This is a genomic window from Pleionea sediminis (assembly GCF_007570825.1).
Lineage (GTDB): Bacteria > Pseudomonadota > Gammaproteobacteria > Enterobacterales > Kangiellaceae > Pleionea > Pleionea sediminis.
Genome location: NZ_SUNB01000008.1, coordinates 57,672 through 115,342, shown reverse-complemented (window position 1 = coordinate 115,342; position 57,671 = coordinate 57,672). Strand labels below are relative to the sequence as shown.

The window sequence follows — 57,671 nt, the reverse complement described above, 5'->3', positions numbered from 1 at the left end:
AGACGACCGAAAACAGCTCCATTTTGGTAAATTACGGTGGATTTACTCTAAAAAAGGGAAAAAACAATCTCAGTTTGAAAATCTTGTCTGCGGATTAATAAAATCCTTTTATAAGGGAGTGGATGCAAACTATCTATGGCGCCGATATTGTGAAGAAGTTTCGCGAATTGACAGTTTATCAGGTGAAGTTATTACTGATCAAAAAAAAGTTGGTCGACAATTTGAGTTTTATAGTGGCTATATTAAACACCGATACAAAGAAAAGAATTATCCTTGGTTTAAGAAATTATTACTGCATAAAAAAGCCTTTATTGTCTCAAAGCTAGTGTTATCCGTTGTTGTACTCGCTTTTTTAAATAGAAATGAGTGGTTCTCACAAATTAAAGCCTTCATCGATAACTTATGACGATAGTCAGGCAAAAGTTATAAGAAGTAATATTCTCAATATCTAATTTCAAATAAAGTCATTCTCTAGTTTCTATTGCTTGAAATAGCGAGCATTAAATGGGCTAGTGTATTGATACTAGGAGGTTTCTAATATGAGCTTTTTGACGGATATATTTGGTTCGGGAACAGATTCTCTGATTACGAGTATTACCCGAGTCGCAGATCAATTCATTACTACGGACGAAGAGCGAGATGCTTTTAAACTTCGTATGGCGAGTTTGGTGCATAAACGTGAATCAGAGATCGAGCAAACACTTCGCTCCGAGCAACAGGCAAAGCAAGAGATACTCACTTCAGAGCTTAATCAAGATGACAAGTTTACCAAGCGAGCTCGCCCAATGTTGGTCTATTTTGGTTTATTAATGATCGCAATTAATTATATGATTTTTCCTATTTTGGCTCGAATTACATCTATGGATGCTACACCGTTACCAGATTTACCGTGGGAGTTTTGGGCTGGCTGGTCTGGAATTGTTGCGACCTGGAGTATTGGGCGTTCAGCAGAAAAAATTGGTGCATCTAATAAAATTACACGATTAATTACAGGTCAAAAAAATTCTGGAGTTGTTGGATGATAGCTTCTCACCGATTAAAAGACATTCCGTTTCACGAATCGATTAATGTCGGGGAGGTTATGGAATCATTACCCAGTGCAATTGTTATTCATTACTCTGGCAATGATTCACTCGCTGGTACCGTTAACTGGTTATGTGACAAACAAGCTCGAGCATCCGCTCATGTTGTTGTTGGTGAAGAAGGAGAAATGGCTCAATTAGTTCCTTTTAACCAAGTAGCTTGGCATGCGGGCAAAAGTAAATATAAAGGAAAAAGCAACTTTAATAATTTCTCCATTGGAATCGAGTTGGTTAATCCAGGAAAGTTGGTCAGAGTTGGTGATGAATATCAGGCGTGGTTCGGTAAAACTTATCCTGCAAGTCGTGTAGTTAAAGTCGAAACTAAGAATTCGCAAGAGTATTGGTGTTCCTATTCGATTCCGCAAATTCAAGCATTGAAAGAGCTCATCCTAGTTTTGAAACGTCATTATCCGATCAATATGTTGGTTGGTCATGAAGAAATTTCACCTGGACGAAAGGTTGATCCCGGTCCTGCGTTTCCGCTCGAAGACATGCGACGTCAGCTTATGGATATTGATCGAGATGGACTGCTTAATGAAACTGAAAAATCCGATATTCAATTGGGTGAAGTTATTGCACAACAGTTGAATATTCGTAGTTCGATTCGAGGAGTTCCGCGAAAGGGCCCACTTAAACGTGGTAAACGAGTCTGGATTCTCGAGGAGAGTAACGATTGGTATAAAGTTTTTGTCGAAGAGACCGGCTGGGTAAAGAAAGAGTTCGTAAAACTTTTGGATAAATAGTTTGCGAGTCTGGAAATAAAATGGTTGATGAGCAAGGTAATCCTATGACAAAGCAAACACAAGAGAGACTACTTGTTGGCGTTGAAGTAGGAGCTTCAAAAGTAGCCGTTGTCATTGGCAGTACTAGTGAAGACGGTCAATTGAAAATAATTGGCGCAAATGAGGTTCCATCGAAAGGAATTAAGCGAGGGCAAATTGTGGACGTTGAGTCTCTCGTTTATTCGTTGCAAAGAGCGATTGAAAACATCGAATTGATGACTCACTGTGAAGTCTTTTCAGTTTATATGGGTGTGGATAATCAACATGTCAGTTTGTTACATTCGGTGGGTGTTACTAGTATACCTTCGCAACAAGTTGAGCATTTGGATGTACTTAATGCTGCTGAAACCGCAATAAAAACCGTATTTTCTTATGACTACAGGACTTTGCATGCTTTGGCTGATTATTATTTTATTGATAGTCAGTTTTGCAAAAGCTCGCCGTTGGGCTTGCAAGGTGCACGCTTAACAACTTACATCGATATTATTAATTGTAGTGAACGAATATGTCGAGATCTTACCTATTGTATGAGTCGAAATGAACGTAGTATCGACCAATTTATTCATACTCAACTTGCCGTTGCTTACAGTATTTTAACTCAACAAGAAAGAGAGTTGGGCGTTTGTTTGATTGATATTGGCAGCGATACAACCAATATTGTGATGTTTTGTCATGGTCGAATGGAAAAGAAAATCACATTACCTATTGCGGGTCACTCGATTACTCGTGATATCGCTATGATATGTCAGGTACCCATTTCAGAGGCAGAAAATATTAAACAGTCATTTCAGTTTGATGTGGAAAAATTTATCAGTCATCTGAAAACTGACAAGGAAAGTAGCTCGCCCTTTAAAAAGGATGAACTGATTTTGCACATTATGGGATTTCGTTTACTCGAGCTGTTCGATTGGATCAGTGAAAGTATTGCTTTAAATCACATTGATAAATCATCTTTCTTTCAAGGGTTTGTGTTAACAGGAGGAAGCAGCGCGATAAATGACATTGATATTTTAGCTGAGCATCGATGGAAATATCCAGTAAGAATAGGAAGGCCCCTAGGAGTTTCTTCGATAGTAGAAATCAACAATCATTCCTTACTGAATGCGACGTCACTTATAAAGTACGCAAACGATCAATATACATCATTACATGATTTTACTTTTAAACCGCCCAGCTTCGAGAAAAAGAATCGCTGGGTTAGTCACCTATTAAAATTAATGGAGCGAACAAGAGAGCAACTGGTTAAACGGTAATATTTCTTGCTTTGAGGAGTTTGAATAATGTTTGAGTTAAATGAGCACTTAAATCAAAACGCAACGATTAAAGTTATCGGTATTGGCGGCGGCGGTGGTAATGCTGTTAATCATATGATTGATAATGACATTGAAGACGTAGATTTTATATGCGCGAATACTGATGCACAGGCGTTATCTTCGTTAAGTTGTAAAACTTTAATGCAGATAGGGCGACGGGTTGCCAATGGATTAGGCTCGGGCGCTAATCCTGAGAAAGGTCGTCAAGCGGCGATTGAAGATAGAGATCGAATTATTGAAGTACTAACAGGTGCTGATATGGTTTTTATAACGGCTGGAATGGGCGGCGGAACAGGAACCGGAGCATCACCCATTGTCGCAGAGGTTGCCAGGGAGTTAGGAATATTAACCGTGGCAGTTGTCACTAAACCATTTCCATTTGAAGGCCGAAAGCGTATGCAAATTGCAGAAGAGGGTATCCAGGCTCTCGAGCAACAAGTCGACGCATTAATTGTTATACCGAATGAAAAACTTTTATCAGTGTTGGGTAAAGATACCAGTTTGGTTAATGCTTTTCGAGCGGCTAACAGTGTTTTGTTAAGTGCGGTTCAAGGCATTGCTGAACTGATCACTTGCCCCGGCATGATTAATGTTGATTTTGCAGACGTTAAAACGGTTATGGCTGAAATGGGGTCCTCCGTTATTGGGATTGGACGAGCGAAAGGTGAAAACCGCGCAATGGAGGCAGCAGAAAAAGCGATTCGGAGCCCGTTATTGGAAGAAGTCGATCTTAAAGAAGCGCGCGGTATTCTAGTAAATATTACTGCGGGTTTAGATTTATCACTTGGAGAGTTTTCTGAAGTCGGCGATGCTATATCTGAGTTTGCCTCCGATTCTGCGACGATTGTTGTCGGGACGGTTATTAATTCGGAGCTGCATGAAGAAATACGAGTTACTTTAGTTGTTACGGGGTTAGGTGCTGCGCCGGAGTTATCAGAAACGTCGAGGGACAAATTGCATCATTCATCGAGAGAGAAGTCCGCCAGTCAAATAGATAGCCGAAATCAAGACGAATTGACTTCAGAGGTAGACTCTGGCGAAACTGCAAGTGATATGTCGAATGACGAATTTGAGGGTAGAAATTATGAAGTTCCTACGTTTTTAAGAAAATCGAAACTCAATACCTTTCTATAGTGAAGAGTCTCTTTGAATAAGACACCTTTAAATAAGGTAGTTTCGACTAGGACATTTTTGAATAAGAAGATATGGAAATTCATTAATTATGATTAAGCGTGTGAGTTTTAGTGGCATCGGATTTGGGTGACACACCAAATTTCTTTTTGTATTGACGTGAAAAATACGCTGCGGAACTGAATCCCGTTTTAAGTGCTACCTCTGTTACCTTCAGACCTTGAATTACCATCGGGCGTGCGATTGATAGGCGGTAATCGTTAATATAGTCACGTGGTGAGATTCCCAGTGTGTCTTGAAATTTTCTTAGTAATTGACGTTCACTCAGATAGATAGACGCAGCTAAATCTTTGATTGAAAAATCCGGATTGTGATAATTACTTTTAATGCATTCAATGCTGCGATCGATAGCCGACTGTGATTTTTTATCCAGCTGGGTCAGTTGCACCGAATCATTTTTCTCCAATTGCTCTAATGCATGTTTTTGGCTTTTCTGACGATTGAACAATAAGGTACTGAGTATTTCCAGTAATTCATCTTGGTCGTAGGGCTTACTGATATAGGCATCTGCTTTATAACGAAAGCCCAGAATGCGTGCAGAAGAGGAACTTTTGGCCGTGACTAAAACAACGGGAATGTGACTGGTCGCCGGATTGTTCTTAATTTTATCAAGCAGCGTATAGCCATCCATGCACGGCATGTTAATATCACTAACAACAATGTCGGGGAGCTCTCTTAATGTGTGTTGCAAAGCTTCACTTCCATCGCAAGCACTGCTAACGTTAAAGCGGTCTTTTAGCTGATCATTTAAAAGTTGTCTCATTGGTTTATTGTCTTCAACGATGAGAACACTCGGCTTATCGGAGTTCTTTACCACCTTATCGGATGTAATGGATGGTGCCTTTTCTAATTTGTCGTTGTTACTTTGGGGAACCGTATCGCTCATCATCATTGATAACTGTTCTGCATCAAAATCATGAATCTCAATGTTTTCTTGCCTGGTACCAGCAACTCGCGGCATGATGACTGAGAAAATTGAACCTTCTTCGAGTTTACTTTCCACCGAAATATTTCCATTGTAAAAGTTCACAACCTCATCGACGAAAGATAAGCCTATACCAGAACCTGACACAGAATGTGTCGCAAGGTTTTTACAGCGGTAAAACCGCCGGAATATATAAGGAATATTTTCTTCCGCAATACCAGGACCGTTATCTGACACGGTAACCTTATATCGCTTATCATCGTAACAACTTAAGTTAACCGTGATTTGACCGCCTTGCTGAGTGTACTTAATGGCGTTGGAGATAAGGTTTAACAACATCTTTTCAACTTGCTTGATATTGCATGTTTGAAAAATATCATCTGAAACCTTTGTAATTAAGCTTTGATTTTTTAGGTCGGCGTAAGCACTTAATTCAAAGCAAATGTCCTTAATTAGATTGGATATCGAGTAAGTATTAAATACATTCTCTGAAACAGCTGTGTTTATCCGGCCGATTTCTAAGAAGTCATCGAGAACGGTAGAAAGCCTTTTGGATACATGGTCAATGACTTCAAAGGTTGAGTTTATATCGTCTGAATTTTCTTTCGATAGATGAAGGTTTGCTCGACCTTTAATGATAGTTAATGGTGTTCTAAGTTCGTGCGAAATATTCTCTATTTCTTTTGATTTTGCAACCAGCAAATTGAGTATCTTTTCTTTATCCTCTAATAAGCGTGATGTTCGATCAATCACCGCCTCTTCTAACTCTTTCTCATATTGTTGTTTTAATTGTTTGGTATGCTTTTTAAGGAATATCTTTTTGTAGAGCAATAACAGACACAAAAGAGATGGTATTAATATTAAGATGACTGCCCAACTTAAAGTAATATGAATCTCATTTTCTTGAATTGCTCGTGAATTACTCGGGCGATCTAAACTCGTAGACATTGGCTTAACAATTGAATTATGACTTTGAAATAACAATTGATTGACCAGCGTGGCACGTAATTCAAAAGAATTCTTATTTAGCGAGTGAGTCGTTAAATCTTTCGCCTTTAATGCCGGTGCCGCAGTGGTGTCACTCACCAAACTAAGCAGTGCAATACCCAAAATTAGAATTATGGATTTTGAATAATATTTCATCAGGAAAAAATGATTTTAATGGTTAAAACAGGGAGCATTAAAGTGTTTCTCTTATTTTTCTTGTTATTCTTAAGGGGTAAAGCCAACTCTTTATGTCACAGCGGGAGAATCTCATAAACAAATAACTAAAGATGATGCCGATAATCTTTTATTTTATGAACAATCAATTTTACAGTCCTACCTTCGTTCATGAGACCACAGTTGCGATTTATCTCACAAGAGAAAAATTACCTTTAAACTTTGTCCGGTTAATGACTGTTTGCTAAATGTAACCTTTGTTTTAGACTCTTGCTGTTGACCTTCACCTTGTCTATTCAAGTTAGCCAAATTATTGATGTTAACGCGTATGAAAAACGTCCACTTTTGTGATCTAAATTATAACTCAACATTTTCAAAGCCTTTATATTGGGACTGATGGTAATTGGTTCAAGTTTTTCCGGTTTAAGTTTTTTTGGCGGGAGCGTTATCTTCGGAGCGAAGTGCACTTTTTTGCTAGGGGGAAGATATGAATTCATCAATTCAATCCGTCGTGTTAGTCACAGAAACCAGTGCGGGTATTGGTAAAGCGACAGCGGAAGCGTTTGCCAGACGGGTGATTGCGTTGTGCTGTCGGATATCGACAAAGCTCGGGGCGAACAAGTGGCTGAAACTCTTCGCGAAATGGATCAACAAGCTCATTTTATCGCCGCTAATGTTGCCGAGGAAGATTCCGTCAAATGGCTATTATCCGAAATTAAAGCTCGATTTGGTCGTTTGGACTATGCCTTTAACAATGCAGGCATTGAAGAACTTCAAGGAAAAACCGCAGAATGTATAGCCGAGAATTGGCACAAAACGATTGCGGTTAATTTAAGCGGTGTATTTCATTGCATGAAGTAGGAATTGCCATTAATGCTTCAGACAAACGGTGGTGCAATTGTGAATATGGCGTCAATTGCAGGCAAAGTTGGTTTTCCTTCGTTACCTGCCTATTTCCAAAGGAGGGGTTATCCAACTTACTCGTACTGCTGCGCTAGAATATGCTACTCGCGGGGTGCGAATTAACGCTGTTTGTCCGGCGGTGATTCATACTGAAATGGCAGAACGGATTACTCAACACGAAGAACAGACGTTAAAATAATTTGCAATGTTTCAACCGATGGAACGGGTCGGACAGCCTTCTAAAGTTGCCGACTGTGTCTTATGGTTATTTTCAGAATAATCCAGCTTCATTACGGGACAAGTCATCGATGTCGATGGCGGCTATTTAGCTCGCTAATCAGCATTTGCTTGTGTTTTAAATGAAAATTAAAAACGGCGCAAGGTGCAATTGCAGTGAGAGCAAAACTATAGCGCCCTTATAAAAAGCTAAAGACCCAACTGCTCCAGCATAAAATTAACGTTAGTACTGCCGCCACGGAGTTCTTGTAAAACATTTCCATCGGTATCGGTAACCGCAAAATAGGGTACAGCTTCAACTTCGGCTAAATTAAAGAATGTGCGTTCTGTATCTAGCAAAACAGTGAAAGGATGGTTTTTGGCGTAGCTCTTTAGTTTTGATTCTTCGTCATATCCAATGATCATATCAACCTCAATTCCTTTGGCTTCGGCAGCGGGGACTAATTGATTGATCATTGGTGCTGTTCGTTTACACACGGGACACCAGGGCGCGACATAAATGGTAAGGCATTTTTCTGCCTGGCATGGTCCACCGGCGAGTCGCTTACCTGAATCGGTTTGTGTTGTTGCTTCGTAAGTGGGGAGCGCCGTTGAAGGAATGTTTTTCGGCTGCATATATACCGCCATAACGATAATGGCAAACACCACAGCGAGTACTTTAATTTTTAAGTCCATCTGAATCCTCTAAATTTTATCCACTTTCTAAATATCTATATGAGATAAATAGGAGTCTCAGCCTTTAATAAAATATTACCCGAAAACCTAAAAGAACGAAGTGGCTCTTATACAATCCGCATTTGTTTTGCCTTAAACTGACGCGTTAGCTTACAGTTTAATCCAAGAAAAACAATAAGATATTTATATAACTTAAGACTCATTGTAGCTTTAAAATATGAGTGATGAACAGACATTCGATCGTGTGTTTTCGTCCAGTTCTATTCGTTAATTAACGCAGATTCTACCGTCGGCTGGCTTAGCTTTTCTTCAATAGCTCTCACTAAGTGCGCCGAATCGTTGGTACCTAAGCTCACGGTAGTACCATTTTCTAGTTCTAAAACAACCAACGAAGCACCGCTAACTCGGTACATCCATCCATTAAGCCGTAGACGAATACCAAATCCATGGTACCACTGAGCTTTTTCTACTGAAACTTGACGAATCTGAGTAAGAGGGAGCTTTTTCTTCCAAAATCCGGGGCCAAAGTACCATTGAATTTCTTGATCCTTGATGGTAATCGTCATAGTTGAAAAGAGCAACATAATAGAACTAAGGAGTGCCGTAACAAACCATATTTCGACGCCAATTTGTGGCAATGTCGCAATAATCGTTATAGCGATCGATAATGCCATGATGATAATTATTGGATAACCCACCTGACGATTTTTATACATGCTTATTTGACCTCTGCTACTCAATATAATGTGATTGCTCAATTTAGATTAAAAGAATACTACTGACCGTGTAAATAAAAATGTACTGTTGGAAGACAATATTTATCGATCGGAATGTTTCTTTGACAGCTTGTGTAATAAAGAGAGAATTTAAGGTACTAAACTATCTAATAGAATGAAGAAAATAAAATAGATTGATTAAAAAATAACAAGGGAGATATTGTGTCTTTTTTAAATAAAATGCTATCGAAGGTTGGCATCGGTGCGGCAAAAATTGATGCTGTACTTGATACGGATGTACTGATACCAGGACAAGAAGTAAGCGGGGTGCTTAATATCGAAGGCGGTAAAGTCGAACAGGAAATCAACAAGATTGATCTTGATATATACTCAAATTACTTTATCGAAGAAGAATATGAAGAAGACGAAGAAACCTATACGCGCTTTGTTGAACGTTCGTCAAAAATTAACTCTGTCATTATCGAAGAAAGCTTCGTGATTAAAGAAGGCGAAGCTAAACAGATTCCTTTCAGTTTTACTTTGTCACCGTTTGCGCCTTTAAGTTACGGCAAGTCTAACTCTTGGCTGAAAACCAATTTGGATATTGATAGTGCGCTTGATAAGTCCGATAAAGACTATGTAACAATCCAACCCACTAACATTCAACAGGCCTTGTTGGACGCTCTTAGTGAACTGGGTTTTCAACTTGTAGAAGCTGAATCAGAAGGATGTGATGGCAGACTGTCTCCGTTACCTTTTGTTCAGGAATTTGAATTTAAGCCAACATCCGGGAAGTTTTATGGAAAGCTTGATGAGTTAGAAATGATCATGATTCCAGACGATGATGCGTATAATGTCTATCTTGAGATTGATCGCAAAGCGCGTGGCGTAAGCGGCTTTTTCTCCGAAATGCTTGGTACAGATGAGTCGAATGTGTGTGTGGCCATCAATAGTGATGACCCACAGTACGTTGCGGAACAATTAAGTGCGATTATAAGAGAATTTAGTTGAGCGTTAAACGAGAACAGATTTTATTTTTAATTAACCATTATTCGAGAGTTAATGAGTTTAACATTAACTCTCGACAGCTAAGTTAACATTACTGAATCATATAGTTATTAACTCCTTTTTATTGAGTATAAATTCAGAGTATAACTAATCGCTGCAGCAAGCCCATTCATTCCTGTGGAGTTACCATCCATTAACCAAAGAGTGGGTTCTCCCACCATTGTTAAACCCGCCACATAGTTCAGATTGGAATCAAGAAATTCATAACCGGTTATGTCAGACGTCATCGATGTTTTAATAAGCACCTCGGATTCATTTTCAAGATGTTCTTTTATTTCATACCGAGGACGAACATTTATTAGCGCTTTACTGTCAGATGAAAACTTATCTGAAAAAACTTCAAACCGATTCGGAGCACGATAACGTAGCGAATAAGCACCATGTATTTCATGAGTGATTGAGCAATCCAGACCCGCCTTTCTCGAGTGATCTGTTGTAACAATTGTTACTCTAACGGCTTTGAAATAGTCGTAGTGTATGCAACGAACTCGCCAGCTATCTGTGGATGAATCCAAATCGTAGGCTAGATTAAATGAAAATTTTTGTGAGTACTCGGACTTTTCATATTGATACAGATCTCCCAGATCAACATGGTCATGATCTCGGTCTTTGCTTCGTACTTTCATGTTGGTGACGAAAAACGGACCAAACGCTTGTTCTTTGTATTTGCCAAAAAATGAGTATTTTGGCGTTTTAATTGGAATTGCTGTGGCATTATTTCTGATGGTAGATGAGATAACGGCTTCACTTTGAGTAATGGTGTAGCAGCCTGTTAATAAAACAATCATTAATGAAACAATGATAAAGCGCATAACGAAAGATCCTAAGCCTGAATGAAAGATGAAGGAAGAATAATGTGCGATAGCTGACTTTTAGCTGAACAGGTATTGAATCAAAGTCGTAGTGTTTGAATATCGGGTTCGGGTAGCTTCGACTTCCTGGATAAAGTCTTCGAGACAGCTCCTTAACGAAAAGGAAATCGTCGATGGTCTTGGTTGAATATTCGCAACGAATCGAATAAGTCGCCACTGATTTATAAGGAAGTTTCAATCGCTTTGACTAATCGCACATCACTAAAACCATTATTGGCTGCTGGTCTATAATAGAAAGTAACTTCAATTGGCACTAATTTATTAGAGCGGGAGGTGCTCATATGACTGATCCATTTAAAACTCCGGAATCCGATGTTACTCAACCGACAAATTCTCAGCTCAACTTGGCGAATCGTGGCCTGAGATTTCTTGGGGCATTGCTCGATACTATATTTTTGATGATTCCTGTTGCGATTATTTTCTTTTTACTTGGCTTTTATGCACTAATGGACTCTGATGGCCAGTTGCCGATATTCTATCAAATTATGTCATTTTTTATCGGTATCGGTGTGTATCTGATGATAAATGGTTATTTAATTTATAACCGAGGACAAACGTTGGGCAAGCTTATTTGTGGTACCAAAGTGGTTACACTCGAGGGTAAACAGGTTAGTGGCAATACCTATTTATTTTTACGACTATTGCCAATTTGGATTGTGTCACAAATTCCATTGATCGGAGGTATTATAACTATTGTTGATGCACTGTTAATTTTTCGTAAAGACCATAACTGTTTACACGATGATATCGCTAAAACTCGTGTGGTTGAAATTTAGTAAAGACAGCGTCGGCTAGACCTTCAGGCGATGAGGAACCGTCAATGACAAATAGAGTGCCGATTAATTGTCTTTCTTTAAAGTTATTTTGGTAGTAATTAGGGTTGGCTGAGTGAATAGGTAGTGGTACTATCGTTTATGTTAAAGGGCCTCAAATGTTAGTCGTCTTCTAAGAGTCTGACATACAATTGAATTTACTTTTCTTTATTGAAATTATTTGATGGTGTATACATTTTTAACGCAGGTATAACGATAATCTATTTTCCACAATGTTGCGTTAACAAAAAATAATTTTCATATCAAAAAAATACTATTTCAAGAATTTGAAAATATTGTCGATGAATCCTGTTTGGAATTAGGTTAATCGATTGGGATTTTTAGTTAACTGATATTTTTTGTTAAGTGGTATCAATTAGAGCTGATACTAGAATAACTCTCAATTCGCTTTGAAACCTTTCGTGGCAATGGATTGACTCTTTAATTTTCTTAATGAAATCATAAGGAATCGTTTCTCGAATTAAGTACGCTAAATAATAGGCATGTTATTTATGTCAAAACCCAGGTTTATACCATCGATTAGCGCTCTGTAGTAACGGTTGACGGAATTCCAGCGGTTGTATTAGCCTTTTTATCAGTTAAATTATGCATTAGCGTGCTTAAAGAGGGCGCTTTGTAAGCAAAGCTGAGAGGGACTGTTGTGAAAAATTTAAATTTAGATGATGCAGTTGCTGTAAAAGATAAAAATAAAGAGAGTTCTGGCTTCACTTCGATAGATACATTGGAGACTGTAAATCCATTGTATTCGGAGGAAAATGAGTATTGTTGCCGAAGTTACGTTAAGTTTTTTGGGATAGTTGCTTATCCCTTAAAGCTGATAAATAAGTTGCTTTATGTATTTGGAAAAAATTGATTTTTGTACAATGTAAAAGTAGGTTTTTCAAATTTTTTTCTGCCCTAGTAGATGTTTTTTTACACCTGTATTTGAGTTGCGAAGTTTACTCGAGCAAGGATGGTTGGAGTAATTAATGGTGATTTTAAATTCTTTTCGTCCAATTTTTTGAGGAAGGGTTATCTGAAAGCTTTGTTCGCTGATGAGTGGTATATCATAAAAATATAATTCTCTCGCTTTTAAATTAAGCTATGTTCTTATTTTTTAATTAAAGAAGTCGCCTCGTTATTTTATTTCTAATCTTAAAAAATATTTATATGATAATATATCTTAAAGCTTTACAACTAAAGAGCTTCTTACGTCACAGTTGGATTCTAATGATTTATAGAGTTCTTTTTCTGAGTATTGTATTTTTAAATAAGAGTTAGTGAAAATCGATAGCTATCCGTGGGCTTCATAAGATAATAGCTCGAATGAAAAGAACTACTAAAATATTTTCCCTTTGGGTTGAGTTTGTTATCTGTACTTTATTGTAAATGCTAGTGGTTTCTATTGTTGAACTTTGGTATCCGCTAATTGTGATTTAATTCCGATTGGATCTATTTTAGAGAGTTATAGTTTCGATATTTTAGAGCTCGAGCTTCGAGAGAGCGAGACGAATGGTATGTTTGATTTGGCTGAAAATAACAAACGAGACTTGATGTGTTGTATAGATGTTGTCGGATTATTTAACTGTGTATATTTTATGTGTCGCTATACTGCACTAGTAAAAAAAACGACTGTTCGCTGAAAAATACTGTTTTAAAAATTTGAAAAGCTTGTCGGTAAGTCGTAGTTTTTTTGATGGAATTATTTTGGGATTTTTGGGTAATGGAGATTTTTCGATAAATTCGATATTAGAGTCGACTGAAAACAAATGCCGTATAAAGTCAATAACGTCTTAATTCTTAAGGAATGATTGGTCAGTTTAGAGTTAATGTATTTTTGAAATTCGATGTTCTTTACAATAATCTAAATGATAATAATTATTCTTACGCAGTATATCCTGTCATTTGTGGTAAAACTTCGCTGTATTATTACTGTTGACTCAATTCGCAAAGTTGTATTAGCCTTCACGCCAATTTTGGGGCATATAAAAAACGCTTCAGGAAACATCGATTGGGACAAAAATGGGGCGATTTTGTGGAACTTTCCAATTCAGCAAATTCAGTTAGTTTAGATAATAGTAAGTTTGCCAAACTTTCATCCGTTGATTTAAGCGTACAGTCGTTAACTGAAAAGCAAGTCATTGAAATGTGGCTTTTATTTGAAAGTTATTATGATGATGTTACATACGATAAGTTCCTCAATGATCTATATGATAAAAGTCGGGTCATTCTTCTTCTGGATAGACAGAAAAGAATACAAGGCTTTTCGACGATTAAGAGCTTTTATATAGAGGTTGATGGTCAAAGGGCTCGGGTGATTTTCTCTGGAGATACCATTATAGCTCAGGCTTATTGGGGGCAAACAGCGTTACAAAAGCGCTTTTATTTGTACCTTTTTAAAGAGTTTATAAAACATCCTTTTATACCAGTGTATTGGTATTTAATTTCGAAAGGTTACAAAACCTATTTATTGCTTAGTCGTAATTTTAACGCGTATTGGCCATGCCACTTTCAAGACATGCCTTCAAATATTAAGAATATAATCGCCTATTTGTCTGAGAGAATGTTTGCCGATGCTTGGCGAGCGGAAACAGGAACATTAGAGTTTTCTGAGCAAGCAGGCAAGTTGAAGCAAGCTGTAGCTCCAGTAACGAGCGAGTTACGTCGTTTTCCGGATATCGATTTTTTTGTTAAAACTAATCCTAAGCATTCGGTTGGTAATGAATTATGTTGTTTGGGACTGGTTAACGCTTCATTAGTTTGGGGCTATCCTTTCAAACTGGTCAAAAAGTTAGTTCGTCGGCTAAGAAAGACATAGTATGAGCGTTTCACTGAAAGCACTGCATCGTGTTTATCAATTGAGTTTGAAAAGCAAAGGAAAGTGCTTTTCGAATTCACTTTTCCATCCTCAAGTAACACAAGAATGTCTTCTAAAATCAATAGTGAAAAAGAATGAGACGTCCATTTTCGGTCGAGAATACTCTTTTGATAGTATCAAAGATGTCAGTCAATACCGTTCTCGCGTACCACTCACAAAATATGAAGACTATGTTAATTATATAGATAGCATTCGGGTAGGTGAGAGCAATCAGTTAACAGCGGAATCCGTTCGTTTTTTTGAGCCCACTAGTGGTTCGAGTGGCCCGCAAAAACTGATTCCTTATACACAGTCTTTACTTGATGCGTTTAATTCAGCAACTAAACCTTGGTTGTGGAATTTAAGTCTCGCTTACCCAAAGGCATTCACTGGTCAACACTACTGGTCTGTTTCTCCAGCTCATGAACAAGAAGTTTATCAAAGCACAATTCCCGTCGGAATGAACGATGATAGCGAGTATTTCGATCCAGTAAGTCGTTGGTTTATAAACAAAATAATGGCCGTACCAAGCTCCGTTCGTTGTATTAAGAATGAGCATGAATGGCAGTTTGCAACAGCATTAAAATTGTTGCAAACACGCGATCTTTCCTTGATATCTGTATGGAGCCCTACGTTCTTAACGGTTCTTTTAGAATTTATTAATAATAATTTTAAAGAGCTCACTCATGCCTTAACTCCATCTCGTCGAGCAGAAATATTTCGAGTAACGGGTGTTGGAGAAGTAGATTTTGAGCATATATGGTCGAATTTGGGTTTGATTTCATGTTGGACAGATGGTATTTCTCAAAGATTTGCTAGCGTTCTTGGTAATTATTTTCCTAATACCCCGATTCAAGGAAAAGGATTATTAACAACGGAATGTGTGGTATCAATTCCGTGGCATGAAACTGATAGTTTTGATAAACATGAAATTAATAATACCGAACCAAATACTAGGAATCCTCTAGGTCATGTTTTAGCGATAGGCAGTCATTTTCTAGAGTTTTTACCTTTAGGTACAGATCGGCAAGAAACTTGTTTAAGTCATGAGTTGATTAAGGGGCAGCAATATATTCCAGTGGTGACGACACAAGGCGGACTGTATCGTTATCAATTACAAGATATTGTTGAGTGTATTGGATATGTCGGTACGACACCGAAAATTCAGTTTGTCGGTAAATTGGATCACATAAGTGATTTAGCTGGCGAAAAAATACATAGCGGCTTGGTCGAAAAAGCGATGGCATACGCCTCTAATGTCACAGGATTTAAACCCGATTTTGCCTTGCTCACTCCACCCAGAGATATTCCAGGTAAGTATTGTCTATACATTGAGAGTACTCAAAGTAATATGGTGATTGATACCTGGAGCGACTTGGTCGAGCGAAGTTTGTCTCAATCCCATCACTATCAATACGCTCAGCGTTTACAGCAGTTACAGCCTCTTATGTGGCGAAGAGTTTATCGAGGCTGGATGACTTATCAATCAACGCTACAAAGCCGCGGAATAAAACTGGGTGACATTAAACCAATCGCTCTAGAAACACGAGTTGATTGGCACTCTATTTTTGCTCATCACAACCCTCAGCTAGAACAAAGAAACATCGAAGTAGGAAGTTAGCATGCTCCAGTATCAAGAACCCTTACGTGAAACTTGCGGAAAATTATCCGAATATTGGTATGCCGCAATGCTTAGTAAAAAAGTGACACGTAAGAAACCGCAATCGGTGGTCATTATGGATACTCGAATCGTGTTATGGCGGAAGAAAGATGGTTCTGCTGTCGCCTTACGAGACCGGTGCTCTCATCGTAATGTGATGTTAAGTACGGGTGAAATAGGTGTTAAAGAAGATTGTATCAAATGTCCTTATCATGGTTGGGAATTTAACGAGCTGGGTGACTGCATTAATGTTCCATCAGAAAGTGAACATGGCAAAGCCTTTAACAATAGAAAAGTGGAGTTTTTTCCTGTTATTGAGCAGGAAGGTCTTATTTGGGTTTGGATGGGATTCGACAAAGAGCCTGATGCCAAAAAAAGGCCATTCAATATGCCTTTTTATAATACTAAAGATTGGGGCACCTATTATATGGTGACTGATTTCGATAATAACGTAACCAGCCTAGCAGAAAACTTTATGGATGTACCTCATACCGTTTTTGTCCATAAAGGGTGGTTTAGAAGTCGATCGCGTAAACAAGTCGACGCGACGGTAGAGCGCACGGAAAACAGTGTGCTGGTGACTTATTACCAGGAGCAAGATGAAATTGGCTTTACCGATCGGATACTCAATCCGAATAAGCGCCCGTTATTTCACACCGATAAGTTTTATATGCCGAATAATACGAGAGTCGATTATTTGTGGCGTAATCCAAAAAATAATGAACCGGAACGAGGATTCGTTATCACCAGCACCTGCACTCCGATATCTGCGTTAAAAACCCGTGTCTACACATGTATTAGTTATAAACTTGGATTGCTAAATTATTTCGCACCAGTATGGTTACCTTGGTATACAAAGCAAGTAATTAATCAAGACGTCGATATCATGGCCAATCAAGGACAGTCATTTCGCGAAGCTCCTCCCAAGTTTAAGAGTACTCAGGCAGACACACTTCACCTATATATTGAGTCTCTTCGCGATTATGAAGAATCCGATCAAACTCTAAAAAAGCCCAGTCCCAGAACCCGGGAGATAACCTTTTGGATATAATTAAAACCTTTCAAAATTATCAAGTGAGAATGGCAACAAATCACGATTCAAAACCGCTTGGTCAACTATTAGAGAGTATTCACTCTGAAGGTGCTATGCCACTCATCGAGGAACGAGGTGAAAATTTTTTCGACCTTCTTCGCATGCATTTGGGCGAGGTTATTACATTTATTATAGAGAAAGGTGAAGAGGTTGTTGGTTGTGTTAGTTTTGTCATTCGTAAAGGTTGGTTTGGTGGTCAACTAATGGATGTTGCTTATGCCTGTGATCTTAGAGTAAAAGCAGGCCACCGTAAGAAGATTAAGCTTACACCTATTTTTCATCATTTCATTAATGTCATCAAGCATTTATATCAGGTCGAAATATTTCATTGTGCTGTGATAAGTACCAATAAAAAAGGTATCAATGCTACTAAGTTTAATGGTTCAGAAGTGATGAGTCGTTACTCAATGATGTCAATACAGTTTGTTGGCAAGGTTAGGCCTTCTGCTCATCGCGTGGAACGGGCAACAGAAAATGACTTAGAGGAAATTTCAGAGTATTTACAGCGACATTCTAAGCAAAAAGTATTCGGTTTGCAGCAAGACGCGGATACTCTAAAAAAGCGAATTGACCTGTGGCCCGGGTTTTCTATTAATGATTTTTATATTATTCGAGACGATAATCAGAAAATAATAGCGACTGCCGCCCCATGGAATAATTGTGAGCTGAGAAAAACGCGCTTGCTAGCCTATCATGGACATATGCGAATACTTAAAGCAATTTATAACTTGGAGGCAAAGCTAAGGAATTTTGAGCCACTACCAAAGGCTGGAGAATGTTTTAATTATACAACGCTAACGCATGTTGAAGTTGAGAATGAAGATCCAAATTTACTCAGCTCACTATTGAAAGCAATCTACCATGACTTAAGACAAGATCGATTGCATATGATGTCTACGATGCTGGTTGAAGGCTCTCCATTAATTAAGGCTTTTCGCTCTTTCAGATATCGAAAAACTGATTTTGAATTACGAGTTTTTAAACACACAGACTCTTCATTTTCTAATAAAGATTTTATAACTGATCAGCCTGGCTTTGAAATGGCGTTGCATTAATAACCTCAAACCTTACGAGTCGCTATAGAACTATGGAAAAGCAACAATATGTGAAATTATTAGAGCAAGTGCAATTAGAAGATGGATTTGCTATTCATTCTTCACTTGCTTTAACAATCTCAATGCTTGAGCTAGCGATGATAGCTGGCTGCTTATTTTTGTTAACAATTGTTGAACCCTTTGGTTGGCAATTTTGGTTGATAGAAATCTTTCTCGGATTATCGATGTTTCGATGTTTTGTATTACTTCACGAATGTGGGCATGGGACGTTTTTTAAGTCGAACAACAGTAATGTGATAATGGGGAGTTTATTTGGTGCTATCGCACTGGTTCCTTTTGTCTCATGGCGTAATGTTCATCGAAAGCACCATAAGTGGGTGGGAGTTATTGATAAAGATCCAACGTCTGTTGCTGCACTTGACGCGCAAGAGTACAGTTCGGCAATGCGAATGATTGTTCGAGTGATGTGGGTATTAAGATTACCAGTCGCAGCTGCTATTGGGATTTTTTCTGCTTTCTGGATGTATCCAGGTCGCTTATTAAAAGAAACAAAGGTTGACCGACATAAACTATTATTATCAATACTGTCTGCAGTAATTACCTTGCTTCCATGGGGGGCATTAGCCGTTTTAATTGGCCTTGAAAACTTTCTAATTTATGCTCTCCCTGCATTATTTATATTCTATTTTTGGTTTGAAACGATTAATTTGTGTCACCACGCTGGTTTATATCCTTTTATTAGTCACAGTCATCCAAACTCTATAAAAACCTACGAGCAAGAAGCTTATTGCCGTAGCGCGATGTTACCGCGATGGTTATCCATTGTTTGTTGTTACAACTTTAATTTACATACAGAGCATCATATCTTTCCAACCGTTCCCTGGAGCTATTTAAACCGTTTGAGTGAGCTTATGGATGAGTGTGGTTTAGAAAATTACCATAAGCAATCGTTACCTTCTCTAGTGCGTGATATACGAAGGTTGGATCCTTTTGATGACATTATTGATAAAGCACCTTCGAGATTAAAGCAATCGATGACGGTTGATACATGATATTCACTTTTAGAATCTTCGAAAGTTTAAACTGAAAAACAATTTTAAAATTTAACATTAAGTCCATTAAAATAGCTGGGTATATTATGACCGAATTAGTAATAAAGAATCCTTTGGCAAGATTCTACTCAAATATGGATCGCTTTCCATCAAGAAAGGATCCTCGAATACCATTTTTCTTTATATTACTTACCTATGTATTGGTGGGCGTCACTTTTTTAGGATTTAATCGAAGTCCTGGACAAATTTTAATTATTGTCATGACAACGTGTATACTCGATATGGCGTTTTCAGCACTGTTTAGGAAAAAAATCGTATTTCCTTTAAGTGCGGCAATTACCGGAATGGGCCTAAGCATACTTGTAAATACCGCTCATGGTTTGTGGTTACCGGCTTTGCCGGCATTTTTTGCGATTGCTTCCAAATATCTCATCACTGTCAATGGCCGTCATTTGTATAATCCAAACTTATTTGGATTATTGGTTGCGGTTATTTTAGGGGAGGGAATGATCAGTCCATCTCCAGCTTATCAATGGGGTGGTTATACTGCAATAAGCTTTTTTGTTGTGACCGCAGCACTTTCTTTATTTGTGTTCAAAATAAATCGGAATGCTTTAATTATTTCTTTTTTGATCTTTTATTCAATAAATATATTCATACGTGGTTGGTTGACGCAGCATCATGTTCCTGCAGAAACGATAATTTTGGGAACAATAACCTCTCCAGCATTTTATTTATTTACCTTCTTCATGATTACTGATCCGGCGACGTCACCTAACTCAAAATCGGGTCAAATATTTATGGCATTCTTTATTTCATTTGTTGATCTTATTTTGCATAAATTTGAAGCGCTTTCAACCCTATTTAAAGCAGCATTTTTGTTTTACACATTAATGTTTGTCTATCGTGCATTCCAAGCTTATCGTCAACAACCACTGAATTTCTTAAAACAGATTAAAAGTTATTGGATGCGACCTGTAACCATAGGTGTTGTTGGCTTAATTGGTATTTCTATTTATCAAGCTGCGCATACTTTTAACTTGCAGAAAGCTCCTGACTTTTCATTTGAAAAAATTTCTACAGAGGGAGCTGGCATAGAATCTCAACCTTCAAATATTCTGCAAGAGGTTGATCCAAGAATTAAGCATCTTTCAAAATGGATTATGGCACAGGGTGATGGCGTATCAATAGCTGACGTTAATAATGATGGTTTACCCGATCTGTTCGTGAGTTATTCACTAAAGCAAGAATCTGCTCGCTCTGCTTTGTATTTAAATAAAGGTAACTTTAATTTTCAGCGCCATCCGTTACCAGCAATCGATGAATTTATTAAGAACTTCAAAGAAGAAGGCTTGGCAGCAACTGGATTATTTTTTGACTACGACAATGATGGCGATCAAGATTTGTACTTGGCCACAGGATTTGGATATCCTCGTTTTCTTCATAATAATTTGATTGAAAAAGGCTATCTTGAGTTTATTGATAACACGGAATTATTAAATCTTCGAGACTACACCACGTCGATGTCGGCTAACGTGGCTGATTTAAACCAGGATGGCCGCCTCGATCTAATTGTCGGAAACTCTTTGCGAACGCAGTTAGCAAATTATGAACAGGCGCCCAATTTTAGTATTTTTGATTTGCCTGCGGCTGAACACGAAGGTGACCGTCGAGCTTTCGACTTTATGCATCGCACTTGGCATAACGCGAATAACGGCGGTGAAAATATTATTTATCTAAGTGGTGACGATGGATTTTCAAAACAGTCTAATGAAGCTTGGGGATTTTCAGGAACTCGCTGGACGTTAGATGTTGGTGTTGGCGATCTTAACAATGACGGTTGGCCTGATATTTATTTAGCGAATGATTTTGGTCCTGATCAAATGTTTATTAATCAGGAAGGTTATCGCTTTAAAACTATAGAAGGAAAATTGGTGGGAGAGTTAGGCAGAGACACTTATAAAGGAATGAACTCAACGATTGCTGATTTTAACAATGATGGTAATCAGGATGTTTATGTTTCTAACGTGCATGTCGCGTTACAAGCAGAAGGCAGTTTGCTTTGGATTAATGATGGGACCGTTAACGAAACGGGATACAAAGCATTTACTGACAGTGCGATGGCAATGAATGCATTAAATGAAAATCGATTCGGCTGGGGCGCGGCCGCGGTCGATATAAATCGTGATGGTCGACTCGATATTCTACAAGCCAATGGCATGGTTAACGATAATTACGACGAACAATACGAAGGTTGCCCTGATTATTGGTATTGGAATGAAAAAGTTGCGCTTACTGGCCCTGAGGTACATGGTTTTGCGGATAGCTATGCTGATTTACGAGGACGTTGTATTTATCCGCATGACAAAAAACGAGCTTATATCAATGAGGGCCAATATTTTGTTGATGTTGCCGATCAAGTGGGTTGGAGTGATACGGAAGTGGCCCGAGGTATTGCGGTTGCCGATATGGATAATGATGGTGATATGGATGTTCTGGTTTCACAACCATTTGCTCCTTTGGCAATTTATAAGAATCAATCGGCCGCAAAGAGTTGGGTTGGCGTAAAGCTCGTTGGTAATGGTTATAGTTGTAATCGTGATGCTATAGGTTCTCGTGTCGAACTAATTTATGGTTCAGAAACGGAACTGCCCATGCAAATGCGAGAAGTCGTGGCATCCAATGGTTTGCTGTCACAATCAGAACGTCGTTTGATGTTTGGATTGGATGATTACCAAGGTAATGTCAAATTAAAAATTAACTGGTGTGGACAAGGAGAAACCGCGATTGTTGATATAAAGACCAATCAATACAATGTGATACGCCAAGTGAAATAATACGTTTAAATTCAATTTAAGCAGTATGCTCCCTCGGATAGTTAGAGATACTGCTTAAAAGCTAAAGCTTTAGCTAAAACTTAAAACAATTAATTTTCCGATAAAAGCTGAGCTAACTCTTCGTCAGTTAATCGAAGAGCCACTAGCTCGATAATACGATCATATTGCTTTTCGGTGATGTCATAATTTTTATCCTCGACTCTTATCCAGGATTCTCCTACTTCGACCAGCAAGTCTTTCTGATTACTCTCTGTAAAGGAAGCATCAAAAGTGAACAGTGGTTTTGCTTTTACTGGCTCAATGGCTGGTGTGTTTAAAGCTTCGACCAGCACTTTAAGTAATTCAGTAAAGCCCTCAAATCGCGCAAAATAAAGTTGATTGTTAACAACGCCCTTAGGTGACATACCCTCAACGTTCAAAGACAACTGCTTGACGTCAGCTAATGTCTTTTCACTGGCAGTGACATTGAATGAAAGTAGGGCGGTTAAAATAAAAATTGTTAAAAATCTGAATCTTTTCACGAAATGTTCCCACGATTGTTGATAGTTATGTGGTTTAGTATAGTTAGTAATTAAACAATTCAAAGTAGATTGTTTTTTACGATATCATGCTTTATGCCAATTTTTCATATTTTAGTATCTAATAATTGTCTGTAATTAAAATAGTCATTGATTAAAATTATATGTTTAAACAATGCGCTACCGAATTGATGCTGTTAATTCCAATCATTGATTAATGGCTTGATCACATATGAATATGACGCCTTGGCTAAAAACTAAAAATAGTCATAATTGTTATCATTATAACGAATTGTTTTTAGACCTAGGGTCAGTCATACGCTTTAACTGGCTCAAATTTTGGAGTCTTACTCTCGATTATCGTTAATTTCTGTCTTGAGTTAACTAAACAGAAGTTGTTTAATATTCTATATTTATCCGTGGTGGATTAATAAACCGGTATTGTTATCCGATATGTCATTGATCAATTATTTTGCGTATGGCTCTAATATGTCGCTTAAAAGAATGCGCTCTCGTGTGCCGCAAGCAAAAGCAAAAGGGTGCTTTTATTTAAATGAATTTGAATTGAATTTTCATAAAGAAAGTGACGATGGTTCAGCAAAATGCAACGCTCAAGCGTCTCCTGGCATTCAAAATTTAGTTTATGGTGTTTTATTTGAGATTCCAGAATCGGGGCTGTACTTGTTAGATAAAGTAGAAGGACTTGGAAATGGTTATGAAAGACAAATCGTCACCATCGAAAATTATGAGCAGGAAAAAAAGGATGCTTTTATTTACGTTGCTACAAGAATAAACGACACACTCAAGCCTTATTCCTGGTATGTCGAACATGTAGTGCGCGGTGCTTTGGAAATGAAATTACCAAACCATTATGTCGAGCAGAAAATTAAAGGAGTTGAATCTATTACTGATCTTGATATTGAGCGAGCACGACGAGAAAGATCGATATATTTTTAATTTCTCATTTCTACAGTTTTGTGAAATCGTTGAGTATAACGTATGGATATTGATATGGTTTTTGGTTATCACTTATCACTAAGGTTACGATTTGCAAACTTCAATATTAGGGGCTCTCTTCGGAGTTATTTATGAGTATTCCATTGAAAACTTTTAAAGTTAGGCAGAACGACTGTACGAAAATTTACAGTCGAGCTTTGACTTTAGGAATACAAAACACAACTTATTTGTGGGCTATATAAAATTCAACATTAAAAATAGAGAAAGAAGTATCGAAATCCAGCCTACCATGGCTCCCGTTGATGGGTTTCCTGTAACGATTGTACTCACCAGTGAATTATTGGCAACTCGTTTTACAATGATAATAGCAGGCTTTGACAGCAATAAAGAAATCGTATCTATTGTTCGACGAGTCGCTGCAATGATTAAATGAGCAGCGGCTGGTAAGACACGTCGGTATACCCAGTCGAAATCAAGGTTGGTTGAGTGAATTTCTTCGGGGTACCAGCCTTTTCGAATTAAAGTAGTAAACGCTAATGCAGCAAATAACAACAGTTGCAACTGTGTAATAACATGTGCTGTCGTATAAGGAGCGTAATCAACTGCATAAGGCAGTATGGCGTACAGTGGTTCAGGGTAAACACCGATACCAATACATAAACAAGCCGTAATTCCCATAGCGAGTAGCATATTCCAGGGAGCTTCTTTAACTCGGTGTCCGGCGTCATGATAAAAGAATGAGAAGAAGGGGACTTTAATACCCGAATGATCGACGACTCCAGCAGAGGCAAAAAGTAACACCGTCCAAATAATCCATTGGCCTTCACCGGCAACCGCGGTCAAAATCATGGCTTTAGTGACAAAGCCTGAGAAAAGTGGAAAAGCCGAAATGGACAACGCTCCGATGATACAAAACGTGGTGGTCCAGGGCATAGACTTATAGAGTCCTCCAAGTTCACTGGCTTTTATTGTGCCGACTCGGTGAAGTACAGCGCCCATTGACATGAATAATAGAGCTTTATAAAGAATATGGGCAAAGGCATGGGCTGCTGCGCCATTGATTGCAAGTTCAGTTCCGATTCCAACACCCACAACCATATAGCCGAGTTGATTGTTTAAGCTATAAGACAATACTCTACGTAAATCATTTTCAATAACCGCAAAGAAAATTGGGAATGCTGTCATCGTGGCACCGATAATGACCAGGATGTCCTCGCCGGCATAGCCTCGTGCTAAAGAGTAAACGGCGAGCTTGGTTGTAAATGCGGAAAGTACGACAGTACCGGTAACCGTGGCTTGAGGATAAGCGTCTTGCATCCAGTTGTGCAATAAAGGAAAGCAACATTTAATACCAAAGGCAATAAATATCAGCCAGCCTGATAAACCTTCGAGTCCAATGTGTTCAAACTTTAGTGAACCGCCGGTTTGATAAATCACTAAAGCGCCACTCATGAGAAGTAATCCCGAAATCACTTGAATCACAAGATATCGGAAGCCAGCGCGATTCGCTGCCTCAGTGCGAGATGCCCAGATAAGCATAACGGAAGATAAGGCCGTTAATTCCCAGTAGATAAAAAGTGTAACTAGATCGCCTGCTAGAACAGCACCAATGGCAGCACCGGAATAAATTAGAGCGGAAACTTGTTGTTGACGGTCTTTAACATGCCAAGCATATAAGCCAGCCAGCGTAGCAGCAATATGGAAAATGACAGTCCAGATAAAACTGAGGTGATCAATTCGTAAAGTAATTAATTCCATACCCAAAAGAGTTAACTGTCCGCTTTCACCTTCGGGTAAATAAAGGAACCAAAAAAGGGATAATGTCGGAACAATTACTGCCCATAGCCCTAATAATCGTTTGGGTAAGGTTAGAGCGAGTAATCCTCCTGCCATCATTAAAATTGCAGGATTTAATAAAAACTCATTCATCGTAATAATCCTCATCCCGTTTTACAAAACGTCTGAGTAGTTTTGCACTGAAGACAATGAAGCAGTAGGCGATAAAACCAAAGATAGGATAAAATCCAAAAGTGCCATCAAAGCTAAAGTAAGGATGTTTGTGATAAATAAAATCGACTGCGACTAATATGAAGCAGAGCGCCCAAAGTAGCCAAACAATCTTGGTGACATTTTCTGGACGGTCTAACCAATATTTACGTTTGTTATCTTCGTTAGTGGTCATGAGCCGAGCCCCGCTTCAAGTAAAAATTGATGAAGATCACTGGCATAGACGAACATAGCAATGCACATTAAAGAAGTTATCATGATCGCTAAAACGGAAATTGAAGGAGCCTCTTCTAAACGGGCATTCTCTGGCGCAGGTTTGAAAAAAGCTCTTGCTGGAATTTCTAACAAATAAACAATGTTCAACAATGAACTGATCGAAAGTACGATTAGCATTGAGAAATAGCCGCTATCAAGCGAGCCGAGCATTAAGAACCATTTACTCCACATTCCTCCGAGCGGCGGTAGCCCGATAATTGATAGTGAAGCCAATCCAAAAGCGGCAAACGTTAAAGGCATAACTTTTCCCATTCCATCAACTTCACTTACTTGCGTTTTATGGTGGGCAACATATATTGCGCCAGCACAGAAAAATAAGGTGATTTTGCCAAAAGCGTGCATGACGATATGCAATGTGCTGCCAACAACCGCCGACTGACTGATTAAAAGTGCTCCCAAAGTTACATAACCTAATTGGCTAATCGTCGAGTAAGCAAGACGTTTTTTTAAATTGTCTTGTCGCATGGCTATTAGTGATGACATCAAAATAGTAAACCCAGCGATATAAATTAGCCATTGCGTTATTTCTAAATTCTGTAAAGCGTCTGCACCAAATATAAAAACACAAATTTTTAAAACACTGAATACCCCGGCTTTGACAACGGCAACTGCGTGTAACAGAGCACTGACTGGCGTTGGTGCAACCATTGCTGCCGGCAACCAACGATGAATAGGCATCAGTGCCGCTTTTCCTACACCAAAAACATAAAGTATTAATAAAAACGACATTAGTATCGTTGAAGTTGAAGTAGTGAATACTCCGCCTTGACTAAAAGAGAGGGTGCCAGCAACAACCCAGGTAATAATAATTGCAGGAAGAAACAGAAAGATTGAAGTACTGATTAAAATTCCAAGATAAGTACGTCCACCTTCCTTCGCTTTATCCGTTCCAGCATGAGTCACTAAAGGGTAGGTACTTAAAGTTAATATTTCATAAAAGACAAAGAGTGTGAATAAATTTTCTGAATAGGCAACCCCCATTGCTGCACTAATCGCAATGGCAAAACAGCTATAAAAGCGCGTTTGATGTTTTTCGTCATGGCCACGCATATAACCGATGGCGTAAAGCGTTGTAATAATCCAAAGAAATCCGGCAACTAAAGAAAAAACGGCCCCCAACGCATCAACTTTAAAATGCAGTGAAAGTCCCGGGAGAATTTCCAACCATTTTAACTCGACAATATTATTTTGCGCCACTTGCTGATAAACACGCCACGTGAAATAAAACACCAAAATACCGGTGATGATAGAAACACCTTCTCGTACATTGGGCCAGCGGCGGGCCATTAAAATTCCAATAACAGCAAGTAGTGGAAGTAAAAGAATATAATTTAATTCATTTGAGAAAGCTTCCATTATGCTCCCCCAAATAATAGCTGTGCTGCTTGCTGACTAATGGACACTGGAAAACGGGTATCAATACCAAAGTAAATGTTTGCCAAGATCAAAATCCACAACGGGATGAGTATTAAAACTGGAGCTTCTCTGCTTGTCGTTGCTGTAACATTTCCCGCAGCATTCTGTAACTCTTTGGGAGGTTTAAACCAGGCGGCTTCAACGACTCGCCAAATATAAATAACGGCGAGTAATGAACCCAATAAAACGAAACCAATGATGTACCACTGTTGTTGTTCAGCAGCTGCGACGACCAGGTACCACTTGCTAACAAACCCGACGGTTAATGGGACACCTATTAAACTTAAACCGCCAATTACAAATGCAGCAAATGTCCAGGGCATTTTCTTTGCTAAACCATTAAGGTCGTCTAGCTCGACCTTGCCGAGTTTTAAAGCAACGGCTGTCAAAGCAATGAATAAACCTCCTTTCATCAACGCATGATTAAATAAGTGAAGCAAGCTCGCTTGTAGCCCTGATACAGAATCTAATCCGAAGCCTAATATCATATAACCAATTTGTGCGACGCTGGAATAAGCTAACATACGCTTAATGTTAGTCTGATAAATAGCGGTCCATGAAGCGATAATAACAGCCATGATACCAAGAGTGATAAATACCATGTTAATCATGTATTTAAACTGAGGCGCTGAAATTTCGTAAACATCAAAGTTAAAACGTATGAGTAAGTAAATTGCAACCTTAGTTGCTGTACCGGCAAGAAACACGGTTACGATGTTCGGTGCATAAGTGTAGGCATTGGGTAACCAAAAATGCAGAGGAAATAAGGCTAATTTCAAAGCGACGCCAACCAAAATAAATGCGTAGGAAGCCAAAACGGCATTTGATGCAGTGACAGCGGGAAGACGCTCAGCAAGGTCATGAATATTGAGCGTACCGGTCATCATATACATAAGACCGATTCCTATGAGAATAAAGGTCGCGCCGATGGTGCCAACGATCAAGTATTGATAAGAAGACCATAGAGCTCGACGATCATCACCCATTGCAATTAATGTGTAAGTCGCTAACGAGGAGATTTCCAAAAACACGAAAATATTAAACGCATCACCGGTTGCAGTTATTCCTAACAGTCCAGCAAGACACAACAAAAATGAAACATAAAATAAAGGTTGCTTTGGTTCTGCAATTTCTTTTGATATTCCATCTTTGGCGGCAATTAAAGTTATAGCCCCTAGTGCTGAGACAATCACTAAAACAAATGCATTAATAAAGTCAATTCGGTACTCAATACCCCAAGGTGCTTCCCATCCTCCGAGCATGTAGCTAATCGTACCCTGTGCTTGGACTTGCATCAATAAAGCGATGCTTGTGATTAATGTGAGTACTGAAACTAAAATGGAAAACAGCCAGGCGAGATTGGGTCTGTTTAATAACAAACAAGCAGGCGCACCCAATAAAGGTATAATAACCTGTAGAATAGGGAGATGACTAATCACAGCTTATCCTGTTTTAAAATAACGCTTTCTTCAACCGATCCATAATTGGCTTTGATTCGAATCACCAACGACAATGCTAAAGCTGTCGTGGCAATACCGACGACAATCGCTGTCAGAATTAATACATGAGGTAACGGATTAGAGTATAACTTAGCACCTTCGACAACAATCGGTGCGGTACCGCCATTGACTTTCCCGGCACTGATATAAAAAATGAATACCGAGGTTTGAAAAATATTTAACCCGATAATTTTTTTTACTAAATTACCACGTGCAATGACGATGAAAAAACCAATCATCATTAAAGCGATCACCACCCAATAATTAAAAAGATCGAGTATCATTTACGCAGCTCCTGTATTACTTTTTCAATATTCTCAATGAACGAGAAGAAAATGAGTATCATTACACAAGCGACGGTTATGCCGACACCCAGTTCAATAACGAGTATTCCGATGTGCTGGGCTGTCGTTGGATTTTCCGCTAAAACGTGATAGTCGAGAAAATTTTTGCCATTGAGTAAAGACACCACACCGACGCTTCCATACAATAAAACTCCAATAGCGGAGAAAACTCTTACAAAAGTTTGGTTCACAACTTGGTGCGCGTATTTAACACCAAAGAACAGCACGTATAAAATTATAGCTGCCGCAAAAATCACTCCTGCTTGAAACCCTCCGCCAGGTCCGAAGTCACCATGGAATTGAACATAGAGACCAAAAATAAGAATAGGAGGAATTAAAATTTTTGATACGATTCGAAGAATCTTATGTTCGTCAATTGCAATTATGTCATCAATCAAATGAATGTTGCGACGTCGACGTCGAAAATTCAGTAATGACAACACTCCGATTCCGGCAGTAAAAATAACAACCACCTCTCCTAACGTATCGTAGGCTCGATAGCTCGCTAATACCGAAGTTACCATATTGGGGATACCGATTTCTTCAGGAGACTCTTTAATGTAACGTGGGGCAACATGTTGGTGAGCTGGTGCGTCTGCGGCCCCAAAGGCTGGCATATCAAGTGTGCCAATAATTAACAGGATGCCAGTGATTATAACAAGCAAAAGAGCCACTTTCGGTATTTCGGGATCGGTTGGTTTTTTCTGATAGCGACCAACGCTGGCTAAGGTAGCAAGCATTAATAGGGGAGATACGCCAGCACCGACTGCTGCTTCAGTAAACGCAACATCAACGGCATCCATCGACATAAAAAAACTGGCCGAAATAAGACCGTAGATACTAAACAACATAGTGACCGCTAATAAATCTCTACTTTTGGCAATAAATAGAGAGGTTAATAGCAGTATCGATAGCAGTGTAATATTGATAACAATGTCGATGACGTTAACCTCCGAAGATCAGTTTCGATCTTCGTTACGTTGCTTTAAGTTAGTCGGCTTCAATCCTGACTTCCATGCAGCTTTTCCTAAAGCATGGCTGGCCGTCGGACTGGTGAACAGTACTAACAGTAAAATTAAAATAAGTTTTAGTAATACGATTCCCCAGCCTGCGATCAGCATTAATCCGATGAGTATTAAACTCGCCGCTAAAGTCTCTGTCACACCTGCCGCATGAATTCGCGTGTAAAAATCGGGAAAGCGAATAACGCCGATTACACCAGACAAAACTAAAAATGAACCAGCGAGCAAGCAGACTCCGCTAATGATACTGACGATAAGTTCCATTAGCTTTTATCCTCTTCTCTTGAGCGTCTTGTTATTTCGACAAAGCGCAATACGCCGATAACGCTAATAAAATTAATAAGCGCGTAAGTCAAAGCAACGTCCAAAAAATCAGGGCGACCAAATAAAAATCCCATTACGGCGATGATTAAGACAACTTTTGTACCGATGAGGTTTCCGGCAAGAATGCGGTCAAAAACCGTCGGACCCGCAAAAGCACGAATTAATGCCAATGCTATGACAACTAGAAGCGTTATTGTTGTTATTATCAATGCCATTGATTCAATTACTCCAGCTCGGTCACAAGTCGATCCATTTCTCCTTGCTCCAACTCTTTAATTCCATCAGAGGTTAATGAGTGAACAAGAACATAATCGTTCTTCAAGTCAACGGAGAGGGTGCCTGGCGTCAGGTTAATCGAGTTCGCATAAATGACTCGTCCCATGTCTGTTTTTTGTGTTATTGCGAGCTTTTTTAGCTTTGGTGATAAGTCGGGGTTGATTTGCCATACTCGACGCGCCACATCGATATTACTAATAATAATTTTCTTCATTAACCAAAAATAATAGGCTAGAAGTTTTCCAGACAAGTGAATGGGCAATGTTTCGTGATCAACCACATCCATTCGATGAGCTATCCACACAACAAATAAGACAGATATCAAGCCAAATGACAATAGCAACGGTGTATAGTATCCTGAATTTACAATCCATAAAATACTTAGAACTAGTGTGATACTAATGGTGTGACGCATAGCTACCTCTTTAAACAATATCTCTATTAGTAAATAATAGATAAACTTTTTATTTTGCGCTTAAAGATCGCACCGATAGTTAGTATCGAGTATTGACACTACAAGAGAGTTCGCCATTCGGTGATGTTGGGAACTGTAGTTAACATCTGCGATATGTTTTGCCAGCTCGAAAATTGTTTTCTCTTTTGGAATACAATATTTTGCATTATTAATAGCTTGACTCGTTACATCGTTTTTGGGAATACGAGTTTTAATGGCCCTTATAACAAATTCTGATGGCAATTGACCTTTTTCGATAACATGCGGAGATGCATCCAAGAATCCTTGTAAATAAGCAGCACAAATATTAGGTGTTTTTGTGGAAGTGAACTCTTTGCATGAAGCAATCAATCTACTTCCATTAAGAGGCACCATTTCCTGACTTAAAAGACTGCTACTAAATACCGCCGACAACAGAATAAATAAACTCTTACTTTGTTTAAAACTTGAGATACCCATCAGACCACTCAAAACTATTATTGAAGAGAATAATTCACCACTCTGCCACTAATAATGCAATTAATCAAGAAGTTGCGTTAGTCTGAATACTTTAAGTTTAAGTTGAACAATATTGGTCCAGCTTTAGTACGTCCGAGACTCTTAAATGAAGAGAGTTCGCCTTTTTTCGGGTGTTTAAACACTGGACTTGGACCGTTTTTCGTTAACCAATTGAAACGGGCAATTGACGCGAACTGTAATGATTCATTCAATGAAATTAACCATCACAAAATAGTAATTGTTATCAAATCAATGGGTTTGATGCTTTGCAGCAAAAATTGTTGTGAAATACTCGGGGTCGGCATTGAAAAATAAATGCCGTAACGTAAATACTTATTTGTCGGGTCTTTGTGATTGATCGATTCGAATTATTTTGTGCTGGTTAATTGCATAAACCTGCCATAGTGAGTTCCTCGCATGGGTACTTTGCATAGTCAAATGAGTTTATTCCTTCTAAGAAGTCTTCAGATGTAACTTCTAGCTTACCGATTATTTTGAATTCGATAGAGCTTCATACTTTTATCGATTTAAGGCTCGTTGGCAACTAATGTTTATCTTAATGTGCTTTGACTGATTAGGTATTTGGCGGGGATTTCATAAATAAGCAATTAATTGTGATTAAATAGATAATATGAGGATAAAATTTATAAAATGAAAATAACGTCATTATGAATCTAGTTGTAAATAATATCAGTACTATTTAATGTTTAGAATATTCGTTATTTTGTTTACCAAAATAGTTGCATCGACTGGCTTTTCAATAAATGCATTAAAACCGAGTTGAGAGGCCTTTTCTATTTCACAATCTGAAGCCGAAGTGATTCCGATGATTGGACAAGAGCAACCTTTACTTCTTAATTGAACAGTCGTAGCAATTCCATTGAGCTTAGGCATATTGAGATCCATTAATATTAAGTCAAAATGTTTCTTCTTAAATAGCTCAAGTGCTTCGTTTCCATCCGCTGCTAGGTGAATATTCATACCTAAATGAGCGAGCAAATCATTGAGCAATGTGCGAATCATTAATGAATCATCGACGATCAATACGTCAGTACCTGCTAAGAATGTTTGACTTTCCTTAGTAGGGCACATCATAAAGATTCTCCTGTAATGATTCAAAAGAAAAACTACAAAATCACAATTAATATTTGTCAAGAAAAAATCAAACTGTCTAATGAGTCGATTTTGAACACAATATAAGTTTAGTCGATACCAATTGTTTTTTTCAATTAATCGAGAAATTACGAGTTTTAACAATAGGAATTTGGTTTATATCAGTAGTCTTAATAAAAGTAGGTGCTTAGAATAAACCTTAAATAAAGTATTTGGTTTATTAACCTTAATTATTAGGTGGTTAATTGCTTGATATTAGTTTTGTATTTTAATATGAGATGTTTTTTGTTGTGAGTTTTTAGTCATAAAGCTACTTATAGTTGCTCAAATTGTCGAAGAAAATAATGACAGTAGGTTTGTACATGAATGCTCCAATTATAAAAATGAAAAAAAACAGAAAAAAGGTTCTGTCACTATTTGTTGAGACTTCAATAGTATTTTTTTTGTGCACATGGTTATCCACTATAATTGTGGATAACTTATTAAATCAGAACGATCTGTCAAAGTGAATAAGACATGCGTACCATTCTATATATTTCACATGGTGGTGGACCATTGCCTTTATTAGGTGATTTAGATCATAAAGAAATGGTGAGTAAGTTAAAAAGTATCGCTGTGGAAATTGAAAAACCAAGTTCAATTTTAGTAATCAGTGCTCATTGGGAGGAAGGGAGTCCAACAGTAACCTCTTCTCAAAATCCGCGACTGATTTATGATTACAATGGCTTTCCTGCAGAATCTTATTCTATACGTTACCCTTGTGCCGGTGAGCCTAATTTGGCTCACTCTGTTCAAAAAAATTTGGTGAATCAAGGGATCGATGCTCAAGTGGATGATCATAGAGGATTTGATCATGGTATGTTTGTTCCACTTAAAATTATGTATCCAGCTGCAGATATACCATGTGTGCAATTATCATTGGTCAACTCTCTTGATTCACAGTTGCATGTCAATATCGGAAAGTCACTGGCAAAATTGGACTGGGATAACCTTTTGATCATCGGTTCTGGTTTTTCTTTTCATAATATGCATGAGTTTTTTTCCAGAGAAAGCGCATTAGCGAAAGAAAAAAATTACAAGTTTGAGCAATGGTTGAGAGATACAGTAAGCGACAAAAATGTTTATGAGAAAGAGCGGGAGTTAAAACTGGTTCACTGGGATAAAGCGCCTTTTGCTCGATTTTGTCATCCCAGAGAAGAGCATTTATTGCCTTTACATGTTTGTTACGGTATGGCGACTAGAGCAATTGACGACGTATATGAGTTAACCATTATGAAAAAATATGCCTCTATTTTTCGATGGACTCAGTAGCTATATCGACATTGGATGATACAGCCTTCTTTAAATAGAAGCATGCAGAAAAAATATCAATCAAATGATTGGCCTTATTAAATGAAATACTCAGCTGGAATTTAAAGTTATCTACTTGGTGGAATATTGCTCAAGTTAGATATAGCAAATATATTGAAAGAAAACTTTTTGCTCTTAGCTTTACTGTTACACAATAGTAAAGCTAAGAATCCGGCCATATATTATAGCCTTAATCTTCGCCGTTTACTTGATAATAAACGTGTTTAATAACGTCTCTTTGTAAATTCTGAATGGATTGATAAATCTCAGGAATGTATTTATCGTAGTCTCGATGCCATTTAGATAGTGATACTCCAACAATTTCTGCTCGTTTGCGTTGGCTTAGCTTATTGATGCCGGTGCTTGAACATCGACTACAGACTTCAATTTGATTCTCCTCAATCGCGTAGCCCAAGCCATCACACGTTTTGCACTGATTACCAAAAACAGCTTCGATAAGCATCAATTTGCTAATGCCTGCAATAATCTCATTATTGAATTTTAAATTTAGATCGCACAATTTCTCACGAACTGTCTCATTGAGTAATACGAGTAAATTTTGAGACGCTAAAACATCTTCACAATATTTTGCACGAGCGTAGTAATAAGTCAGTTTAGGTAAGTTACCATATGCAAGTGAAGCGGCTATATCATAATTAGTAATCGCTGTAACACCTCGACCGACTGAAGAAAGGTTACAACCCTTAACGGAAAGTTTTGTTATTAATTGTTCAGCCATTCTAAATCCCCCTCGAATTAATATTTATATGTTTGGTTTGCTGCCTGACTGAACTTACATTAATTTTAATTTGATAAAACAAAGAGTTAGGATAATGTCCGTTGTGTGTATGAAAATGTCCGATAAGAATAAGTACATCTGTTTAATCTAAATGCTTATAATCTAAAGAGCGTGATAGGTAAAAGAGAGTTTGCAAATGTTATTTATATTCTGAACATTTTTTGATGAGAGAATAGAATCATCTTAGCCGATGCGTTTTTAGTTTAATGTTTTATCTGTGCATCGCGTTAAATTAGTATTTTGTAAAATCTCGTTAAGATTACTCTAGAGTTTTGATTGGCTATTTTTAAAGCTAAAGATAAATCAAAAAGATGTTTTAATTTTAAGTTAAGCTATACCGCCAATTTTAAAACTAGATAAAAGTGAATTTATGATTGACACTTGAAACATTATTATATTTAATATTGTTATCTTAACCACAGGCTCAATTTCTTTATTATCTGTGGTAATTCATTCCTGATACACTCCTCGTTTACTAATCGTAGAACTATTAATGATTATTCATAACGGTGATGCCTTTGGCTTACCGTGTTTAGCTGTATGCTACAAATTTAGGATCAATATTTTGAAAGAAATAAAAACACAAGAAAAATCAAATGTAATGGATGAATCTTGTTACAGGCTTGCAGAGATAATAGAGGCCTGTGATCGTATAGAGAGTCAAGGGAATATTTTTTCATTTGGTAACGAGTTAAGTCGAGGGCAAATGGTATGGGTTATAGATGAAAGTGAAAGTTGTTATAAAGTACTTTTTGAAAACTCTGGGTGGGTCCAAAAAAAATATATCACGGTGGATAACGATTTCGAACTGAAGTAGTCTGAGGTATCAAATATATCGAGCATATCCATAGTATGCATAAGAAATTGACTAGTAGCCCAACTGAGTTTCTTCATAAATACGAGATTTTTTAGGGTTGTCATTTTTAGGAGGGTGGCCAAATTTCTTTTTGTATTGTTTTGAAAAGTAAGTTGGTGAAGAAAATCCCGACTTAGCCGCTACTTCGGATACTTTTAAACCTTGTAATATGAGAGGTCGAGCTTTGTCGAGCCTGTAATCATTAAGGTAATCTCGAGGGGATTTTTCAAATGTATCTTTAAATTTTCTAAGGAGTTGGCGTTCGCAAAGAGAAGCTTCTGCAGCTAATTTTTGAATAGTTAGATTATGGTTCATATAGTTTTGTTTGATGTAATCTATACTACGTTCCATTGAAGACTTATTCTTTGATGTTAGGTGCTGGTTTTGCTTAATGCTTTTTGAGTCTGATTCTTTGGCATGAGACAAGGTGATCTTTCGGTTAATTATTAGAGAATTTAAAAGTTCTCGAAGTTCAATTACGTCATATGGTTTGGTTAGATAAGCATCTGCACTTTTCTTGAATCCACGGATTCTGTCTGAAATATTGGATTTTCCAGTTAGAAGAACAACTGGAATGTGGTTCGTTGCAGGGTGATTTTTAAGTGTGTCCAGTAATCTAAATCCGTCCATTCTAGGCATATTAATGTCAGATAAAACGATATCGGGTTGCTCAACTAAGGAAACCTTGGCTGCCACTTCACCATTTTCGACAGCTATGACATTGTAAAATGGTTCTAGTTGTTCTTGTAATAAGGCGAGCATCTGATAGTTGTTTTCGACAATCATTACTTTATGCTTACTCGAGTTTAATTTATGCAGATACAGTAGTTTATTAAAGTTCTTCGTATCGTCACTTTGTGTATGGACTGTATTTGTATTAACGGTTTCAAAATTTGTTGCGTATGAACTTAATTCGTCTCTCTGATATTCGAGGTATTCTAAATATTTGTTAAAGGAAACAATAAATTTTGTACCAGAGCCGATTCTACTTTCTACTTTAATGTTACCTTTATAAGTATCTACTATCTCTTTAACAACCGCCAAACCGATTCCAGAACCTTCTTGAACAGGAGGGGTTATGTTGGAGCATCGATAAAAGCGTCTAAATATTAATGGAAGTTCAGCATCCGGTATGCCAATGCCCGAGTCTTCAACGATAAATTGATATTCATTATTCAAATCGATTAATTGGACACCCACAGATCCCCGTTTTGGTGTATATTTAATCGCGTTTGTAATTAGATTGACGAAAAGATTCTCTATTTGCTGTGGATTGCATAAGTGTTGAATATCGGGTGTAATAGTAGAGGTTAGAGTTATCTTTTTTATGTTAGCCAAAGGCTGAATTTTTTCCAGAATATGTTCAGTTAATAAAGATACTGAACAATTTTCATAAGTATTTTCGGTGAGACAATAACCATTTTTCGTACTTTCCGTCAATTTGCTAATGATTGACGTAATTTGATGTGTAACTTCATCAATTACACTGAGAGTTTTATTAATTTCTTTTGAGCACTCTTTTGCCATGGAGTGAGCAGCTCGACCTTGAATTATTGCGATAGGAGTTTTTAATTCATGGGATAAATTTTCAAATTGTTGGCATTGACGCCTAAACATAGCCTCGATAGTTTGTTTTTCATTCAATATTTGTTCTGTTTTTACTCGAAGTGCTACTTCAATATCAAAGTTTTTAGTCGTTCTTCGAATCTTTATCAAAACAAATAGAAACAGAAGTATCAGGAGCAAGACGTTTGAAATGATTATTTTATAAGAATACGTGGAAGCGAGTTCAAATAACCAAATATCTTCAACATAGAATATTAGTAGTGTAAGAAATATCAAACCATGAGTTATTTTGAGAAACTCATTTGTACTTTTTTTCATTTTTTTTCGTATTGTCTTTTTATAATTTTAGTTATTGACTTGCTTCTAATTTATGTGTATCGCCGAGAGGTGTTTATTGCTAATCGCTTAGTCATTGGCTCGCTATCAAGGTTCTTATTCCTGGAACATAAATATTTAAAGCTCTTCAAACAATTCAGGAAAATTATATCTTCAAAGTTAGAATTCGATTTTAAATTGGACGACAAACCTTTTAAATTGGGCGACAAAAAGATATTTTGAATATAAATTTAAATATTTTCATAGGTTTACTAATGTCCTTACTATTTATTATTAGAGCATTGGAGAGTCAGTTAAATACCGAATAAAAGATTGATGCAAGTTTTTACAGCCAATTATAAGCTGTGTCGAACAGGGATTGATCATTTAAAAGGTCGTATTTTTACAAACACCTGAGTATTAATATTAACCAATTCAAATGTTGTATAAGTCGTTGCTGATTGATCGGTCAAGACAAGAGATATTAAATTTCGAGTTTTGATATTTCAAAGGTATGAGTTTTAGACAATCGATATTTTGAGCTGAATCGGCAGATGTGTCTTAAAAGTCTGTAAACTACATTTAACGGTTACTCTTTCTATGGAGAGTTCTCAGAGTAGGTAGTAGAAGCCGTTATTGTATAGACAATGCATTTAGACCTGTTAATGCAAAGTAATTTAATTCTTTTTGTATGCTCCTTTTGAACTTTTTGAAACTTTTACTTCCCCGTATGACACTTTTTGTCAAATTTGTTACTTCCAATTTCCAAGTAATCTAATAATTCAATCGCCACTATACTTTAGCGTTTATCTATATCGTATTTAAACTTGTCCTGTTCCAGCTCTGATAGGTGAAGTTTAAGATTTATGAATGATAAAGTTCTGCTTTCCGTATCAAATTTAACCAAAAGATAAGTTCCGAAGCAAACGGCCATCACTAAAAATAACCCTGCTGAAAGTCGATGAGCAGGAATTTTCGTTGACTGGAAAGTAAAAACACATTTTTGGCCATTGATCATACTTTTACCGATAGGATCATTATGTTTTATCGTGTGAATAGCAATACCTGTTAAGTGCAGTACCATAATAATGATAAAGCTATTCGCCAGTAATTCATGGATTTCTTTGATAACTTTATTACCTGCCCCTGAAGTCATAGTGATCCCGGTCATCCCTAGACCTAGCCCAATTAGTAACATGAGTAAAGTGGCCCAACTTGATGCCGGATTGTGACCTATCCAAAGTTCAGTTTTATCAATCAGAATGTCTTTTAGATATTTGCAAAGAATTTTAGGGTTCTAGGCAAAGTCTGAAAGTCGAGCATGCAGGCTACCGATAAATCCCCAAATAATTCGAAAGACAATTAAGAAACCCAGCATTAGCCCAAATATCATGTGATATGAAAAAACGATCGATTCATCATTTATAGTTTTCACAATCGTGTAGGCAATGATAAAGCTGATGGCGAATAGCCAGTGAAACAGTCTAGTGGGCAAATCATAAACAAGCTGGTTGATCTTTGGGCTCATGAAATAAGCTCTCTTCTACTGATAGGTTGCCCTAAAACTACACTTTCGCTCATAAATTCGTCATTAAACATATGTCTCATAAGAAAGAAATGTAGCGAAAAAGCGGTTGCTTTTGTATTTTAATTATTAGCGCAATTGGTCTATTCTGAAAGCTAGGAACTGTATTTTCTGATTTGTCTTTAGTTGTGTATTTTGCAAATAAAAACAATAAATATCAAAGGTTTAATGACTACTCATCCTATTTCTATCTTATTGTGTACGTTAATTTTCGCAGTTGCTAGCTATGCTATCCAGGCCGAAATATTTACTTTTAGAGATGTACTTGCGTTTGAAGCCCGAGTAGGGGACTTGCCAAGCAAAAGTCGCGATGAGAAAGAAGCTCTTCTAAAGCGAAAATTGCGCAATGCAGCAGAAGGTGTAGAGCGTTATTTTTTCCAACGAGAACTGGTGTTGTTCTTGACTAATTATCGAAATCGTAAGGATGCCATTGAATATTGTTTATCACGACCGCCACTAGAGAATGATTATCTATATCGAGCCCACTGTGCTTTTGCCGAAAGTGAAGAGTCGGCATTGTTGGAAGAAAAGGTTGTGCAAATCATTACCGATGCGGTTAAGAATAATGACCTTAATGATAAGGCTTTCCTTCTAAACCGTCTCGCCTGGTGGATGTCACAACGAGGTGAAATTGCGACTGCTTTTGCCTATTATGAAGAAGCTTTAATCTCTGTATCGTCAGAAAACACATCATTACTTAATCAAATTATGTTTGATGCTGCAACTAACTACATTGCACATGGTAATGATGAGTATGTAAAGCGCGGTATAGATTTAATGAAGAAGTTTCGTAAATCAATGTATGAACAAAAAGAAGACGCAACTGATCCCAATGTAATTAATACAATTAACAGAAGCATTATTCTTTCTGAGTTTAATTCAGGTATTGCCTATTTGCTTCACTTAGAACAGTACGATCGTGCACTAGATGCTTTTCAACCATTATTCGATCTTAACAGCGACATTAGTGCTAATGCGCTCAGTTTTTCGGCTTATGCTGCAGCACAAACTCAGCAAATAGAAAAAGCCAAAGAATTGTATGCCAGAGCAGAGAAAGAACGTGATGGCTACGCAACGATTGATCAATACCTTGCCTGCTATCGAAGGTTAGCTGAACAATCCTGGAATCCCGAAGTCAACTTAACCGATTGCATGATGATTAAACCTGATACGGCATTGGAAGTTCAAATTCATTTGTTTAAGGTTCTGTCTAAAAATTCGAACAAAGACGTGCAGCTCTATGGTTTAAAAAAGCTAAGGGATATCTTCGAAAATAAACTCGAGAAAAAGCTTAAAAATCAGATCAGTCAGACGGCTTCAAATGTTGAAATGAAACGTTTACAGCGTGAGTCTGAGCTGAAGTCAGTAGTTTTGGAACAACAAAAACAACTACGACGGGCAATTGATGAAAAGCATGAGAATCGTAGTAAGCTGTTTATTGCGATGTTTGTAATTTTCCTTTTTGTCATCGCGCTTATTTATATACAGTTTCGACATAAGAAGAAAATGGCTGATCAGTTCGAAAGGATGAGCCTGCGAGATTCCTTAACTAAGATAGGAAATAGACGATTCTTTGAGCATAACATTGAACGAGAGTTATCTTTCGTTAAAAGAGCCAATCTAATGGACCATGAAACGAAGCTCTTATTCTGTATTTTCGATGTCGATCACTTTAAAAAAGTTAACGACACTTTTGGTCACGCTGTTGGTGACGATGTGTTAAAGGAAATGGCGCAACGTATAAATCATTTAATTCGTAGTACCGATTTGTTTGTACGTTGGGGAGGAGAAGAGTTTATTTGTATTTTTCGGGTAACCGAGGATGAGCAAATTCCACTACTGGCGACTCGATTATTGTCGGCAATTAATAATAGCCCATTTCTTTTAAATCATGGTGAACTCTCTTTAAACGTCACGTGTACCGTCGGTATCGTGGCTTTTCCTTTCATCGACACAAAAAATATTGATGATTGGACTAAGTTGGTGAGTCTTGCGGATTTAGCTTTGTATCATGGAAAAGAGCTTGGTAGAAACTGTTGGGTTTATCTCGAAAATATTAATGTGAAAAATGAAGCTCAGGTTGATACTTTGTTAGCTCAGAATATAGAGAAGTCTGTAGAGCATCAACTGATTGCAATTTCAACATCCAAAGAGCAATAAAATTTGATTCATACAATAGGGGTTAGTTGTCGATGCATTTTTGTATTTTCTGTAGAATCTCGATTGAAGAATGCTTCATCGTTCAAATACACATTATACTGAGAGCATAAGGCTAATTTTGCTAAACTCTTTTTTAGGGTGATTCGGAAATAGATGCGATGACTCAAATTGACAATACCGGACAACAAGAGCTAGAGCTGATAAGAAGGAAGCGTAAAGCTCTTGAGCAACTTATACGTTTTGCAAAGCAAATTGTTAGACAAGAGTCTGCGATGCAGGATGTTTTACAGCTCGCAAAGCCATCACAGCGAATATCGAAACAATGCTACCGCTATTTAAAAGTTCTCAATAAAAAGGAAACTGCTTTAACAACACCAGAAATTGAGCAACAACTTAGTAAGTTAGATGTCATTGTATCAAAACAAGTTGCTAAACTGTTCTCTCTATCTTATGGCGCTATTAAAAATATTTCTGATGAATCACTAGAGATAGAGTTAAAGAAAATAAAAACTCTGTTAGATGGATTTAAGCAAAGAACAGAATTAGCGGTTGCTTTGCGTTTGGTTTTACATGAACGAGGTGTGGTGACTCAAAGACTCGTTCTTCCAATTCCTCAAGAAGCTCTCTATTCGAAAATTGATCAGTTGAAGGAGGAGGAAACCCAGGTCCGTGAACAAGTAAGACTGAAAATTGAAAGCATTATTGATGATATTAAGGTCATGCGTCAGTCTGAAGCACTACCTGAATCTATGAAAAATGAGTTAAAAACAATACATCAAGTGATGCTAAATAACCTAAGCCATATTAAATCGGGTAAAAAAATCGAAGACATGCCTGTCAACTTTGAAGTAATTGATATGGGGGAGGAGCTCAGTTCGTCTGTGAATGAACCTACTAAAATTAGCGTTGATAATGGAGCCGTGGTTAAAGAAGATAATCTTAAAGAGGAAAAGAAAACAAGTCAAAGTCCCTCTGACGATCCCCTTTCAACTGTATCTCGAGTGTTAGAGGTCGACACACATCAATCGAATAAATTGAGTTGGTGGAAAAAGTTACTGCGCATTTTCAAAGGTTAAGTATATTTAACGTCTTCTTTATGAAAGTGGAGCAAAGAAGGGCAGATTAGCCAGATTGCAAATCTGCCCTGTCGAAGAAACGATTTCTCCTTAATACACTTCTAGCTCATTCACTCGAACATAAATGTATTGATTATCCGGACCTCGTCGGCCAATGACCCGTAACTTTGACCCAATGGCGGGCGCAAAAGTATGTGTTCTTCTCACACTGGTGTTTCCACGTTGTGTAACGACAGTATTCCAGCTTCTGCCATTCCAAACTTGGATATCGTAATCCTTTATCTCATAGCCTAAACTGGTATAAAGAACGACTTTTGAAATTCTTTCATACCGACCAAAGTCCAATTGTAACCACTGAGGTAAACGACCATCAGGCGTATACTTGTGTCCATTTGCCCAACTGTATGCACCACCAACACGAACATTTTTGTCACCGTCATTAACCTTTGCTGGGCTATAACCCGGGAAAGAAGATTGAGCTGAAGCTCTCGCTTTTCGAGCAAGATTAACGGCTGACTCATAAACTTCCAGTTCGTTAACTCGACCGTAAATGTATTGGTTATCTGGACCACGAAGCGCCATCACTCGAATCACATTTCCAGACGTAGGTCTAAAAGTATGAACACGAGAAACGTTAGTGTTCCCTCGCTGGCGAACGACAGTAATCCAGTTACGTCCACTACGAATTTGAATATCGTAGTCTTTCAGTTCATAACCACGGCTAGTATAAAGAACGACTTTTGAAAAAGTCCTCTCAGTTCGATACGCTAATTGCACCCAGTTTGGTAATCGACCATCAGGAGCATAAGTATGTCCATTTGCCCAACTGTAACTGCCTCCAACGGTTGTATTTCTATCGCCATCATTAATGTTGCTGGCACTGTATCCAGGAAAGGTAGACTGCGCAGTCGCATAGCCTTGACTCGCGATATTGCCCGATGTGGTAAATTCTTTGGTTGGAACTTGTTCGATAACGGTAACATCATCTGCTGATTGAAGGTCCATTTTAGTGACGACTTCATCAGTAATATCAAGTTTATTAACTGCTAATAGAGATGTCGACAGTAACGCTCCGACGCTCAATGCAAATAACTGTTTGATATTCATAATTTCTCCAAATTTTTATAGTTGTAAAAAGGCATCAAATGTTTTGATTTGTTTTTTTAGTTATTAGGTTGTTCATTGCTTAAAACCATTAAAGTTGAAATGCGTCCTCAAGCAACGCAGTGAGAAAGTAATCGAAAATGCGCTATGAAATTATGAAATTGACTTGAAATAATTTTCATAAGTTTGCGATTTTGTGAAATTTCACAAGTTTGTATTTCATATCCTATTGAAGGAATGTATGAGAAAGTGAACTTGTTTAATTTGATTACCAAAAGGAAAAGCCAAATATGAAATGTGTATTGAGATTTGAAGTTTTTAGAGTGACTTAGAGTGCTTGTCTGATTTTTAAACAGTTTGATTCGCTAATAGTTGAACAAAGGCTTATTGCTCTCTTTTTAAGATATTTGTAATCCGTGCGGTAAAGGTATCTGTTTGAAGGCGTTAACCCATTTTTGATGCGTTTTAAATTTTCAAAATACTTATCATTAGAATTATCTGAGTAATGCAACAGAAGCATTGTTTGATATTCATGTAGCATTATATATTTTAGGGCTCTGAATTTGTTTTTTGCACTATCCATTGCTTGTCGGATAGCATTAAGACTCATTTTTTCATTCCGTGCTACGGAGATTCTTATCTGAGTTGTCAGTACCGCATCATAAATAATATCAGACGGAGTTAATTTATGACGTTGAATAATATCAAGGGCCAGATTTATCCATTGATTCGCATCAACAATATTATCTTGATAGAGTTGAGAACGTGAAATAAGCATAATATTTTTGATGTTTTGGTCATTTCCTTCACCCATGCTTTCAGTCGTAATTTCTATGGCTTCCTTTAAATGATGAACAGCAGTATCAAGCTGACCGGTCATAAAATAGTGCTCACCTAAATACCCATGTATTTTAGCCATTTCTGGATGAATGTTTGGATACAAACTCTTCCTTATGTCGAAAGCTTGTAACAGCATTTTTTCACCGAGCTCCCACTCCTGATTCCAAAAAGTTAAAGTCCGACTGAGTTGCTCTAGCCCACTCGCTGTTTTCTCATGTAACAAACCATATGTTTCTTTATAGATGTTTAAAGCTTGCTCACTTATTCTTATTTTTTCACTTTGATCCCAAACAAACCAATTTAGTAGCCACAAGGTGTCTGCGATTTCAATGGCATTTGAATTGAGTATATTCTTGTATATTGCGAGAGACTTTCGAGTAACTTGTTCTCCAATAATTAAGCTTTCTGAGCGGTTGCAATAGGGAGCGACGCAGTGTAAGTGGCTTTTACCAGAATAGTAGTATGCTTTGGCGAGCAAATACTGATTATCTCTGTGATATTTTTGGACCTGTTTTAGGGTTGTTTGCGATAAAGTGAGTGCCTCTTGTCGATGGTTGAGTTCAATTAATAAGTTTATGATATCAAATTGCATTTTAATCGATTCTCGTGAATGAGGTCCGTACAAAACTTCAATCAAGGTTTCAATACGACTTACGATTATTTGAGACTCTTCATAAAATCCCGATAATGTATAGAGCTCCATTAAACCGTCAAGCATGCCAATTTTTTCGGCATCAGGACCTACAAAAGCATCAATTTGACTAAGAGACTTTTTCAATATTGTTTTTAATGTGCTCCTATCTTGTTTTGGTGAGTTTTGATATCTAACGAGAATGTCTTGATAGAAGTTTTTCTTCGATTGAATTTCACTAACCTTTAATGATTGCCTTTCTACTCTTTTATTCATCTGCAAGTATAGATAAGTGCTCGTGGAGGCTAGTAGCGATAACAGTAAAAAAGTGATAGATCTGACTATCGACATTCGTTCAATTTGATACGGTAATATTTTTCTAATTAATTTAGAGAACAGGTGTTTAGACACGAGTTTAAAGTTGTATTCTGATTTAGAAGATATCGCCGTATATGGCTTGCTTTTTATGCCCGTATCATTTTCTTTAGTCTTTGATGCAGTTTGATTGATGGTTTCATAATGCGGTAATTTACGACGTTTATACATTATATTGGCATGTAAACGATATCCCTTTCGAGGAATTGTTTTAATAAGTGACTTTTTATTATCCTTTAAATAGCTGCGTAACTCTTTAATGCTTTGTTTTAGAACATTTTCACTAACTTGACGTCCTTCCCAGACGCGTTGAAAAAACTCTTCACTTTTAACCAAATTACAATTTCTTTCAATTAGAATATTAAGGACCAAGGCGGTTTTTTCTCTTAATTTTACCGAAGGTTGGTTCTTATAGGTTAGGCTTCTTTTCTCGCTACAATAAATCCATTCATCTTGTATAACGATGTTCTGGAGGAGGTGTTCCTGTTGGTTGGTTTCTGAACTTTTTTTGGGATCAATGAAATATTCTCTTGGGGTGAGTTCGTTCTCTCCTTGTATTCCTTCACAGTTAAATACTTTGTTCATTGATTTATGACTTAGTAGTATAGCTATTGAATTTATTGTTTTTTCTGAAGATGTGTTGACTAACAGAGTTTTAAAGAGATAACTCCTTTATACGTCTAATCTCGCAAACAAATGTTTTTCTAATGATTAATAGGCTAGAAAGGTGCAATATATGATGTATCATCTGCAGTGTCTACTCACAAAGAGCTACCTTAGTCTTTTGAGATTTTAGATAAGAATATTATTTGGCATATATTTCAAAAGAGTTAAGTTTTATGTAAGTAGCAGAGATATATAACATTTATCTCAAATGGTGAGTAAAATAAAGATTTTTTCAGCTAAGTTTATTATATTAAGAGATAGTAAAAGGAAGTCATGTTTACGACTTCCTTTTATATGACCCGGCCATATTGTTCTCGAGTCATTCAAAAAGCCAGTATTGATTTCACGGTGATGTCGAAAAAGCCTCTGCCTCTTCACGACGTTTCTTGTAATAATCGACACTTAAGCCTAGAAACTCGGGTAAGGTTGCCGAAATGCAGATCGAAGATAGTGTGCCCACCAGAATTCCGACAAATAAGGCCAATGAAAAGCCATGCATTGATTCTCCTGCAAGCCAACCAATTGAAGCGATTGTCGCCAGTGTCGTTCCGGATGTAATGAGAGTTCGAGTTATTGTTGATTGAATCGCTAAATTAATTATTTTGCTAAGGGAATGGTGACTATTTTGCATCATTAGTTCCCGAATGCGATCAGCAATAATAATTGAGTCATTTAGTGAATAACCGATAATAGCCAATAAGCTAGCAAGAACGGTCAGGTTAAACTCAACTTGCGTCCAGGCAAAAACACCAAGTACTATCGTCACATCATGAAACAACGCAAAAATTGAGCTTACTGAAAATCGCCATTCAAACCGAAATGCCAGATAGAGCAAAATAAGTAGCATAGTAGTTAGTAATGCGAGTCCTCCTTGTTCTTTGAGTTCTTGTCCTATTTGTGAGCCCATAAAGTCGGAATCAAGCCATTCGATATTGATATTAGACTGCTTGAAGTATGGCATTTCTTGAATTTTTTCTAACCATATATGGCTTTCTGTTTGTTCTGTATGATTATGATCTTCAGTGACAGGTGGCTCACGCAAGGTCCAATGTGTAGAGTCATTCGATGTCGTTAGGATAAAGTCATTTGGAAGAATCGACTCCAGTTCTTGCTGCATCCGTGTCCGTTCAACCGGTAAACTGGTTGAGAATTCCGTTAAAAACCCACCGGTAAAGTCAATGCCGTAGTTTAACCCTTTGGTCGAAAGTCCAATGATTGAAGTTACCATCATAATAATGGCAAGGCCGAAACTAAAATAGCGAATGAAAGAATATTTATCGAGTAATAAGTTCATAACTTAACTCCTGATGTAAAATGATGACGTCGAGCGAACCCGAAAATTAAATGGGTTAACATTTTGGCGATAAAGAGGCCGGTAAATAAGCTGGTTAATACCCCAAGGCCTAAAGTGACGGCGAATCCTTTAATTGGTCCATAACCAATAGTAAACAAGATAAAAGCTGCAATTAACGTTGTTATATTCGCATCGAGAATTGCGACAAAGGCGTTTTTATATCCTTGTTCAATGGCGAGTGGCCAGCTGAGGCTCTTTCTTCGTTCATCCTTAATTCTTTCGAAAATGAGTACGTTCATATCAACAGCGATTCCTACTGTCAGAACCAGGCCGGCGATTCCAGGTAAAGTCAGCACGGCCCCCGGTAACATTGACATTAAACCGACTAAGCACAATAAGTTGAATATTAGCGAGCAGTTTGCGATAAGTCCTAGTCGCCGATACCATAAAGCCATAAACGCAAAGGTAATACCAAAACCTAAAAGCAACGCGGATAATCCATTGATAATGTTTTCTTCACCTAGAGTAGCACTGGTCGTCTGTTCTTTATCTATAGTAATTGGTGCTGATAGTGAGCCCGCTCGTAAAATTAATGCTAAGTCGTGAGCCTTTTGCGTACTTGACATATTAGTAATACTGAAGCGTGAGCCCAGCTCTTGTTGAATGGTTGCAATATTAATTATGCGACTTTTCTTATTTACGTCGCCATTCGAATTTTGATAATACTCAGAGTAAACCGTGATAATGGGACGACCGATGTTTTGGGATGAAAACTTTAACATTTTATCGCCACCTACATTATCCAAGGTCAAATTAACGAGAGGTATACCAAATTCATCTCGACCGGCATGCGCATTTTTAATATTCTCACCAGTAAAGATTGGAATCGGATCAACCCGAACAGGTTCGCCGTTGTCGGTATTGAATGTTTTATTACTATTAACTTGTGGTTGATAAAACTCTAACGAAGCTGTTGCTCCTATAATTCGTCGAGCTTCGGAAGGATCTTTAACACCAGGAAGTTCAATGCGAATTCGATGGTCTCCCTGGCGTTGGGTTACCGCTTCGGTAATTCCGAGTTCCTCTATGCGTCCGCGTAGTGTGGTTAATGTTTGCTGCATTACTTCTTTTACAAACTTACTTTTTTCCTTTGCGGTATAGGAGAGTACCACCTGGTTTTTATTGGCGAACTGGAAAGTTACTCCAGGAAAGCTGGAAGTGATTTTTTCTTGAATAATTTTAAAGTCTTTTGTCTTTTGATATTTTATAACGATTTCATCAGACTTTTGATGAACAAATTGGATGCCATATAATTGGTTGTTACGAGCCACAGAGTCGATCATTAACTTTATATGTTTTATTCTTTCCTCAAAAGCTTTATCGAGATCGACGTTGAGTATAAACAATACGCCTCCATTCAAGTCCAGGCCCAGTTTAATAGGAGACAAGTCGAGAGACTTCATCCATTGTGGTCGTTGATCCTGTGTCTCGATTTTTATGTGATAATTACTGCCGTATTTCTTCACTAAAAGCTGATTAAGCTCAGTGCTTTTACGACTCGAATCGTGAGTTATCGTATAAACTTGGTCGCTCTGATGGATTGACTCAAGATTAAATCCCTTCTGACTCAGATCTCGCTGTAGAGATTTAATATCAATTGTCGAAGCCATAGTGTTCGAAGGAGTCATGACCAGCACGTCTTTGGACTGATAAAAATTAGGAAGTGCGTGTATGATAAAAAACGTCAGTGAAATAATTACTATCAGGTAATGCCATTTCGAATAACGCGAGAATGAACTTTGTGTTTTCTCTTGATTAAAATTTTTCATAAAATCCTCACCACGGTCATTAACCCTCTGCAGTAAAACGTTTTGGATTACTGAAACTGGCTGTCGCAGCGTGCTTCAAATAGGGTTTGAAGCACGTTGATGACCGTTTAAATTGAATTAATAGTGTTACGACATAGCCGATGGAGAATGTGCTTTCATCGCACTAACAAGTTCCAAAGGCGTCGTTTTGTTAACAGATTTATTGAAATGAATTTAATGATAAGTAATTCGTGCGGTATAAAGTAAATTACTGTCTTTCCAGCCAGCCATACGAGCGCCATTATTTAAAGACGCCTGCAAAAACCAGGGTTCCTGGTCAGTACTTTTTTCAGAGTGCTGTAAACGGGCTAAAGAAAGATCGGGAGGATAAAACTGAACTGTTAACCAGTAGAGAGGATAACTTTGCTGACTCGCTTGAAACAACATTGCATTCAGCTGAGAAACCGAATTTAAGGGCAGAAATAAATCAACATGTTTACCAAGGTTGGTGTCTGACCCAATTGTTTCTGAAATGTTTTTCTGGTTTTTTTGCAGCCCAACGTACTCGTGAACTGATTGAAAACTATCGTTTAAAGAAGAAATGACAGTGTTACTTGATACTGTTTCTGACTCCACTTGAACAGTGAACGTTAGTAATACGCACACGATCATGAGGAGTAAAGCAATTGAGCGTTTTAGGAACAACATCGTTTTAGAGTAATATCCACTTTTCATTCATCTTGTCAGTGTAATCGATTAAATGGGGGCAATATTTAATTATTCAATGGTGTTGATTTAAAATGGCTTTAAGAGCTAATTTCGCTACAGGCACAAAATACTGTGTCAACTGTATTCTATTCTCAAATTAATTCTTTCTTTAATAACTTAGTCGAAAAACATCACTCATTGAGCCGCAGGCTTTAGAAAATAGTTGAATTCAGTGTTTCTCGCTTGGCGATATACTGTCCTATAATCATGGAATAACAAGAAGTGCTTGAAAGTTTTAACTTGTTGATAATATTATGGTTTTTTAATTTGAATGTGAGTCGAATTTCAAAAGCTCTGTGTCTTATTGGGATTTTAGGCATACTATTGTGCCCTGAAGGCCATACTATTGATAAGAAAAAGCGAGTGTTGGTTTTGCACGCTTATCATCAAGGATTTCATTGGACCGACAGAATCATGGCGGGCGTTCATTCTGTTTTTAACGATAGAGACGATGTTGAACTCTTTGTCACCTACATGGATACCAAGCGCCGCTCGGGTGACTTTTACTTTGGACAGTTAAAAGAATTACTACGGACCCGTTACGAGTTTGTAAAATTCGATGCCATTATTTCTTCCGATGATCATGCTCTCGATTTTTTATTAGATTATCGTGACGACTTGTTTCCAGATACTCCGATTATCTTTTCCGGTCTCAATGCTTTTCCCGCTGATCGATTAAGCGGTCAGAAAAATATTACTGGTATTTACGAGTCTTATGATGTTGAAGGAACCATAAGGCTTATGCTGGAACTCCATCCTGAAACAAAAAATATTCTTGCTATTACTGATGAAACACGTTCAGGAAATATATTTAAAAACTTAATACGACAAGTTGAACGGAAATTCTCGAATCGTGTTCAGATTCATTATTTCCACAATATGTCGCCTGAGGATTTACAATTTACACTCGCTAGTCCCCCTGAAAATACATTAGTTTTATGGGCTATTTATTTACGTACACCAAGAGGTACAACTTTAACAACGAAAGAGAGTGTTCGGTTGGTAACCGAGTCCACTTCCAAGCCTACTTATTGTATCTGGGATGTTGTCGGGCAAGGAGTTGTCGGTGGAAAAGTTACCAGTCCAAATTTTCAAGGCGAAGTCGCTGGGAAATTGGCGTTGCAAATATTAAACGGTGTTCCAGCAGATGATATTCCTATTGTGGGGAGTCCTTTGGATAACATTTTTGATTATGAGTTAGTCAAAAAATTCAATATTAATGAGGAGCTCATTCCAAATAATAGCATTTTTCTAAATAAACCTATTAGCGTTTATGAGCAATATAAAGTTTACATTTGGTTTTATTCATCAATTCTGACGTTACTTATCATCACTATATTATTTTTGACAACCACATTGGTATTACGACAACGTAAAGAAAAGTATGAAAAAATGGCCATGCACGATCCACTAACGGGCTTGTACAACCGCCATTATCTTGATGCGATGGCTGCGAAGAAAATAGCAGAAGCCGCGAGATACCATCTCCCAATGTGTTTGCTTGTGCTTGATTTAGATAAGTTCAAACTTATCAATGATACTTATGGTCATCCTGTCGGTGATATCATACTAAAAAATGTATCTAATCTGTTAAAAAAACATTGTCGCTCTGAAGATATTGTCGCTCGAATCGGCGGTGAAGAGTTTGTCATTTTGCTCGATCGATGTGATAAAGAAAAGGCAATCGAAAAGGCGAATTTATTGAGGAGTTCGATTGAAGCTTCTAAGCCAAATGACATACTGGTAACCATTAGTATTGGTGTTACCGAGTTTATAAGCGAACAACAAGACCTTAATGGTTTGCTGGAAAAAGCTGATAAAGCGTTGTATCAAGCAAAAGATGAAGGTCGCAATCGAGTTGTGTTTAAATGAGCGTCGTTTCTTCTGTTAAATTCAGTTGTCATAGACGACAGTAAAATTGCCATGATGTTGAAAAAGTAAGTTTTAAAAATGAATAACAGGAATAATGGGTGTGAAATCTATTAAAATATTTATCTGTATCGTTTTAGTTTTCTTTGTTATTGCGTGCGATAATTTGGTTGATAACGGACAAATTAAGGAGGGTGGCCCTTGTGATTATGTCACCTACGAAGTTATTGTAAAAGTCACTCGCGTTGAAAAAGAATCGGTGATTTTATCTGATGACCAAGAAGAATTTTATGTTGAGACCTACTTATTTCAAGAAACACCGCGGGTTAATGAAAGCTACCATTTGACTATCGATAAAATCACGCAAGGAAGTTGTACTCCAGTACAAGTAAATAGAGCGATAAAAGTTGATTCTTGATTGAATAGGGGGAACTGGTGTTGTAATGCGGTCAAATAATGTTAGTGGAGTTGCGTAGAAAACCCACCTGTTAAGTTGCGTCGCTAGCTATTCGATGACAATTTCATATAAGGCAACTTAAGGTTGAGTTCTTTTCTACTTGTTTTGGTAATTTTCCCAATGATGTACAGCGAGTCCGGGGATTATAATAGGGACGATATTTGAGCAGGTTAAATAATAGACTCGCTTATTTTAAGGCAAACTTGTCTTCGCACGGAAAAATCATCTATGAAAAAGCTAATACTATTTGCATTCCTTTGTGTACTCGTTGTTTCTGGCTGTAAGCGAACTTTCACTCGAGATATCGAAAAGGTCAATTACACACCATCACCGACAATTAAAGATGTCGTAGTAACCAGTTTCACATATTCCGTTGAACCTGAATTCGATAAAACAGAATTACCCGAAGCCGAATACAGTGACAACTCTTTTTTCGATGATTCAGGCAGTGGTTTTGATTTTCAAGAGGAGCTATTTGAACCATCAAAAGATATTAAACGAGCGCTTAATGCGGTTGAGCTTATTAAACGCTCAGCCGAAGCTTACAAAGAAATCAATCAAAAACGAAAAGAAGCCGAAGCCAAAGCCGAATTAGCTTCGGTGGATGCAGACATTGTTAATTTTGAGCACCTTGAATCTATCAACCCCAATAAAGATTTACTCCTGCAACGTTATGATTCAGCTTATAATATTCTTTCTGATAAGCTCTCTAAAGTATTGCGCGTTGATATTGCGAAGAAAGAGGGTGCTAAAGGCTTTTCTCTTTACAATACTCTGGGCTATCCAGAGTCAAGTATTCAGTCAATACATTTGCCAAAGTCTATTGACGGAGCATTAAGTATTGACGTCGCAGTTGAAGTGGATAATCCTCGTTTAAGTCGAGTAAATTCACAAGTGGTTAAAAAGAGCGATGTGTTTCTGTCGGTAACCGTTTATTTTTATAATCATAAAAAAGAAGTGATTTGGTCAGACTCTTTAACCTATAAAAGTGACATTCCACTGAAAAGAGTGTACCAGGAAAATAAATCCGATGGCACAATGTCGTTAGTGCGTGAGGATAAACCCGATCTCGATCAATATTTGACAATTGCAGTGAATCGTCTGACAAGAGCACTCTAATCTATTTCGTTGGTTGATTGCTTACGACCAAGTTTATACGAATTCAATAATAAAAGGGGCTGTTGCCCCTTTAATTATTTATTAACAATGTTGTTTATTCAGAATTTGTCAATTTATAATGAGATTTCATTTACGGTTGTTTTATCTCCCATGGGTAACCACAGTGCCCCGGTTCGATTCCATTTCGAGTTGTCCGTAGGTTATACTGACTGATTCAACGGCCACTAGGTCATTACCTTCATTTCTTGCCATTGTCTTTACGCTGACATCGCTAATTCTTGCGTTAGTCATTCTAAAAGTATAAAAAAGTTCCATCCGACCCGTTTCATAGTTGGCCCTAAATAGTTTTAACGTACCTTCTACCATCCGATTTTCAAGTAGTGCCTGTACTAAAATTGGCGAAGAGCCGTCAATTTCTTTATTAATGACCAATGGTGATCTAACAGGGTAAGAATGCGCGGTTTCGGATGTATTAAATCCCCATTCGAAGCTGAGTACTTCGATGTCACGACTGACATCAACGTCACCTATACGATTTTGATAACCTTCACCGTAGCGTGATATATCAAAGTTCTCTGTCTCAAGATATAAATAAGCGATCACAGGGCGATCGTAAGCGAAAAGTGGAGTGCACCAAACTAAACATTGGTAGATGAATATTAATTTTAATGTTTTCATTGTTATTGTCCTAAGTGTTTTTTATGAAAGGTATTATTCTTATTAAATATTTTTCAGCAAATCGCCTAAAAAATTTGAAAGATATTTCTTTTTAAATCGCATTTTTGATAATAAGTTATTTCAGAATAATAAAGCGAATTTCCATTAAGCCGTTTTAGTAAGTGTGCTGGAATGACACTCGTTTAAAACTGGTCGCTATTTAAACTGATATTTTTCTAAAAAATCAATACGAAATTTTATCATTGTTCAAAATAAGGCTATTACGATTTAACAGAATAATATAAATCTCTTAAAGAGCTTTATGCAGCTTTTGTGAAAAAATGTCCATAATCGTCAATAGGATTGACCGTTTTAGTCAAAAAATCGATCATTTTTCGAGATATAGTTCGGCTCCCTTTATTTTCAGTCACCAAAAGGTATGAGTCATGAGAACAATAAAAAGCTTCATGCAAGACGTAAATAAGAAATTCTTACTATTAATTTTTCTACTCTCTTCAAATTTTATATTCGCAGAAGAACCATTAGAACGATCGGCCACAAATCCGAGTTCTTGGTATTGGTATTACAATGTATCTGCGACCACGATTAAAAATCGAATCAATGCGGGTTATCGAATTATCGATCTTGAAGTTGTTAGCACATCGAGTTATCGCTTTAACGTGGCGATGGTCAAAAATTCTGGAGTGCATTCATCAGGCTGGTGGTGGTACTACGGTATTACGGCGTCTCAGTTATCAAGCTATCTCAGCACTAATAATGCACGGTTAATTGATATTGAGTCTTACTATGTTAATGGCAATCGCCGGTTTGCCGTTGTGATGATTCGCAATACAGGAAGTCGTGCAAGCGGTTGGTGGTATTATTATGGCCAAACCTACAGTAGTCTTAAATCGAAAATCAGTAGTAATAATGCTCGGTTAATCGATTTGGACTCTTATGTTCGCAATGGTACACGCTATTATAATGCCGTAATGATTCGAAACACGGGCAGCAATGCGAAAGCCTGGTGGTGGTATACCAATATTACAACCTCTCAAATCAGTTCCTATATTCGAAGTAATGGTGCTCGATTAATTGATATTGAGCGGCAAAGTAATGGTCGCTACTCCGTAGTAATGGTTAAAAATGATGGTAAATACTGGTGGTGGTATTACGGTATTACCGCATCAACGGTTAATGATATAGCGCAACAAAACGGTGCTCGAATCGTTGATATTGAGTCGTACATAGTTAATGGTCAACGTCGATTCAACGTCATATATTTAAATAATGTCAATAGTCAAACGACGCGCGTTCGTAGCTTAATGTCACCCATGCGTCGAGGTGGAGATTTTGGTTTGTATGTTAAAAGTCTTAATAGTACGACGCATGCAGCAATTAACTCGACCAAACAGTTCGAACCTGCCAGTACAATTAAAGTGTTGCATCATATACACGGCTTACGCCGAGTTTTTGATGGTGATGATACGTTAAATGATTGGGTTTTTGGTTTTAATGACTACATTCAAAATAGTGATGGCACCAACACCAGCTGCCCAACTGATACCGGCGGAATTTTGGTAAGACGTTCTGCCGCGCATCGTATGACGATGGAAAACTCAGATAATCGCTGGACGCAGGCCTTACGTGTTAATTATGGCGAGAATAATTTGAATGACACCGCAGACGATCTCAATATGTTCAGTACATCGGTCAATCACCGAATAGGTTGTGGGTCTGATGCAGTTAATAATCCTAACCGGTTAACTTTGCTTGATGCGGGTCGTTTGTATGAAGAAGTTCGTAATGGATACATTGGTACAGGATCGGTCAGAAACGATTTCTACGATTTGATGCTACAAGGTCATAGTGATATTGATACGGTGATCGATTCCGAAGCTGCCAGCTTGGGTATTTCCACAACGGTACGTAACGACTTCAAACGTCGTATTCAAACGGCAGCCAAAGCGGGCAGCTATACACTCAATGGCGACAGCTATCGAAGTATTGCCGGTTGGGTAGCCATGCCTGCTAAAACCTATTCAGGTTCTGTTGTAACACGTCATTATGTTCACGGGATGTACATTGATGACGCTGATTGGTTATCCAGCCGTTTTAGTATCTGGAATATGCGCGGCGAATCATTGCGTGAGCAAATTCGTTCGGCATTGATTACTTTTAAATATTTTTAACAGACAATGATTCATTGTTTTGATAGGTCTATTTAAATTTGTGAAGTTATCTATCCGATGGTAAGGCAGCGCGGGTGAAAGTAAGCTCGTGTAATAAAGAGGCTGATAGTTAATATTTAAAATCAGTCTCATGCCTTTCATCGGATGTTTTGGAGATTTAAACATGTCATTTGTTTCCAAAAAAGTTATGGTCGTTACCTGCGTAGCATTGGTTTCTTTTGTCATTGGCGTTTATAAATCAAACATTTCAACAGAGTCTGCGCCGAATGGCTCAGTGACGGATTTTGATAAAAAGCAAGCGAACGTCATAGACAGTAACCATGATGAAAAACCAGTCGCGTCTCTCGTTCAGACTGAAAAAAATAAATCAAACGGGAATGATAACTCATCTGCTGACTTAGATGATGCGATTAATGCTAGTGGTAACATTAATCAAAGTTCGGTAGGAAATGACTTGGGCTTGCAAGAGGATCCCGCGGAGTTTGTTGATGATAATGGTGATTATCGTGACAGTTCAGACTTTGAAATGGCGTATGCCGAAGAGCCTGGGTTAGAACTTAATTTTACCGATGCCAGTCTTGAGGAAGACTCCTCACAATTTGCTAAAGAGCAAGAGTTGATTTTAGATAATCAAGTTCAGGCTTATGAAGCGGAGATAGAGTATGTACGATCTATGGCGCTGGAAAGTGTTGAGCCGGAAGAAAAGAAACAAGCTGTAGAGCGGTTGATTAATTACGATGGAATGCAAGCGACCCAAGCGTTGGTGGATTTTATTTTTGATACCACGGATGAACATCGAATTGTTGCGACTGAAGGGTTAATTAAAAAACTGCATAATGAAGGGAGCGACCAACAATTGATTATTGATACGTTAACCGTTTTAATGGGAGATTGGGATGGCAGTGTCGCAATGGCGGCCCAAGAGGCTATTGATAGTTTGCAAACGGAACAGTAATAGCGTTGGTTTAATATATATGCCAAGTTATGAAAATGCATTTTATTGACAAGGACGTTAACTTTGAACTCAATACATTTTGTATTCATTAATCTATTTAGGAATCAGTGATCTTACTTTCGAGTAAACTGAACTAATTTGATAGCTAATGATTTAAGATCTTCCGTATTATGAAAACTCTTCCTTTAATGGATGTTTGTAAGCAGAAAGTTAAGTTTAGATATGAGTCAATGA

At 37.7% G+C, this 57,671-nt stretch carries 48 protein-coding genes and 2 pseudogenes (1 of these 50 only partly in view); 25 read left to right on the top strand and 25 right to left on the bottom strand.

Annotated features, from left to right (window positions below; all coding sequences use genetic code 11):
• From FAX86_RS20275 to ftsZ, 5 genes are all read left to right on the top strand, one after another.
• Window positions 1–406, top strand: the 3' end of a protein-coding gene (locus tag FAX86_RS20275) for a hypothetical protein (protein WP_144395326.1). 794 nt of this gene lie to the left of the window's left edge; 406 of the gene's 1,200 nt are visible here — the last part of the coding sequence; the start codon falls outside the window, past its left edge; the stop codon is at window positions 404–406.
• A 133-nt stretch (window positions 407–539) separates the two neighbouring features.
• Window positions 540–1,022 (top strand): 3TM-type holin, encoded by a 483-nt coding sequence (locus FAX86_RS20270; RefSeq protein WP_144395325.1) that lies wholly within the window; start codon window positions 540–542, stop codon window positions 1,020–1,022.
• Window positions 1,019–1,825 (top strand): N-acetylmuramoyl-L-alanine amidase, encoded by an 807-nt coding sequence (locus FAX86_RS20265; protein WP_144395324.1) that lies wholly within the window; start codon window positions 1,019–1,021, stop codon window positions 1,823–1,825. Before FAX86_RS20270 ends, FAX86_RS20265 begins: the two co-directional genes overlap by 4 nt.
• 20 nt (window positions 1,826–1,845) lie before the next feature.
• The gene (ftsA, locus tag FAX86_RS20260; protein ID WP_144395323.1) at window positions 1,846–3,117 is read left to right on the top strand and encodes a cell division protein FtsA; all 1,272 of its coding nucleotides are present in this window, start codon (window positions 1,846–1,848) and stop codon (window positions 3,115–3,117) included.
• A gap of 27 nt (window positions 3,118–3,144) precedes the next feature.
• Window positions 3,145–4,311, top strand: coding sequence for a cell division protein FtsZ (ftsZ, locus tag FAX86_RS20255; RefSeq protein WP_144395322.1), 1,167 nt, complete (start codon window positions 3,145–3,147; stop codon window positions 4,309–4,311).
• A gap of 82 nt (window positions 4,312–4,393) precedes the next feature.
• Here ftsZ and FAX86_RS20250 read toward each other — a convergent pair whose 3' ends face one another.
• Entirely contained in the window at window positions 4,394–6,436 is a 2,043-nt protein-coding gene (locus FAX86_RS20250; RefSeq protein ID WP_144395321.1) for an ATP-binding protein, read from the bottom strand.
• A 597-nt stretch (window positions 6,437–7,033) separates the two neighbouring features.
• Between FAX86_RS20250 and FAX86_RS22820 the strand changes: the two are divergent.
• Window positions 7,034–7,315, top strand: a pseudogene (locus tag FAX86_RS22820) (SDR family NAD(P)-dependent oxidoreductase); the annotation flags it as partial.
• Window positions 7,316–7,370: 55 nt separating this feature from the next.
• On the top strand, window positions 7,371–7,556 hold the full coding sequence (locus FAX86_RS22815) for an SDR family oxidoreductase (RefSeq protein ID WP_281286448.1): 186 nt from the start codon (window positions 7,371–7,373) through the stop codon (window positions 7,554–7,556).
• Window positions 7,557–7,783: 227 nt separating this feature from the next.
• Here the strand turns inward: FAX86_RS22815 and FAX86_RS20240 are convergent, their stop codons facing one another.
• Together FAX86_RS20240 and FAX86_RS20235 are read right to left on the bottom strand one after the other, a co-directional pair.
• Window positions 7,784–8,269 (bottom strand): TlpA family protein disulfide reductase, encoded by a 486-nt coding sequence (locus FAX86_RS20240; protein WP_144395320.1) that lies wholly within the window; start codon window positions 8,267–8,269, stop codon window positions 7,784–7,786.
• Between the two features lie 260 nt (window positions 8,270–8,529).
• Window positions 8,530–8,985, bottom strand: coding sequence for a hypothetical protein (locus tag FAX86_RS20235; protein ID WP_144395319.1), 456 nt, complete (start codon window positions 8,983–8,985; stop codon window positions 8,530–8,532).
• Window positions 8,986–9,207: 222 nt separating this feature from the next.
• Between FAX86_RS20235 and FAX86_RS20230 the strand changes: the two genes are divergently transcribed.
• Entirely contained in the window at window positions 9,208–9,996 is a 789-nt protein-coding gene (locus FAX86_RS20230; protein WP_144395318.1) for a sporulation protein, read from the top strand.
• A gap of 107 nt (window positions 9,997–10,103) precedes the next feature.
• On the opposite strand, the gene FAX86_RS20225 is transcribed toward FAX86_RS20230, so the two are convergent.
• Window positions 10,104–10,865, bottom strand: a complete 762-nt coding sequence (locus FAX86_RS20225; RefSeq protein ID WP_144395317.1) for a hypothetical protein — start codon at window positions 10,863–10,865, stop codon at window positions 10,104–10,106.
• A gap of 341 nt (window positions 10,866–11,206) precedes the next feature.
• On the opposite strand from FAX86_RS20225, the gene FAX86_RS20220 reads away from it, so the two are divergent.
• The 7 genes from FAX86_RS20220 to FAX86_RS20190 all read left to right on the top strand — a co-directional run bounded on the left by FAX86_RS20220 (window position 11,207) and on the right by FAX86_RS20190 (window position 22,291).
• Window positions 11,207–11,701: an RDD family protein gene (locus FAX86_RS20220; protein ID WP_144395316.1), complete on the top strand. Its 495-nt coding sequence runs from the start codon at window positions 11,207–11,209 to the stop codon at window positions 11,699–11,701.
• A 2,047-nt stretch (window positions 11,702–13,748) separates the two neighbouring features.
• Window positions 13,749–14,555 (top strand): hypothetical protein, encoded by an 807-nt coding sequence (locus tag FAX86_RS20215; RefSeq protein WP_144395315.1) that lies wholly within the window; start codon window positions 13,749–13,751, stop codon window positions 14,553–14,555.
• Between the two features lies 1 nt (window position 14,556).
• Window positions 14,557–16,215, top strand: a complete 1,659-nt coding sequence (locus FAX86_RS20210; protein ID WP_144395314.1) for a GH3 family acyl-acid amido synthetase — start codon at window positions 14,557–14,559, stop codon at window positions 16,213–16,215.
• A gap of 1 nt (window position 16,216) precedes the next feature.
• Window positions 16,217–17,305, top strand: coding sequence for an aromatic ring-hydroxylating oxygenase subunit alpha (locus FAX86_RS20205; protein WP_144395313.1), 1,089 nt, complete (start codon window positions 16,217–16,219; stop codon window positions 17,303–17,305).
• Window positions 17,296–18,402 (top strand): hypothetical protein, encoded by a 1,107-nt coding sequence (locus FAX86_RS20200; RefSeq protein ID WP_144395312.1) that lies wholly within the window; start codon window positions 17,296–17,298, stop codon window positions 18,400–18,402. The genes FAX86_RS20205 and FAX86_RS20200 overlap by 10 nt, the downstream gene beginning before the upstream one ends.
• Window positions 18,403–18,434: 32 nt before the next feature.
• Window positions 18,435–19,454 carry a fatty acid desaturase family protein gene (locus FAX86_RS20195; protein ID WP_144395311.1) on the top strand — a complete coding sequence of 340 codons (1,020 nt, stop codon included), beginning with the start codon at window positions 18,435–18,437 and terminating at the stop codon, window positions 19,452–19,454.
• An 86-nt stretch (window positions 19,455–19,540) separates the two neighbouring features.
• On the top strand, window positions 19,541–22,291 hold the full coding sequence (locus FAX86_RS20190; protein WP_144395310.1) for an FG-GAP-like repeat-containing protein: 2,751 nt from the start codon (window positions 19,541–19,543) through the stop codon (window positions 22,289–22,291).
• An 89-nt stretch (window positions 22,292–22,380) separates the two neighbouring features.
• On the opposite strand, the gene FAX86_RS20185 is transcribed toward FAX86_RS20190, so the two are convergent.
• A complete protein-coding gene (locus FAX86_RS20185; protein ID WP_144395309.1) occupies window positions 22,381–22,812 on the bottom strand; it encodes a hypothetical protein in 432 nt (143 codons plus the stop codon).
• Between the two features lie 450 nt (window positions 22,813–23,262).
• Here FAX86_RS20185 and FAX86_RS20180 point away from each other — a divergent pair, with 450 nt between their 5' ends.
• On the top strand, window positions 23,263–23,766 hold the full coding sequence (locus FAX86_RS20180) for a gamma-glutamylcyclotransferase family protein (protein ID WP_144395308.1): 504 nt from the start codon (window positions 23,263–23,265) through the stop codon (window positions 23,764–23,766).
• A gap of 234 nt (window positions 23,767–24,000) precedes the next feature.
• Here FAX86_RS20180 and FAX86_RS20175 read toward each other — a convergent pair whose 3' ends face one another.
• The 11 genes from FAX86_RS20175 to FAX86_RS20125 all read right to left on the bottom strand — a co-directional run bounded on the left by FAX86_RS20175 (window position 24,001) and on the right by FAX86_RS20125 (window position 32,977).
• Window positions 24,001–25,695 (bottom strand): Na(+)/H(+) antiporter subunit D, encoded by a 1,695-nt coding sequence (locus FAX86_RS20175; RefSeq protein ID WP_144395307.1) that lies wholly within the window; start codon window positions 25,693–25,695, stop codon window positions 24,001–24,003.
• Window positions 25,688–25,948, bottom strand: coding sequence for a hypothetical protein (locus FAX86_RS20170; protein WP_144395306.1), 261 nt, complete (start codon window positions 25,946–25,948; stop codon window positions 25,688–25,690). Before FAX86_RS20170 ends, FAX86_RS20175 begins: the two co-directional genes overlap by 8 nt.
• Window positions 25,945–27,405 carry a proton-conducting transporter transmembrane domain-containing protein gene (locus FAX86_RS20165; RefSeq protein ID WP_144395305.1) on the bottom strand — a complete coding sequence of 487 codons (1,461 nt, stop codon included), beginning with the start codon at window positions 27,403–27,405 and terminating at the stop codon, window positions 25,945–25,947. The genes FAX86_RS20170 and FAX86_RS20165 overlap by 4 nt, the downstream gene beginning before the upstream one ends.
• Window positions 27,405–28,904: a monovalent cation/H+ antiporter subunit D family protein gene (locus FAX86_RS20160; RefSeq protein ID WP_144395304.1), complete on the bottom strand. Its 1,500-nt coding sequence runs from the start codon at window positions 28,902–28,904 to the stop codon at window positions 27,405–27,407. Before FAX86_RS20160 ends, FAX86_RS20165 begins: the two co-directional genes overlap by 1 nt.
• Window positions 28,901–29,248 carry a cation:proton antiporter subunit C gene (locus tag FAX86_RS20155; protein ID WP_144395303.1) on the bottom strand — a complete coding sequence of 116 codons (348 nt, stop codon included), beginning with the start codon at window positions 29,246–29,248 and terminating at the stop codon, window positions 28,901–28,903. Before FAX86_RS20155 ends, FAX86_RS20160 begins: the two co-directional genes overlap by 4 nt.
• Window positions 29,245–30,237 (bottom strand): DUF4040 domain-containing protein, encoded by a 993-nt coding sequence (locus FAX86_RS20150; protein ID WP_281286449.1) that lies wholly within the window; start codon window positions 30,235–30,237, stop codon window positions 29,245–29,247. Before FAX86_RS20150 ends, FAX86_RS20155 begins: the two co-directional genes overlap by 4 nt.
• Before the next feature lie 30 nt (window positions 30,238–30,267).
• Complete coding sequence (gene mnhG, locus FAX86_RS20145; RefSeq protein ID WP_144395301.1) at window positions 30,268–30,594, bottom strand: monovalent cation/H(+) antiporter subunit G; 327 nt, start codon at window positions 30,592–30,594, stop codon at window positions 30,268–30,270.
• Window positions 30,594–30,869, bottom strand: a complete 276-nt coding sequence (locus FAX86_RS20140; RefSeq protein ID WP_144395300.1) for an MrpF/PhaF family protein — start codon at window positions 30,867–30,869, stop codon at window positions 30,594–30,596. Before FAX86_RS20140 ends, mnhG begins: the two co-directional genes overlap by 1 nt.
• Before the next feature lie 8 nt (window positions 30,870–30,877).
• The gene (locus FAX86_RS20135; RefSeq protein WP_144395299.1) at window positions 30,878–31,345 is read right to left on the bottom strand and encodes a Na+/H+ antiporter subunit E; all 468 of its coding nucleotides are present in this window, start codon (window positions 31,343–31,345) and stop codon (window positions 30,878–30,880) included.
• A 60-nt stretch (window positions 31,346–31,405) separates the two neighbouring features.
• Window positions 31,406–31,843, bottom strand: a complete 438-nt coding sequence (locus tag FAX86_RS20130) for a Rap1a/Tai family immunity protein (protein ID WP_144395298.1) — start codon at window positions 31,841–31,843, stop codon at window positions 31,406–31,408.
• Window positions 31,844–32,578: 735 nt separating this feature from the next.
• Window positions 32,579–32,977 (bottom strand): response regulator, encoded by a 399-nt coding sequence (locus FAX86_RS20125; protein WP_144395297.1) that lies wholly within the window; start codon window positions 32,975–32,977, stop codon window positions 32,579–32,581.
• A gap of 534 nt (window positions 32,978–33,511) precedes the next feature.
• Between FAX86_RS20125 and FAX86_RS20120 the strand changes: the two genes are divergently transcribed.
• Complete coding sequence (locus FAX86_RS20120; RefSeq protein ID WP_144395296.1) at window positions 33,512–34,306, top strand: DODA-type extradiol aromatic ring-opening family dioxygenase; 795 nt, start codon at window positions 33,512–33,514, stop codon at window positions 34,304–34,306.
• A 229-nt stretch (window positions 34,307–34,535) separates the two neighbouring features.
• Here the strand turns inward: FAX86_RS20120 and FAX86_RS20115 are convergent, their stop codons facing one another.
• On the bottom strand, window positions 34,536–35,084 hold the full coding sequence (locus FAX86_RS20115; RefSeq protein ID WP_144395295.1) for a hypothetical protein: 549 nt from the start codon (window positions 35,082–35,084) through the stop codon (window positions 34,536–34,538).
• Between the two features lie 625 nt (window positions 35,085–35,709).
• Between FAX86_RS20115 and FAX86_RS20110 the strand changes: the two genes are divergently transcribed.
• The gene (locus FAX86_RS20110) at window positions 35,710–35,961 is read left to right on the top strand and encodes an SH3 domain-containing protein (protein WP_144395294.1); all 252 of its coding nucleotides are present in this window, start codon (window positions 35,710–35,712) and stop codon (window positions 35,959–35,961) included.
• Between the two features lie 51 nt (window positions 35,962–36,012).
• Here the strand turns inward: FAX86_RS20110 and FAX86_RS20105 are convergent, their stop codons facing one another.
• Both FAX86_RS20105 and FAX86_RS20100 read right to left on the bottom strand, forming a co-directional pair.
• Window positions 36,013–37,644, bottom strand: a complete 1,632-nt coding sequence (locus tag FAX86_RS20105; RefSeq protein WP_164503689.1) for a hybrid sensor histidine kinase/response regulator transcription factor — start codon at window positions 37,642–37,644, stop codon at window positions 36,013–36,015.
• A 1,036-nt stretch (window positions 37,645–38,680) separates the two neighbouring features.
• Window positions 38,681–39,409 (bottom strand): annotated as a pseudogene (locus tag FAX86_RS20100) (cytochrome b/b6 domain-containing protein).
• A gap of 225 nt (window positions 39,410–39,634) precedes the next feature.
• Between FAX86_RS20100 and FAX86_RS20090 the strand changes: the two are divergent.
• Window positions 39,635–41,626: a GGDEF domain-containing protein gene (locus FAX86_RS20090; RefSeq protein WP_144395290.1), complete on the top strand. Its 1,992-nt coding sequence runs from the start codon at window positions 39,635–39,637 to the stop codon at window positions 41,624–41,626.
• A gap of 158 nt (window positions 41,627–41,784) precedes the next feature.
• Complete coding sequence (locus FAX86_RS20085; protein ID WP_144395289.1) at window positions 41,785–42,702, top strand: hypothetical protein; 918 nt, start codon at window positions 41,785–41,787, stop codon at window positions 42,700–42,702.
• Window positions 42,703–42,792: 90 nt separating this feature from the next.
• Here FAX86_RS20085 and FAX86_RS20080 read toward each other — a convergent pair whose 3' ends face one another.
• From FAX86_RS20080 to FAX86_RS20060, 5 genes are all read right to left on the bottom strand, one after another.
• Window positions 42,793–43,809, bottom strand: a complete 1,017-nt coding sequence (locus FAX86_RS20080; protein WP_144395288.1) for a discoidin domain-containing protein — start codon at window positions 43,807–43,809, stop codon at window positions 42,793–42,795.
• Between the two features lie 325 nt (window positions 43,810–44,134).
• The gene (locus FAX86_RS20075; RefSeq protein WP_144395287.1) at window positions 44,135–46,237 is read right to left on the bottom strand and encodes a winged helix-turn-helix domain-containing protein; all 2,103 of its coding nucleotides are present in this window, start codon (window positions 46,235–46,237) and stop codon (window positions 44,135–44,137) included.
• Between the two features lie 424 nt (window positions 46,238–46,661).
• Window positions 46,662–47,612 carry a protein translocase subunit SecF gene (secF, locus tag FAX86_RS20070; RefSeq protein ID WP_144395286.1) on the bottom strand — a complete coding sequence of 317 codons (951 nt, stop codon included), beginning with the start codon at window positions 47,610–47,612 and terminating at the stop codon, window positions 46,662–46,664.
• Window positions 47,609–49,441, bottom strand: a complete 1,833-nt coding sequence (gene secD / locus FAX86_RS20065) for a protein translocase subunit SecD (RefSeq protein ID WP_144395285.1) — start codon at window positions 49,439–49,441, stop codon at window positions 47,609–47,611. Before secD ends, secF begins: the two co-directional genes overlap by 4 nt.
• A gap of 213 nt (window positions 49,442–49,654) precedes the next feature.
• The gene (locus FAX86_RS20060) at window positions 49,655–50,155 is read right to left on the bottom strand and encodes a hypothetical protein (RefSeq protein ID WP_144395284.1); all 501 of its coding nucleotides are present in this window, start codon (window positions 50,153–50,155) and stop codon (window positions 49,655–49,657) included.
• Between the two features lie 306 nt (window positions 50,156–50,461).
• Between FAX86_RS20060 and FAX86_RS20055 the strand changes: the two genes are divergently transcribed.
• The 3 genes from FAX86_RS20055 to FAX86_RS20045 all read left to right on the top strand — a co-directional run bounded on the left by FAX86_RS20055 (window position 50,462) and on the right by FAX86_RS20045 (window position 53,633).
• Window positions 50,462–52,060, top strand: a complete 1,599-nt coding sequence (locus tag FAX86_RS20055; RefSeq protein WP_144395283.1) for an ABC transporter substrate binding protein — start codon at window positions 50,462–50,464, stop codon at window positions 52,058–52,060.
• 100 nt (window positions 52,061–52,160) lie between these two features.
• Complete coding sequence (locus tag FAX86_RS20050; RefSeq protein WP_144395282.1) at window positions 52,161–52,475, top strand: hypothetical protein; 315 nt, start codon at window positions 52,161–52,163, stop codon at window positions 52,473–52,475.
• A 267-nt stretch (window positions 52,476–52,742) separates the two neighbouring features.
• Entirely contained in the window at window positions 52,743–53,633 is an 891-nt protein-coding gene (locus FAX86_RS20045) for a hypothetical protein (protein ID WP_144395281.1), read from the top strand.
• A gap of 141 nt (window positions 53,634–53,774) precedes the next feature.
• On the opposite strand, the gene FAX86_RS20040 is transcribed toward FAX86_RS20045, so the two are convergent.
• On the bottom strand, window positions 53,775–54,311 hold the full coding sequence (locus FAX86_RS20040) for a type VI secretion system tube protein Hcp (protein WP_144395280.1): 537 nt from the start codon (window positions 54,309–54,311) through the stop codon (window positions 53,775–53,777).
• Between the two features lie 425 nt (window positions 54,312–54,736).
• Between FAX86_RS20040 and FAX86_RS20035 the strand changes: the two genes are divergently transcribed.
• Together FAX86_RS20035 and FAX86_RS20030 are read left to right on the top strand one after the other, a co-directional pair.
• Complete coding sequence (locus FAX86_RS20035; protein WP_144395279.1) at window positions 54,737–56,482, top strand: serine hydrolase; 1,746 nt, start codon at window positions 54,737–54,739, stop codon at window positions 56,480–56,482.
• A 163-nt stretch (window positions 56,483–56,645) separates the two neighbouring features.
• Complete coding sequence (locus FAX86_RS20030; RefSeq protein ID WP_144395278.1) at window positions 56,646–57,437, top strand: hypothetical protein; 792 nt, start codon at window positions 56,646–56,648, stop codon at window positions 57,435–57,437.
• Window positions 57,438–57,671 lie beyond the last annotated feature (234 nt).

Bases quoted from the DNA above. Each gene is read 5' to 3' on its own strand.
- FAX86_RS20125 (WP_144395297.1), bottom strand. From the start codon at position 32,977: ATGATGTGCCCTACTAAGGAAAGTCAAACATTCTTAGCAGGTACTGAC.
- FAX86_RS20140 (WP_144395300.1), bottom strand. From the start codon at position 30,869: ATGGCATTGATAATAACAACAATAACGCTTCTAGTTGTCATAGCATTG.
- FAX86_RS20190 (WP_144395310.1), top strand. From the start codon at position 19,541: ATGACCGAATTAGTAATAAAGAATCCTTTGGCAAGATTCTACTCAAAT.
- FAX86_RS20035 (WP_144395279.1), top strand. From the start codon at position 54,737: ATGAGAACAATAAAAAGCTTCATGCAAGACGTAAATAAGAAATTCTTA.
- FAX86_RS20115 (WP_144395295.1), bottom strand. From the start codon at position 35,084: ATGGCTGAACAATTAATAACAAAACTTTCCGTTAAGGGTTGTAACCTT.
- FAX86_RS20075 (WP_144395287.1), bottom strand. From the start codon at position 46,237: ATGAACAAAGTATTTAACTGTGAAGGAATACAAGGAGAGAACGAACTC.
- FAX86_RS20090 (WP_144395290.1), top strand. From the start codon at position 39,635: ATGACTACTCATCCTATTTCTATCTTATTGTGTACGTTAATTTTCGCA.
- FAX86_RS20270 (WP_144395325.1), top strand. From the start codon at position 540: ATGAGCTTTTTGACGGATATATTTGGTTCGGGAACAGATTCTCTGATT.
- FAX86_RS20235 (WP_144395319.1), bottom strand. From the start codon at position 8,985: ATGTATAAAAATCGTCAGGTGGGTTATCCAATAATTATCATCATGGCA.
- FAX86_RS20165 (WP_144395305.1), bottom strand. From the start codon at position 27,405: ATGGAAGCTTTCTCAAATGAATTAAATTATATTCTTTTACTTCCACTA.
- FAX86_RS20120 (WP_144395296.1), top strand. From the start codon at position 33,512: ATGCGTACCATTCTATATATTTCACATGGTGGTGGACCATTGCCTTTA.
- FAX86_RS20205 (WP_144395313.1), top strand. From the start codon at position 16,217: ATGCTCCAGTATCAAGAACCCTTACGTGAAACTTGCGGAAAATTATCC.
- FAX86_RS20045 (WP_144395281.1), top strand. From the start codon at position 52,743: ATGAAAAAGCTAATACTATTTGCATTCCTTTGTGTACTCGTTGTTTCT.
- FAX86_RS20155 (WP_144395303.1), bottom strand. From the start codon at position 29,248: ATGATACTCGATCTTTTTAATTATTGGGTGGTGATCGCTTTAATGATG.
- FAX86_RS20030 (WP_144395278.1), top strand. From the start codon at position 56,646: ATGTCATTTGTTTCCAAAAAAGTTATGGTCGTTACCTGCGTAGCATTG.
- FAX86_RS20210 (WP_144395314.1), top strand. From the start codon at position 14,557: ATGAGCGTTTCACTGAAAGCACTGCATCGTGTTTATCAATTGAGTTTG.
- FAX86_RS20175 (WP_144395307.1), bottom strand. From the start codon at position 25,695: ATGAATGAGTTTTTATTAAATCCTGCAATTTTAATGATGGCAGGAGGA.
- FAX86_RS20265 (WP_144395324.1), top strand. From the start codon at position 1,019: ATGATAGCTTCTCACCGATTAAAAGACATTCCGTTTCACGAATCGATT.
- FAX86_RS20135 (WP_144395299.1), bottom strand. From the start codon at position 31,345: ATGCGTCACACCATTAGTATCACACTAGTTCTAAGTATTTTATGGATT.
- secD (WP_144395285.1), bottom strand. From the start codon at position 49,441: ATGAAAAATTTTAATCAAGAGAAAACACAAAGTTCATTCTCGCGTTAT.
- secF (WP_144395286.1), bottom strand. From the start codon at position 47,612: ATGAACTTATTACTCGATAAATATTCTTTCATTCGCTATTTTAGTTTC.
- FAX86_RS20250 (WP_144395321.1), bottom strand. From the start codon at position 6,436: ATGAAATATTATTCAAAATCCATAATTCTAATTTTGGGTATTGCACTG.
- mnhG (WP_144395301.1), bottom strand. From the start codon at position 30,594: ATGGAACTTATCGTCAGTATCATTAGCGGAGTCTGCTTGCTCGCTGGT.
- ftsZ (WP_144395322.1), top strand. From the start codon at position 3,145: ATGTTTGAGTTAAATGAGCACTTAAATCAAAACGCAACGATTAAAGTT.
- FAX86_RS20170 (WP_144395306.1), bottom strand. From the start codon at position 25,948: ATGACCACTAACGAAGATAACAAACGTAAATATTGGTTAGACCGTCCA.
- FAX86_RS20085 (WP_144395289.1), top strand. From the start codon at position 41,785: ATGACTCAAATTGACAATACCGGACAACAAGAGCTAGAGCTGATAAGA.
- ftsA (WP_144395323.1), top strand. From the start codon at position 1,846: ATGGTTGATGAGCAAGGTAATCCTATGACAAAGCAAACACAAGAGAGA.
- FAX86_RS20080 (WP_144395288.1), bottom strand. From the start codon at position 43,809: ATGAATATCAAACAGTTATTTGCATTGAGCGTCGGAGCGTTACTGTCG.
- FAX86_RS20130 (WP_144395298.1), bottom strand. From the start codon at position 31,843: ATGGGTATCTCAAGTTTTAAACAAAGTAAGAGTTTATTTATTCTGTTG.
- FAX86_RS20040 (WP_144395280.1), bottom strand. From the start codon at position 54,311: ATGAAAACATTAAAATTAATATTCATCTACCAATGTTTAGTTTGGTGC.
- FAX86_RS20240 (WP_144395320.1), bottom strand. From the start codon at position 8,269: ATGGACTTAAAAATTAAAGTACTCGCTGTGGTGTTTGCCATTATCGTT.
- FAX86_RS20060 (WP_144395284.1), bottom strand. From the start codon at position 50,155: ATGAAAAGTGGATATTACTCTAAAACGATGTTGTTCCTAAAACGCTCA.
- FAX86_RS20225 (WP_144395317.1), bottom strand. From the start codon at position 10,865: ATGCGCTTTATCATTGTTTCATTAATGATTGTTTTATTAACAGGCTGC.
- FAX86_RS20220 (WP_144395316.1), top strand. From the start codon at position 11,207: ATGACTGATCCATTTAAAACTCCGGAATCCGATGTTACTCAACCGACA.
- FAX86_RS20195 (WP_144395311.1), top strand. From the start codon at position 18,435: ATGGAAAAGCAACAATATGTGAAATTATTAGAGCAAGTGCAATTAGAA.
- FAX86_RS20180 (WP_144395308.1), top strand. From the start codon at position 23,263: ATGTCATTGATCAATTATTTTGCGTATGGCTCTAATATGTCGCTTAAA.